The 57,671-nt window shown below is 54.4% G+C and carries 47 protein-coding genes and 2 pseudogenes; 30 read left to right on the top strand and 19 right to left on the bottom strand.

All coding sequences use genetic code 11. From position 1 onward, the window contains the following. Positions 1-224 precede the first annotated feature (224 nt). From GOW48_RS14465 to GOW48_RS14455, 3 genes and pseudogenes are all read left to right on the top strand, one after another. Positions 225-500 (top strand): annotated as a pseudogene (locus tag GOW48_RS14465) (DDE-type integrase/transposase/recombinase); the annotation flags it as partial. Positions 501-721: 221 nt separating this feature from the next. Beyond that, a complete protein-coding gene (locus tag GOW48_RS14460) occupies positions 722-2,182 on the top strand; it encodes a catalase (protein WP_170754859.1) in 1,461 nt (486 codons plus the stop codon). 125 nt (positions 2,183-2,307) lie between these two features. Further along, positions 2,308-2,547 carry a hypothetical protein gene (locus tag GOW48_RS14455; protein ID WP_170724733.1) on the top strand — a complete coding sequence of 80 codons (240 nt, stop codon included), beginning with the start codon at positions 2,308-2,310 and terminating at the stop codon, positions 2,545-2,547. A 222-nt stretch (positions 2,548-2,769) separates the two neighbouring features. Here GOW48_RS14455 and GOW48_RS14450 read toward each other — a convergent pair. Together GOW48_RS14450 and GOW48_RS14445 are read right to left on the bottom strand one after the other, a co-directional pair. Beyond that, positions 2,770-2,967: pseudogene (locus GOW48_RS14450) on the bottom strand (integrase core domain-containing protein); the annotation flags it as partial. Positions 2,968-3,046: 79 nt separating this feature from the next. Beyond that, positions 3,047-4,621 carry an arylsulfatase gene (locus GOW48_RS14445; protein WP_170754855.1) on the bottom strand — a complete coding sequence of 525 codons (1,575 nt, stop codon included), beginning with the start codon at positions 4,619-4,621 and terminating at the stop codon, positions 3,047-3,049. A gap of 157 nt (positions 4,622-4,778) precedes the next feature. Between GOW48_RS14445 and GOW48_RS14440 the strand changes: the two genes are divergently transcribed. Further along, a complete protein-coding gene (locus GOW48_RS14440; RefSeq protein ID WP_170754853.1) occupies positions 4,779-5,678 on the top strand; it encodes a LysR family transcriptional regulator in 900 nt (299 codons plus the stop codon). A gap of 334 nt (positions 5,679-6,012) precedes the next feature. Here the strand turns inward: GOW48_RS14440 and GOW48_RS14435 are convergent, their stop codons facing one another. Further along, the gene (locus tag GOW48_RS14435) at positions 6,013-7,329 is read right to left on the bottom strand and encodes a SagB family peptide dehydrogenase (RefSeq protein ID WP_170754851.1); all 1,317 of its coding nucleotides are present in this window, start codon (positions 7,327-7,329) and stop codon (positions 6,013-6,015) included. A gap of 26 nt (positions 7,330-7,355) precedes the next feature. On the opposite strand from GOW48_RS14435, the gene GOW48_RS14430 reads away from it, so the two are divergent. The 9 genes from GOW48_RS14430 (at position 7,356) to GOW48_RS14390 (ending at position 23,047) form a co-directional block, all read left to right on the top strand. Beyond that, on the top strand, positions 7,356-8,642 hold the full coding sequence (locus tag GOW48_RS14430; protein ID WP_170754849.1) for a cytochrome P450: 1,287 nt from the start codon (positions 7,356-7,358) through the stop codon (positions 8,640-8,642). Between the two features lie 150 nt (positions 8,643-8,792). After that, entirely contained in the window at positions 8,793-9,023 is a 231-nt protein-coding gene (locus tag GOW48_RS14425; protein WP_170754847.1) for a hypothetical protein, read from the top strand. A 14-nt stretch (positions 9,024-9,037) separates the two neighbouring features. Then, positions 9,038-11,305: a TOMM precursor leader peptide-binding protein gene (locus GOW48_RS14420; protein ID WP_214648670.1), complete on the top strand. Its 2,268-nt coding sequence runs from the start codon at positions 9,038-9,040 to the stop codon at positions 11,303-11,305. Positions 11,306-11,329: 24 nt separating this feature from the next. Beyond that, complete coding sequence (locus tag GOW48_RS14415; protein WP_170356624.1) at positions 11,330-11,851, top strand: hypothetical protein; 522 nt, start codon at positions 11,330-11,332, stop codon at positions 11,849-11,851. A gap of 5 nt (positions 11,852-11,856) precedes the next feature. Further along, positions 11,857-13,179, top strand: coding sequence for an FAD-dependent oxidoreductase (locus GOW48_RS14410; RefSeq protein ID WP_170754843.1), 1,323 nt, complete (start codon positions 11,857-11,859; stop codon positions 13,177-13,179). Continuing rightward, complete coding sequence (locus tag GOW48_RS14405; protein WP_170754840.1) at positions 13,176-14,489, top strand: tryptophan 7-halogenase; 1,314 nt, start codon at positions 13,176-13,178, stop codon at positions 14,487-14,489. The genes GOW48_RS14410 and GOW48_RS14405 overlap by 4 nt, the downstream gene beginning before the upstream one ends. After that, complete coding sequence (locus GOW48_RS14400; RefSeq protein WP_170754838.1) at positions 14,482-20,016, top strand: protein kinase domain-containing protein; 5,535 nt, start codon at positions 14,482-14,484, stop codon at positions 20,014-20,016. The genes GOW48_RS14405 and GOW48_RS14400 overlap by 8 nt, the downstream gene beginning before the upstream one ends. 837 nt (positions 20,017-20,853) lie before the next feature. Beyond that, complete coding sequence (locus GOW48_RS14395) at positions 20,854-22,155, top strand: DUF3300 domain-containing protein (protein WP_170754836.1); 1,302 nt, start codon at positions 20,854-20,856, stop codon at positions 22,153-22,155. A 1-nt stretch (position 22,156) separates the two neighbouring features. Further along, complete coding sequence (locus tag GOW48_RS14390; RefSeq protein WP_170754834.1) at positions 22,157-23,047, top strand: DUF2950 family protein; 891 nt, start codon at positions 22,157-22,159, stop codon at positions 23,045-23,047. 301 nt (positions 23,048-23,348) lie between these two features. Here GOW48_RS14390 and GOW48_RS14385 read toward each other — a convergent pair whose 3' ends face one another. The 7 genes from GOW48_RS14385 to GOW48_RS14355 all read right to left on the bottom strand — a co-directional run bounded on the left by GOW48_RS14385 (position 23,349) and on the right by GOW48_RS14355 (position 32,178). After that, positions 23,349-25,226 (bottom strand): DUF3604 domain-containing protein, encoded by a 1,878-nt coding sequence (locus GOW48_RS14385; RefSeq protein WP_170754832.1) that lies wholly within the window; start codon positions 25,224-25,226, stop codon positions 23,349-23,351. 227 nt (positions 25,227-25,453) lie between these two features. Further along, positions 25,454-26,719 (bottom strand): TAXI family TRAP transporter solute-binding subunit, encoded by a 1,266-nt coding sequence (locus tag GOW48_RS14380; protein WP_170754830.1) that lies wholly within the window; start codon positions 26,717-26,719, stop codon positions 25,454-25,456. A 1,138-nt stretch (positions 26,720-27,857) separates the two neighbouring features. Continuing rightward, the gene (locus GOW48_RS22790) at positions 27,858-27,959 is read right to left on the bottom strand and encodes a DUF2474 family protein (protein ID WP_170754828.1); all 102 of its coding nucleotides are present in this window, start codon (positions 27,957-27,959) and stop codon (positions 27,858-27,860) included. Beyond that, positions 27,956-28,957, bottom strand: coding sequence for a cytochrome d ubiquinol oxidase subunit II (gene cydB / locus GOW48_RS14370; protein WP_170754826.1), 1,002 nt, complete (start codon positions 28,955-28,957; stop codon positions 27,956-27,958). The genes GOW48_RS22790 and cydB overlap by 4 nt, the downstream gene beginning before the upstream one ends. After that, positions 28,957-30,339 carry a cytochrome ubiquinol oxidase subunit I gene (locus GOW48_RS14365; protein ID WP_170754824.1) on the bottom strand — a complete coding sequence of 461 codons (1,383 nt, stop codon included), beginning with the start codon at positions 30,337-30,339 and terminating at the stop codon, positions 28,957-28,959. The genes cydB and GOW48_RS14365 overlap by 1 nt, the downstream gene beginning before the upstream one ends. Positions 30,340-30,736: 397 nt before the next feature. After that, a complete protein-coding gene (locus GOW48_RS14360; protein ID WP_170754822.1) occupies positions 30,737-31,027 on the bottom strand; it encodes a hypothetical protein in 291 nt (96 codons plus the stop codon). A 143-nt stretch (positions 31,028-31,170) separates the two neighbouring features. Next, on the bottom strand, positions 31,171-32,178 hold the full coding sequence (locus tag GOW48_RS14355) for a helix-turn-helix domain-containing protein (protein ID WP_170754820.1): 1,008 nt from the start codon (positions 32,176-32,178) through the stop codon (positions 31,171-31,173). Between the two features lie 396 nt (positions 32,179-32,574). Between GOW48_RS14355 and GOW48_RS14350 the strand changes: the two genes are divergently transcribed. Both GOW48_RS14350 and GOW48_RS14345 read left to right on the top strand, forming a co-directional pair. Next, entirely contained in the window at positions 32,575-32,955 is a 381-nt protein-coding gene (locus GOW48_RS14350) for a hypothetical protein (protein ID WP_170754777.1), read from the top strand. Next, positions 32,952-34,169 (top strand): HlyD family secretion protein, encoded by a 1,218-nt coding sequence (locus tag GOW48_RS14345; RefSeq protein WP_170754818.1) that lies wholly within the window; start codon positions 32,952-32,954, stop codon positions 34,167-34,169. The genes GOW48_RS14350 and GOW48_RS14345 overlap by 4 nt, the downstream gene beginning before the upstream one ends. A 342-nt stretch (positions 34,170-34,511) precedes the next feature. Here GOW48_RS14345 and GOW48_RS14340 read toward each other — a convergent pair whose 3' ends face one another. Continuing rightward, the gene (locus GOW48_RS14340) at positions 34,512-35,009 is read right to left on the bottom strand and encodes a lactoylglutathione lyase family protein (RefSeq protein WP_170356644.1); all 498 of its coding nucleotides are present in this window, start codon (positions 35,007-35,009) and stop codon (positions 34,512-34,514) included. Positions 35,010-35,585: 576 nt separating this feature from the next. Here GOW48_RS14340 and GOW48_RS14335 point away from each other — a divergent pair. Together GOW48_RS14335 and GOW48_RS14330 are read left to right on the top strand one after the other, a co-directional pair. Beyond that, complete coding sequence (locus GOW48_RS14335) at positions 35,586-36,044, top strand: glutathione peroxidase (protein ID WP_170754816.1); 459 nt, start codon at positions 35,586-35,588, stop codon at positions 36,042-36,044. A 201-nt stretch (positions 36,045-36,245) separates the two neighbouring features. Continuing rightward, positions 36,246-37,145 carry a hypothetical protein gene (locus GOW48_RS14330; RefSeq protein ID WP_170754814.1) on the top strand — a complete coding sequence of 300 codons (900 nt, stop codon included), beginning with the start codon at positions 36,246-36,248 and terminating at the stop codon, positions 37,143-37,145. 343 nt (positions 37,146-37,488) lie between these two features. On the opposite strand, the gene GOW48_RS14325 is transcribed toward GOW48_RS14330, so the two are convergent. Genes GOW48_RS14325 through GOW48_RS14315 form a run of 3 tightly spaced genes read right to left on the bottom strand, consistent with a single transcriptional unit; the run spans position 37,489 to position 39,674 of the window. Next, entirely contained in the window at positions 37,489-37,953 is a 465-nt protein-coding gene (locus tag GOW48_RS14325; protein ID WP_170754812.1) for a CoA-binding protein, read from the bottom strand. A gap of 3 nt (positions 37,954-37,956) precedes the next feature. Further along, positions 37,957-38,322, bottom strand: coding sequence for a 2Fe-2S iron-sulfur cluster-binding protein (locus GOW48_RS14320; RefSeq protein WP_010437915.1), 366 nt, complete (start codon positions 38,320-38,322; stop codon positions 37,957-37,959). After that, positions 38,319-39,674: a selenium-binding family protein gene (locus GOW48_RS14315; protein ID WP_170754810.1), complete on the bottom strand. Its 1,356-nt coding sequence runs from the start codon at positions 39,672-39,674 to the stop codon at positions 38,319-38,321. The genes GOW48_RS14320 and GOW48_RS14315 overlap by 4 nt, the downstream gene beginning before the upstream one ends. 70 nt (positions 39,675-39,744) lie before the next feature. Here GOW48_RS14315 and GOW48_RS14310 point away from each other — a divergent pair, with 70 nt between their 5' ends. Next, positions 39,745-40,506 carry an IclR family transcriptional regulator gene (locus GOW48_RS14310; RefSeq protein WP_170754808.1) on the top strand — a complete coding sequence of 254 codons (762 nt, stop codon included), beginning with the start codon at positions 39,745-39,747 and terminating at the stop codon, positions 40,504-40,506. Between the two features lie 96 nt (positions 40,507-40,602). After that, the gene (locus GOW48_RS14305) at positions 40,603-40,956 is read left to right on the top strand and encodes a putative quinol monooxygenase (protein WP_170754806.1); all 354 of its coding nucleotides are present in this window, start codon (positions 40,603-40,605) and stop codon (positions 40,954-40,956) included. A gap of 329 nt (positions 40,957-41,285) precedes the next feature. Here the strand turns inward: GOW48_RS14305 and GOW48_RS14300 are convergent, their stop codons facing one another. Continuing rightward, positions 41,286-41,879 (bottom strand): TetR/AcrR family transcriptional regulator, encoded by a 594-nt coding sequence (locus GOW48_RS14300; protein ID WP_170754804.1) that lies wholly within the window; start codon positions 41,877-41,879, stop codon positions 41,286-41,288. A 117-nt stretch (positions 41,880-41,996) separates the two neighbouring features. Between GOW48_RS14300 and GOW48_RS14295 the strand changes: the two genes are divergently transcribed. The 6 genes from GOW48_RS14295 (at position 41,997) to GOW48_RS14270 (ending at position 46,837) form a co-directional block, all read left to right on the top strand. Continuing rightward, positions 41,997-42,374: a hypothetical protein gene (locus GOW48_RS14295; protein ID WP_170754802.1), complete on the top strand. Its 378-nt coding sequence runs from the start codon at positions 41,997-41,999 to the stop codon at positions 42,372-42,374. 1 nt (position 42,375) lies between these two features. Beyond that, positions 42,376-42,819 carry a GFA family protein gene (locus GOW48_RS14290; RefSeq protein ID WP_170754800.1) on the top strand — a complete coding sequence of 148 codons (444 nt, stop codon included), beginning with the start codon at positions 42,376-42,378 and terminating at the stop codon, positions 42,817-42,819. Next, a complete protein-coding gene (locus tag GOW48_RS14285; protein ID WP_170754798.1) occupies positions 42,809-43,699 on the top strand; it encodes a haloalkane dehalogenase in 891 nt (296 codons plus the stop codon). Before GOW48_RS14290 ends, GOW48_RS14285 begins: the two co-directional genes overlap by 11 nt. A gap of 122 nt (positions 43,700-43,821) precedes the next feature. Next, entirely contained in the window at positions 43,822-44,772 is a 951-nt protein-coding gene (locus GOW48_RS14280) for an HlyD family secretion protein (protein WP_234899512.1), read from the top strand. Continuing rightward, positions 44,769-45,695, top strand: a complete 927-nt coding sequence (locus tag GOW48_RS14275) for an ABC transporter ATP-binding protein (protein ID WP_170754796.1) — start codon at positions 44,769-44,771, stop codon at positions 45,693-45,695. Before GOW48_RS14280 ends, GOW48_RS14275 begins: the two co-directional genes overlap by 4 nt. Further along, positions 45,692-46,837 carry an ABC transporter permease gene (locus GOW48_RS14270; RefSeq protein WP_170754794.1) on the top strand — a complete coding sequence of 382 codons (1,146 nt, stop codon included), beginning with the start codon at positions 45,692-45,694 and terminating at the stop codon, positions 46,835-46,837. Before GOW48_RS14275 ends, GOW48_RS14270 begins: the two co-directional genes overlap by 4 nt. Positions 46,838-47,776: 939 nt before the next feature. Here GOW48_RS14270 and GOW48_RS14265 read toward each other — a convergent pair. Beyond that, on the bottom strand, positions 47,777-49,111 hold the full coding sequence (locus GOW48_RS14265; protein ID WP_170754792.1) for a tetratricopeptide repeat protein: 1,335 nt from the start codon (positions 49,109-49,111) through the stop codon (positions 47,777-47,779). A 99-nt stretch (positions 49,112-49,210) separates the two neighbouring features. Between GOW48_RS14265 and GOW48_RS14260 the strand changes: the two genes are divergently transcribed. The 4 genes from GOW48_RS14260 (at position 49,211) to GOW48_RS14245 (ending at position 52,935) form a co-directional block, all read left to right on the top strand. After that, positions 49,211-49,444 (top strand): hypothetical protein, encoded by a 234-nt coding sequence (locus GOW48_RS14260; RefSeq protein WP_170754791.1) that lies wholly within the window; start codon positions 49,211-49,213, stop codon positions 49,442-49,444. Positions 49,445-49,454: 10 nt separating this feature from the next. Continuing rightward, on the top strand, positions 49,455-50,927 hold the full coding sequence (gntH, locus tag GOW48_RS14255) for a guanitoxin biosynthesis MBL fold metallo-hydrolase GntH (RefSeq protein WP_170754789.1): 1,473 nt from the start codon (positions 49,455-49,457) through the stop codon (positions 50,925-50,927). A 4-nt stretch (positions 50,928-50,931) separates the two neighbouring features. Next, entirely contained in the window at positions 50,932-51,912 is a 981-nt protein-coding gene (locus tag GOW48_RS14250) for a CobW family GTP-binding protein (RefSeq protein WP_170754787.1), read from the top strand. A 183-nt stretch (positions 51,913-52,095) separates the two neighbouring features. Further along, the gene (locus GOW48_RS14245; protein WP_170754785.1) at positions 52,096-52,935 is read left to right on the top strand and encodes a hypothetical protein; all 840 of its coding nucleotides are present in this window, start codon (positions 52,096-52,098) and stop codon (positions 52,933-52,935) included. Between the two features lie 619 nt (positions 52,936-53,554). On the opposite strand, the gene GOW48_RS14240 is transcribed toward GOW48_RS14245, so the two are convergent. The 3 genes from GOW48_RS14240 to GOW48_RS14230 are packed head-to-tail and all read right to left on the bottom strand — an operon-like array spanning position 53,555 to position 55,968. Beyond that, complete coding sequence (locus GOW48_RS14240) at positions 53,555-54,286, bottom strand: amino acid ABC transporter ATP-binding protein (protein WP_170355770.1); 732 nt, start codon at positions 54,284-54,286, stop codon at positions 53,555-53,557. Continuing rightward, positions 54,283-55,143, bottom strand: a complete 861-nt coding sequence (locus tag GOW48_RS14235) for an amino acid ABC transporter permease (protein WP_170754784.1) — start codon at positions 55,141-55,143, stop codon at positions 54,283-54,285. The genes GOW48_RS14240 and GOW48_RS14235 overlap by 4 nt, the downstream gene beginning before the upstream one ends. Then, positions 55,144-55,968 (bottom strand): ABC transporter substrate-binding protein, encoded by an 825-nt coding sequence (locus GOW48_RS14230; protein WP_414478918.1) that lies wholly within the window; start codon positions 55,966-55,968, stop codon positions 55,144-55,146. It abuts the gene before it with no gap. Between the two features lie 326 nt (positions 55,969-56,294). Between GOW48_RS14230 and GOW48_RS14225 the strand changes: the two genes are divergently transcribed. After that, positions 56,295-57,329 carry an IS110 family RNA-guided transposase gene (locus GOW48_RS14225; RefSeq protein WP_170754779.1) on the top strand — a complete coding sequence of 345 codons (1,035 nt, stop codon included), beginning with the start codon at positions 56,295-56,297 and terminating at the stop codon, positions 57,327-57,329. Positions 57,330-57,671 lie beyond the last annotated feature (342 nt).

Below are 57,671 nucleotides of genomic sequence, written 5' to 3'. Positions count from 1 at the left end.
TGTAAACTCCAGTTGCCCTTGAGGGAACGGTGTCCTTCTCAGGGTCTTTGCTAGCATCGCAACCCGTCAGGTCAGCTCCGATCGTAGGTGTGTGAGCGGCAGACGAAACAGATGACTCGCTTAACATGGGAACGTTTGTCCCGCTGAAATCATAACCATCCAAAAATCATAACCATCCAAAGCGTCAGGACAGCCTCACGCGGCTTTGTCCACACCAAGGTGGAAAGTATCGGCGTGTCGTTCGCGAAATCAATCATCGTTATGATCCGCATTTTGACGGCATTCGGCACATCGACCGAAAGTGGCGAAACAATCTGATCGAGAGTTATCATGCCGCCATGAAAAGACTGTTTGGATACCGCCAAAGCTTTCGCTCTTTGCGAACGGCCAAAGCGACCCTAAGCGGCCTGGAGACCCTCAAACAAGGCCACATTCGTCACAAACGATCAGGCATTCTTGGAGAGCGCCAGTTCATCGCAAAGCTATTCGAAGCCGCGTAGTTCATCGACGCTCGCCCGCGCAAATCCAGACCAAATAGATTAATGCAACAGTCCCCTTCGTCAGCTTGTAAGTAAGCTACATTTTGGACTTTTATTCAAAAATATTTTTACACAATTTGATCCCTAACACGTGTTTAAAATGCGACCATAAGTTGAATTTAGCCCGGTTCACAAAATTTCCCCTGACGATAGCTTCGACGCACAAATAGAGGAGAAAGTGAATGGCTAAGAAACCTAAGTTAACCACCGCATTCGGGGCCCCGGTCCCTGACAACCAAAACATCATCACAGCAGGTCGTCGCGGCCCCGCGTTGCTGCAGGATGTATGGTTCCTTGAAAAAATGGCGCATTTTGACCGCGAAGTGATTCCGGAACGCCGCATGCACGCCAAAGGTTCCGGAGCGTACGGAACGTTCAAGGTAACCCATGACATCACTAAATTCACTCGCGCCAACATCTTTTCCAAAATCGGAAAAGAGACAGAGATGTTCGTTCGATTTTCAACCGTAGCGGGTGAGCGCGGAGCGGCAGATGCTGAGCGAGACATTCGTGGCTTTGCCATGAAATTCTATACTGACGAAGGCAATTGGGATCTCGTCGGCAACAACACCCCGGTCTTCTTTTTGCGCGATCCGCTGAAATTTCCCGACCTTAACCACGCGGTCAAACGAGACCCGCGCACAAACATGCGTAGTGCAGACAACAACTGGGATTTTTGGACTAACCTACCTGAAGCCCTGCATCAGGTCACCATTGTGATGTCGGATCGTGGCCTACCCGCAACCTATCGGCACATGGACGGTTTTGGTAGCCACACATTCAGCCTGATCAATGCAGACAACGAACGCTTCTGGGTCAAGTTCCACTTCAAAAGCGCGCAAGGGATTAAGAACCTGACCGATGCCGATGCAGCTGAAATCGTCGCTGCAGACCGTGAAAGCCATCAGCGTGACTTGTATGACAACATCGAGCAGGGCAATTTTCCGAAGTGGACGATGTTTGTGCAAATCATGCCCGAGAAAGAAGCGGGCAGCTATCACATCAACCCGTTCGATCTGACCAAAATCTGGCCCAAAGCGGACTATCCTCTGATCGAAGTTGGTGAGTTCGAGCTGAACCGGAACCCCGAAAACTATTATGCGGAGGTTGAGCAGGCCTCGTTCGCGCCTTCCAGCGTAGTACCAGGCATCGGATTCTCACCGGATAAAATGTTGCAGGGGAGGCTGTTTTCCTATGGTGACGCAGCTCGCTACCGGCTGGGCGTGAACCATTCGCAAATTCCGGTCAACGCGCCGCGTTGTCCTTTCCATTCTTATCACCGCGATGGCGCGATGCGGGTCGACGGCAACTATGGGTCTACTCTGGGTTATGAACCGAACATGTTCGAAGAGTGGCAAGAACAGCCCGATTTTTCCGAACCGCCCTTGTCGCTTGAGGGTCAGGCCGATCACTGGAACCATCGCGAGGATGAAGACTACTACTCGCAACCCCGTGCCTTGTTTCAATTGATGACTGCAGATCAGAAACAACAGCTGTTTGACAACACTGCGCGAGCCATCGCTCCGGCTCGTATCGAGATCAAGCACCGTCACATCCGTAACTGTCATAGGGCCGATCCGGCCTATGCGCAGGGCATCGCGGACGCGTTGGGAATCAATCTCGGCGATGTTGCAGACCTGTAACGACACCCGGCCCGGAGTGCGCTACGCAGTCGGGCTTTTCCACAAATTTCAGGACTTTCTCTATGACAAACTCTCACGACCGTCTTTCAATAAACCGCCGCACCCTTTTGGCAGCGGGGTCCGGAATGACCTTAACCGCAGCTGTCCCGGCAGCCGCGCTAGCGTTTGATACGCCGAAGGATGACTTGTACCATCAAGTTGCAACTCTGATTGAGGAGCTTGAAAGCGATCATGGCTCGGGGCTTGCTGCTGTCAACTGGTCGCGACGCCATATTGCCAATAAATTGCGCGCGGCTTTGAATCTACCAGTTGAGAAACCCGTGTACGATGCTGACTACACAGAGTTCTATAAGAAAACACTGTAGGCGCGACTTGAGGGCAGAGCTAATTGTGTCCGTCAGCTAGTCTTTCTAGTTGCTGCGGACCGCTCTGCCGACATGCTCCTTGGGCTTTCGTCCGAGACTTGACACACCTTGTGCACACAAATTCTTGCTTACCGCATCGCAGAACTTTGAGCTTCCCCCCAATTATTGGACAGTCTGCGGCGTAGATTAAGCTACTTTTTGCTCCTGATGATTGGTTTGGTTTTATTCCTTTCGCAGCCAATAGATCACGGCTGGTGGCTTGCCGCCAAGAGCGGAATGAGGACGCTTTTGGTTGTAAAACTCGATCCATTTCTCAACGCCCGCTTTTGCATCTGATCCGGTCTCCCAGACGTGCAGGTAGACGCATTCGTATTTCAACGACCACCGGAGCCGCTCGACAAAGATGTTATCGAGGAAGCGAACCTCCGTCAGCAGGTGTTTCCCGCGAGTTCTATTAAGGATCGGGAGACAACGACTGGTGCCTCCCGAGAATTGATTTCTACTGTGACATCCCGCCTTCGGTCGAAATCTGTTCTTCAACGTGAGACTGATTGGTTATGTCCGAACCCCGCGGAGGATAGTCCTTGAACGTAGATAGGTGGTTTTGGACGATTTTGGCAGCAGGACCAAAGGCCCACATTTTGTTGCCCATCCACCGTGTATACATCCCCGACTCTTCGGCCGCTTTTTCGTAGGGATCGCGACGCAGGTTGAACAGCAAAGGGGCGTTCAGCTCCTCTTTTGGCCCTGCCCAACCTTCGGTCTGGATCGTAAAATGTGCTTTCCAATCGCCATGGCGCACGGCTTGCAGATCGGGGCCCTCATAGTAGATGATCTCTTCCCGGTTACTCTCCCCCTCACCAGTTAGGAACGACAGTTGGTTGTACCCATCCAGGTGCACCTGATAGCCCTCGTAACCCTCCAGCAATGAACCGGTCAGATCATCGGGCCCGCCAGCAGCGGCAACAAGGGTGGGCATCCAGTCAAGACCGGCAAAAATACCGTTGCTCACAGTTCCGGCAGGAACTTTACCGGGCCAGCGAATGATGGCGGGGACGCGGAAGCCGCCTTCCCAGGTAGTGCCCTTTTCGCCATGGAACGGCGTTGTTCCACCGTCCGGCCAGGTCATGGTTTCCGGTCCGTTGTCAGACGTAAAGACCACAATAGTGTTGTCCGAGACCCCCAATTCTTCCAGTCGCGCCATGACTTTGCCCACGTTGTCGTCCAGCTCTTTCATCACGACGTCCTGCAGGCCGCGCCCGTCACCCAGCATGGCCTCGTATTCGGGGCTCAGATGCGTCCAGACGTGCGCGCGCGCCGGGGCCATCCAGACAAAGAACGGCGTTTCGCTGTCGACTGCGCGGTCGATGAAGTCCAGCGTGTGGGCTGTCACTTCGTCGTCCAGCGTCTTTTGCCGCTCGGGCGGGGCTGGACCATCGTCGATGATGCGTTGTTTGCCAACCAAACCCCAACGCGGATCTACCGTTTCATCGACTGTATCCGTGGCATAGGCATGAATGATGTTCCGAGGGCCAAATGTATCGTTGAAGTTCTGGTCCTTAGGCCAGTCTGGATCGGATGTGTATTCCATCGCGTTCAGATGATAGAGCCAGCCCCAATATTCATCGAAACCTTTCACCGTCGGCAAGAATTTATTCATATCTCCCAGGTGGTTTTTGCCAAATTGCCCGGTCGCATAGCCCAGAGACTTCAGCATATTGGCCAGGGTTGGATCATCCTCGCTCAGACCTTTTTCAGGGTCTCCGGGCAGGCCGACCGTGTGCATTCCGGTACGTACCGGCAACTGCCCGGTGATGAAGGCGGATCGCCCGGCAGTGCAGCTTGGCTGCGCGTAGTAATCCGTCAGACGCATACCGTCGGCGGCCAGTTGATCAAGATTGGGGGTTTGGATGCTTTTCACACCCTGATGATAGCTGCCAAGACTGGCCCAGCCGACATCATCGGCCATAATGACAAGAATATTGGGCTGGTCGGTTTCGGCCAATACCGGCAGGGCACAAACCGTCGCCGTGGCCAGCGTGGCGGATACCGCAATAGATCGAAGAGCGAACATTGTTACCTCTGTGGACTTAGAAAAAGATCTCGATGGTGGAAATATCGAAGGGTCCATCAGGGATAGCGATTGAGACATTCTTGTCGCAACAGAGCTTTACCATGATTTCATATTGTGAAATCTAAAACACGAAACTTGAAATGAAATTGGCCGCACGATGAACGAAAACGCATTGACCGCCTTTCTGGTATTAGCGGAAACCGGCAGCTTTCAAAATGCGGCTCGTGTGATGGGTGTCTCGAACGCGTCCTTGTCCCGCTATGTCGGGCAGGCTGAGGATCAAACGGGCCTTGTTTTGTTCCATCGCAGCCGCAACAGCAGCACATTGACACGCGCGGGGCAAGAATTTCTGCCAATTGCGCAGGCGCTCCGTGAAGATTTGAACCGCTATGCAACTCGCGTGGCTGGATTGCGTGAATCCGGGCCGGGCACTTTGCTAATTGGGTGCGGGCCGCTCACCACAAGAACTTTGATCCTGCCTGTCTTACGCGTCGTGCGACGGGCGGTACCTGACCTGCGTTTCCGAATTCTGGTAAGTGCCTACGCGCGTCCACTAGACTTATTGCAGGCGGGCGAATTCGACGTGTTCCTCGGCGATCTGACTTACACACCCGAAGCCGAAGACGTCGAGATCATGGTGATGGAGAAGCAAACTATCCAATTCGTCGCTCATCGAGACCATGAGATTCACCAGCGCGGTCCGCAAACCATGGCAGGTATTTTCGACTTTCCCTTTGCGTCACCGCATCTGCATAAACACTGGAAAGCTGCCCTGACGAAGGCACTTGGTGGCGGTGTTGAGGCCGTCGAAAAGGTCAATTCACAGCCGCATATCGAATGCGACGACTACAACCTCCTGACCGGGCTGTTGGCGGAGCCTGACTTCGTGGTGGGAGGGATGCCGGACTCGTTCGCGGAACTGATCCGCACAAAGACTGTCAGACCCGTGTCGATGAAACAGAATTTGACTTGGAACATCTGTGCGGCGCGCAAGTCGCAGAACACATCTGCCGCAGTTGAATTGTTTTGGAATGAGCTTGTTAGTTATAGGGCATGATCGGAGAGCCTGCCGTGCTCTCACCGCAACGCCCAGACCGTAAATCTCTTCAGCTAACGGAAGGGGTACAGCGCCTCGAGTGTTCTCAATCAGCCGGAACATGTTACGCAACTGCATGTGCTCTTCTGGCAGCGCCAGTGGCCCCTAAGGGTCAAATTTTCTGACACGCAGCAGTGCCGGTGTTTCACTGGATAATTTCATTGCGCAAACCGTTTTTTCAAAGGGGCGGGCCACATCGATTGCATCGGCTCATCAGTATTGTTTCGGTTAAAGGAACTGATAGGTGGTTTGAAACAGACGTGGCCAGCCAAATTCTGCGGGGGTCGTCGGCCGCTTAGTCGATTGATCCAATCATCATTTCCCCAACCAAAGGCATATTGTGTAGGTCACGGCCGCTAACAGCCGCGAACGCAACCGAGTTTGCCGTTCCCAGAGGACAGGTCGCCAGTTTCATCGCCGTACCCACAAGTTGGATGTTCTGATAAACCGCGCCAACCTCTTTCAACACCAACGCGTAGGCCAAATCGCCATAGGCCGCTCGGACGGCAGTCATATCCGCAGAGAGCAGTAGCAGAACTTGCGTATGTTCAGAGCGGTTTGCCGACGCGGCGGCGTCCTTCAGCATGCTACACAACAGGGCGTTAACTTCTGCGATCATGTTAAGGCCATGCTCAGCACTGTCATAGACGTACAGACCGGCTTCTAGACCTTCGCAACGATTGACCAAAAGATACGCGGTCAACGCGTAAAGGCCGCCTCCGCTCGGATAAGAATGGTGTTGACCCAACGGATGGAAACACCGGAACAACAACTCGCTCAATTGATCCTTCGCAATTGGTGTGCGCCCTTGTTCACGGCGGCTCTGGCGATTGCGGGACACCACGGTGAACGGAGGATCACCTGCGGCAAGGGCGTCTACATCATGTTTCGGCAGGACTATTTCCGGGTCATTGCCCGGGGTTTGGGTTGGGCGCTGCGCTGCTCCGGTTTTGCCAATATGCGCGCGGGTGAACCCTAGGCGGGTGCGCTCGACAAATAGGGTTTCGTGAACCGGCGCAGCGGGTTTTTCGTCGCACTCCAGCAAACCGCACCAAGCAAACAGGCAGATAACAGCCTCGAAAACTTCCTGCTCAATCTCGGGCACACTGTTTGCTGCATTTGCGGAGTCTGATCCGGCAGAGAGCTCGAAAATCAGCGGTGACAGTTTGGCGTCCAAAAGTTGCATCGAAGCCCAGCTTCCTGGTACCCGCGCCTGCAACCCTTGCTTTTGCGGAGACAACAGTGTTTCACGAGACAGCCTAAGACTGTTTTTAGGCGTGAAATTCGGAAGGCCCGAGACAGGGGAGCGTTGCGGAACACAAACCGCGATAGGCTTGTCATCCTGCATAACGAACCGACAGAGAAACCCGCGTTGATCCAGACGAAACAAAAACGATGCACAGACATCCTCTGCCTCCGGGTTTCCGGATACGAAATTCGTGAGGTCTGTTTCACTCATAAAGCCCAGCGCAAGCTTCTGGGCAAGCGTCACATGGGCATCGTCTGTCAGGTTGATCGACCCCATCGGACTATTGAGCCTCGTTTCCCCCGCTATCGTTTCCAGCAGAACATCAGGCGCCAGCCCATAGGCCCAGATCGTCGGTCGCTCCATCATATTCCTCCTGCCAGGCTATCGCCGTGACTTTGCCGCCCGGCCCGGTTGGGGCTCAACACGCGCGTCTGAACGCACAGTTCTTCCAACGCAGCCCGCTGACGTTTCTGGAATACCTGTTCGACACCTTCGGTAGCGTGTCGCAATTTGACCTGGGTGCTGGCCCGATCGTCTTTGTGCACGACGCCGATATGGTGCGAGCGTTGCTTCGATTTCACGAGGCTGACCTGCGTAAGCCCGACTTTTTGCGAGATTCGAATACAGGCTATTGGGGCGACGGCCTGACAACACTGAATGACCCCGAGACTTGGCGGGCTCGACGACAGGTTTTGCTGCCGTTGTTTCGCAGCAGTCTGCGCGCACCTCGACTGGCTTTGGTAGCTGAGCTTGCACATGAAACCATAGCGCGCTGGAAAGGCGGTGAACAGATTGACCTGCCCCACGAGGTTCGGTTGCTGATCAGTCGCCTCGCAATGCGCAGCGTGTTGGATGCCGACGTTCAGGGCTTTGGTACGGACCACAGGCGCAGTGGACTTGTGACCATGCAAGAAGCCTATGGCGAGGATTTCACCGCAACCCTGAGACATGTCACTGGAGCACTGCAGATGACGCGTCCTCGTGCGCCCGCGCGCATGGACAATGTGGTTGCCCTTATCCATGCGCGGTTTGACGAGTTTGTCGATCGCGGTGACATTCTGTCGGCATTGGTTGCGGCCCAGCGCAACGCGCCTGAAACTCTGTCTAGGCAAGATGTTATTGGCGAGATTGTTCAGATGCTGTTTGCCGGGCATCTCACGATTCCATTTGCCTTGACCCAGTTTTGGCGCGATGTCGCCAGCCACAAGTTGCATGAAGGGCTGCATGCCGAAGCGACGGCTTTTGATGAAGAGAAACGCCTGAACGTTGCGACCCTTGGCGCAAGCGATACGGTGGCAATCCTTCGCGAGTCGATGCGCCTGTCGCCCCCTGCGCCTATTCTCTACCGAGAAATCGCCAAAAGCCTTACGCTGCATGACTATCAACTGCCTGAAGGTCTTGGGGTTTGGATCAGCCCGGAATTGCTGCATCGGGATCCTCGTTACTTTGCTCAGCCATCCCAGTTTCAACCCGACCGCTTTGCCGCGGGCCGCGTAAAGCCCAACTCAGCCAAAGCTTATATTCCTTTCGGGGCAGGTCCAAGAGTTTGCGTCGCGGCCGCTCAGTCACTTTTGCAGATGGCCGTTATAATTCAAGTAATTGCGCAAAAATACAGCCTTCGCCCGATAGCGGGGACAGAAGGTCAGTTTGAAGTTCTAAGCAGAAACCAAACCTGAATTTAGACATGTAGATGAACCGGTTGTGAACAAGACAACAGAAACCCAACTCGCACCTTGATCGACTCCTTAGCCTGTGAAAAGGTTAACAAAACGCTAAGGCCTAATGCAGATTGGCAGAAGGCGACCTAAAATAGGGAGGGATGTTCCATGACAGCACCAACAAATGAAGACTGGGGCAAAATGCACGCCAAGGCTTGGAAAGACCCAGAGTTCCGGACGCTGCTAGAGCAGGACCCGACCTCAGCGGTCAAGGCGTATGGCGAAGAGATCGGCAAAACCTTCACTCAGATCGTAAACGTCGGCGACCGGCCAGACGGTGTGCATGACGATGATTTGCATGAGCATAACACCGCAGTCGCTCCGCCGGCGTGCTGCTAAGGGCATGGGCCCCAATGTATGCCAGTGCCATTGCGGCACCGCGGTTTAAATCAAGCCTAGAGGCGATCGTTGTCCCGGAAGAGGGCTTGTACCTTTTCAGCCACAAGGGCCATGTTTGCCTGACCAGCCCAATTTTCTCGGATCTGGCACCATTGCTGGACGGGTCTTTTCTGGTTGACGACATATTTGACCAACTGTGCCGGCGCTATGTCAGTGCCGACATATTCTCAGCGTTGGACATTCTGAAACAGCGCGGCTTTCTAGCTGAAGATACGGCCTCCATCCCCCGCGAGCAGCAAGCCTTCTGGGAATGCGCTGGGGCATTGCCGTCGCAAGCGGCGGAACGTCTAGCAAACGCGACGGTCGATGTAATCTGCGACGATGGAACTGCCGAAGATCTGCGCATGTTGCTTGAAAGGAACGGGCTTTGTGTCGCGGATCGCGGTGAACTGAGTGTCGTTGTTGCAGACGATTACCTAAACCGGGACTTGGCCGAGTGGAACAAAAAGGCCGTCGCAGAACAAAGACCATGGATATTGGTTAGCCCTGGCGGAATGGAAAGTTGGCTGGGCCCGGCGTTTGTTCCGAGCGAAACCGCATGTCTCGAATGTTTGACGCAGCGCCTTCGGTGGCACCGCAGGGTCGATACCCACATTGGTCGTCTAAATGGCTTGGACAAAGCGCGGCTGGCCCCGCAAGGTAGTCTTGCCGCGTCAAAATTTGCGGCCTTGGCCGAAATCGCGACGGAAGTAGCGCGCTGGATCGGAACAGGCCGACCAGCGATGTTGGCCGACCGAGTGATCAGTACAGATCATCTGTCAATGCAACGAAAGACCCATGTTCTGACGCGTCGCCCTCAATGCCCGGTATGTGGCGATCCCGCACAGACGCAAACGACACCCGATAGACCGGTTCTGCGATCCCGCCCCAAGCTGCAAGGAACAGATGGCGGGCACAGATCGCGCCGCCCCGCCGATATTCAGGCTGCTCTGGACAGGCATGTCAGTCCGATCACCGGTATTGTCGGCGCGCTGGAACCAGGTATCCGCAGCGGGCCAGACGGCAGCCCCGAGTGGATCACACCGACTTATTCCGCCGATCACAACTTCTCGGATTTGCACGACAGCAAGTTCTTCCTGCGCGAGGGTCTGCGGCGACGGTCTGGCGGCAAGGGGCGCAACCCCAAACAGGCTCGCATTAGCGCGATAGCTGAGTCATTGGAACGGTACTGCGGAGTGTTCGACGGCTCGGAACCTCGGCATCTTGCCCGGTACCGGGACCTAGACACGGCGATCCTGCCAAACGCGTGTCAGGGCTATAGCGCCCAGCAGTTTGCGGATCGGGCCGAGCTTAATCGCAAGACGCACAAGGCCTATTGGGTGCCTGAACCTTTCGACCCTGAGGCACAAATCGAATGGACACCGCTTTGGTCATTGGGAGAAGCGCGCATACGCCATCTGCCGACCTCCATGTGCTATTTTGGCTATCGAGGACCCGACCCAAGTTTCGGCCGCGCCGACTCTAACGGCTGTGCCGCCGGCGGAACACTGGAAGAAGCCATTCTGCAGGGGCTATTGGAGCTGATCGAACGCGACGCTGTCGCGATCTGGTGGTACAACCGGCTGAACCGGCCAGGCGTCGACCTGGCCGCTGCGCGCGACCCTTACGGTCGTGACCTGTCTGCGCACTATGCCCATCTGCATCGAACCCTCACGGTGGTAGACGTTACAAGCGATATCGGGATCCCAACTTTTGCAGCGATATCGGCCCGAACAGACAAACAAGAAGAAGACATCATCTACGGCTTTGGTTGTCACCTTGACCCAGAGATTGCCCTGTCGCGAGCTTTGACGGAAATAAACCAATCCCTTGAAGCCGTTCCTAAAACGTGTGGCACAACCATGCAGCAAAGCTATCTTGGCAATTCGGATGCAATAGATTGGTGGCGCACAACACGGCTGCATGAGGCGCGCTACCTTGTGCCCGACGAAACGCAGCCCATGCTTGCGCTGGACAGAACGCGCAGCCTCGCAGCTGACGACGTGCTTGTGGATATCCAGACCTGCCTCTCACGTTTGAAAGCAAAGAACATCGACGTTCTGGTACTGGATCAGACCCGACCGGACGTGAATTTCCCGGTTGTGCGGGTCGTTGCACCGGGCTTGCGCCACTTCTGGGCCCGGTTCGGCACCGGACGGCTTTATGACGTTCCCGTAGAGCAGGGTTGGCTTGCTGAGCGGACGCAAGAGAATGACCTGAACCCGCATGTGATACAGTTTTGACCGCAACCAAATAGGAATTCGGATATGATCAGCCCTACCCCTTTTGACTATGCCCGCCCTTTCGACATTATGATCGGGATGTGGACCGGTCATTCGATCGTCTACGATAACAAGGGTGAATACCTGTACACTGGCCCGAGCATCCTGACCATCGACTGGAAAGAGCCCGGGAAGGTCATGCACTACCGGCAGGAAGACCTTGGCAGCCTTGACCAACTGATCCAGGAACACGAACACGGAAAAGCCCTTGAAGACCTTTTTGTGCTGCGAGAATTTGAACTGCAGGTTGATGGCAAATCGTGCCAATCGATTACTGGCGCGGTCAAGGTCCACGGTGTCGAAAGCTCACCGGGGACGTATCTGTTCCACCTCAATTTTCCGACCGGGGACTACTACAACAACCAGTATTTCCTGAATCCCAACCAACGGCGCATTATTGGGCCTTTTGTCCCGCGGGATGAGGAAGGTAAAACCAATGGTTTTCAGTTTGTCGTGTCGCAGACCTTCGAACGCATCTCTTATGATGTCCCCAAGGACGCATTCTGACACGCATGGTCACGCCAGCAGCCTCTCAGCCCTTTACGCCAACCAAGGAAAGCGCACATGCGCTGGTAATTGGTGGCGGCATAGCAGGGCTGCTATGCGCCCATATGCTGAAAGACCGGTATACGCGCGTCACGGTGCTTGAACGGTCTGAATATGCCCAACCAAACAGCAGCGCCCCAGCGGCCCGCTCAGCCGTACCGCAAAGCCATTGCCTGCACATGCTTATGGGTGCCGGGGCCCGCGCGTTTGACGATCTGGTGCCCGGTTGGCGCGCGGAATTGATCGAGCTGGGTGCAGTACCATACGATGCGGGCGCGGATGTCGCGATGCGGGTATCTTCGGGATGGCTCCCGAGGGTTGAAACCGGCATAACTCTGTACGGCGCTTCGCGGTGCCTGATTGAAACGGCGCTGACCCGATTACTGAGCCGCGCCGGAAATATACGCATCCGGCAAGGCGATCGCGTCATGGGTCTGACGCTCACGCCAGACGCATCGCGCGTCTCTGGTGTCCGGGTTCAGACGACCACGGGCGTTGTTCAGGTCTTGGACAATGCCGACCTTGTCATCGATGCCAGCGGCGCGGCCTCGCGTCTGCCGCGGTGGCTAGCCCAGCACTTCGGAGACACGCATCACATCACCCGAACCGAGATCGCGCCCGGTCGGCAATACGTTTCACTTTGGGTTCGCCTACCTGCGGATAAAGCCCCTGACTGGCAGGGGCTTGCGCTGGCCCCTACCCGCCAATCGAGCGGACGAGCGGGAATGATAATGCGTGCTGAAAATGACCTTTGGGGCGTGGTATTGCAAACGCCCGAAACTGAACCTCTGCCCACTGATGGGCCGGGTGTACTGAAGCTGGCGGCAGGTTTGTCCGACCCCACCTTGAGCGACATATTGGAACACGCCGAAACAGTCGCGACGCCGCATTTGTTTGGGCGCACGGCAAACCGTCGACGTCGGTATGAGGACTATCCCTCGTGGCCCGAAAACCTATTTGCTCTCGGCGACAGTGTTTGCGCGCTGGATCCCTATGCCGGGCTAGGAATGACTGCGGCCGCGCGGGGGGTCCAGCTGCTTTCGCGATGGTTGGATCAGCCAGAACCACACGCGCGGTCTTTCCAGTCTCAATTGGCCCGGCACAATGAATGGCCGTGGCGCATTGCCACCGGAACATGGACAGACCCTGAAGCAAATACCAACCTGACACCTCAGATCGAAAGTCTTGTTCAAGCCGCGCCGTTTGACCCAGCGTTGGCCATAGTTTTGCTGGAGTTTCAGCATATGCTACGCGCACCCGAATCCCTTTTGAATGAGGCCGTAGCATGAAAGTTGCTGTATTGGGCGGAGGCACCGCCGGATTCATCGCTGCGGCCCATATGACCCGCTATTTCCCAAAGGCGCAGCTTTGGCATATCTACGATTCCCGCATTCCGACGATCGGCGTTGGTGAGGGAACCACACCGCGGTTCCCGTTGTGGCTAGACGAAGTCACCGGCGTCGGCCCGGATGAAATCGCGGAACGGTGCGGCGCGACGGTCAAATCGGGGTCCTATTATGAAGGTTGGGGATCACGGGACGTGGATTTCGTGAACCGTTTCCAGCCACCGCGCCTGTTCGGATACCACTTTGACGCCGGTCGCGTGACTGGCATTATCCGAGACCATGTGCGCGCAACCCAGATGGATGCGAGGGTGGTTTCGTTGGACAGCTTGCCCGGCGGCGTGAACATTGGTTTTGAGGATGGCAGCCATCTGCACTGCGACTATGTTCTGGACGCGCGCGGTTTTCCTCCGGGGGCGTGGGATCAAGCACCGGCAGACCCTGACATAATCCGAATGGATTGGATCCCAACAGGCCGCGCGATGGTGCGCCGCCTTCCGCCCAGCCCGGACACCAGCATGTCCCGTATCGTTGCCCGGCCACACGGATGGATCTTCCAGATACCGCTCAGGGAATGGACATCGTGCGGATATGTGTTCAATCCCTCGCTAAGCAGCGATGAGGACGTATTGGCGGATTTCGACAGCTTCCTCAAAGAAGAAAGTGCGGAACTGGCCGAAATTCGCGTTCGGGTCAGTTTTCCGAATTTCATGCGGCGCACGTGGTTTGATGGGCGCGTCTTTACTATCGGCAACGCGGCCTCGTTCGTTGAACCGCTTGAGGCCACCGCCATTGGCGCAACGATCATGCAGGTCCGTATTGCGCAGCGCTGGATGACGGACCATCACCCCCAAAGCACAACAGATATCCAAGCCGTCGATCATGCCAACAGAACAATGCGGGCTTATGTCTTGCGCAACTCGTTGTTTATCGCCTGGCACTATGTGCGTGGTTCACGCTGGAACAGCCCGTTCTGGGATTTGGCTGCGCGCAGTCTTGAGTACGCTGGAAAACACGCGTACCTGAGGGGGCATATCGGTGCCATGAGTGATTTTCTGGATGTCGGACGCGACTTACCGGGCACGGAAATCGGCGCTTGCACGAAACAGGATATTTGGGAGCAGGACATCTTGCCCAAGCTGACTAAATTCATCCCGTTCGGAAACTTCTCGGAACTAAATTTTGCACAAGTTGGCCATGGTATAGGCTATTATAACGCAAACAATACGTCGGCGGGTAACGGCACACATGTCTAGTATCAATATGTCCTTCGTCCCGGGCTTCCAATTGTCCGAACGTCTCTATGAAGGCACCAACTCCTTTGTGTTTCGCGCAACACGGGACTCGGACGGGGAACATGTGGTCATCAAGATCCTCAAGAACGACTTCCCCAGCGCCAGCCGACTTGCACGATACCGCAGCGAGTTTGAGATTACCAACAGCCTGAACTTGCCGGGCGTCATCCGTGCCCTTCAACTCAATCGTCACGACAAATCGCTGATGATGGTGCTGGAAGACTTCGATGGCATTTCAGTCGGTGAACTGCTCTCCAGCCGGGCGCTGTCACATGACGAATTCCTTGAGACCGCCCTGCAGATCACCCGCGCCATAGAGGGCATCCACCAAGCCAACGTCATTCACAAGGATATCTCGCCTCAGAACGTATTGATCAATCCCGGCACGGGAGAGGTCAAACTGATCGACTTTGGAATTGCGACGCAGTTTTCGACCGAACATCCTGTTCTGAAAAGCCCCGAAGTTCTGGAGGGTACGCTTCCCTATATCTCGCCGGAACAGACCGGACGCATGAACCGGACCCTTGATCATCGCACCGACTTTTATTCCATGGGTGCGACTTTCTACGAGATGCTGACCGGCGTGCCCCCGTTTGAGGCCGAAGACAAGCTGGAACTGGTGCATTGCCACGTAGCGCGTGAACCGGTTCCGGCGCATCGCCGCAATCCAGATGTATCGCTGCCCCTGTCGAAGATTGTCGGGCGTATGATGGCCAAAAAGGCTGAAGACCGATACCAGAGCGCCGCAGGAATTATTGCCGATCTCGAAGCCGTTCGCCTTGGCGTGAACCTGGACCGGTTTGAACCGGGACGTCGGGACCAGACCGAACGCTTCACTGTGCCCCAGCGGCTATACGGTCGCGACCGCGAAGTGCGAACCTTGCTAGAGGCCTTTGAACGCGTTCGGCAGGGACCGGCTGAAATGATGCTGGTTTCAGGGTATTCAGGCGTTGGTAAAACCGCGCTGGTCAACGAAGTCCACAAACCGATCACCCGTGAACGCGGGTATTTCATCAAAGGCAAATTCGAACAGTTCAAGAAGAACGACCCATATTCGGGTTTGACAGTCGCGCTGAAAGACCTTGTGCGGCAGCTCTTGACCGAAAGCCAGACACGCCACGCCACCTGGCACAAAGAACTGAACGAAGCCCTGGCGCCCAACGCCTCGGTTCTGTTGGACGTTGTACCCGAACTTGAACTGATCATCGGCCCGCAGCCGGAAGCTCCGGAACTGGACGCCGCCGAGTCGATGAACCGTTTCAATCAAACAGTTCGGCGGTTCTTGCGTGCTTTGTGTGCACATGACCGGGTTGTGGTGCTTTTCCTGGACGACCTGCAATGGGCCGACAGCGCAACGCTTGGTTTGTTGTCCGTGATTTTGACCGATGAAGAAATCGGGCGCCTTCTGCTGATCGGAGCGTACCGCAGCAACGAAGTGGACGCGATGCATCCGATGACCCGTGCTCTGGATGCTGTAAAAGAAGCCGGGGGACGTCTGTCCAGCCTGTCCCTTGCCCCATTGGGTATGTCGGATATCGCCAGCCTGATTGCAGATACGCTACACGCCGACGCATCACGACTGATCGACCTAGCGCAACTTGTGGTACAAAAAACGCAGGGTAATCCTCTATTCGTGCGTCAGTTCCTTACGGATCTGCACCATGAAAAACTGATCACCCAGCAATCCGAGTCAAACGGTGAACCCGCGAAATGGGTTTGGGACATCCAGGCGATCCGCGCTGCCAAAATAACCGACAACGTGGTTGATCTGTTGCTTGAAAAACTGCGGCGCCTTCAACAAGATACGCAGAACGTCCTGCAAATTGCGGCCTGTATTGGCAACCGTTTCGATATTGAAACACTAGCACTGATCCTCAAGATCGAACCTCAACAAGCATTTGAATGTCTGTTGCCCGCAATTAGGGAAGAGATGATTCAGCCATTGTCCGATCTTGTGGTGACGGAAATGGACAACGCGCTGTCGCCGCTTGTCGTTCGGGATTTCGCATTTCAGCACGACAGAGTGCAACAGGCGGCGTATGGCCTAATCGAAACAGACGGTCACAGCAGCGTGCACCTTGCAATCGGACGCCAACTGAGAGCCCGGCTTGCGGAAGATGAAATAAACGACCGTATCTTCGAGGTGGTCGATCAGTTGAATATCGGCCGGGACGATATGGAGGACCGAGCAGAACAGCTTGATCTTGCCCATCTTGACCTGATCGCCGCCCGCAAGGCCTTTGACTCGGCCGCTTACGGTGCCGCGCTGTCTTTCGTGAACACCGCCTCAGAGCTTTTGGGGTCGGACGGCTGGAACCAGAATTATGAGTTGATGTTCGAGGCCCAAAACCTGTCAGCATCTCTGGAATATCTAACTGGTAATTTCGAACGTTGCACCGAAATCGTTAACGCAACCCTTGAACATGCGCGCACCGACCTAGAGAAAGCCGAGATCTACTTTACACGGATCGCCCAGCACACCCTTTTGATGGAGTTCGACGAAGCCATCAATGCGGGGATAAAAGCGCTGGAGCTTGTCGGGGTTCAGATGAGCCTCGAGAACCTCGAAGAGGCTGGGCAAAACGCTATCGGTCAGGCAGCCGGTGTGCTGGGCGAGGGCAACCCAGCAGATCTTTTCGGAAACCCGGACGTGGACAGCCCAGAAATCGCGCTGGCCCAACGTTGTTTGCGGCATTTGACCATTGCGGCCTTCCTGAACAGGCAGGAACTTTTCCCACAGATCGTCGGCACCTCGGTTCAACTGTCGCTCAAGCATGGCAACGCACCGGAATCCGCGTTGTTCTTTGCCAATTTTGGCCTGATCATCGGTGCATTCATGGGCAAGTACCGCGAAGGTCTGGCCTTTGGGGAATTGGCCCTGCGGTTGTGTGACAAGTTCGGAGCGCGCGCGCCGACTGCAACCGTTTGCCTGGTCACAGGTGTCGAGTTGATCCCGTGGGTCCAACATGTTCGCAATGCGATTCCGGTGATCGAACGAGGCTATCGCGAGGGAATGAACTCGGGCGATATCTTGTGGGCCGGTTATCTGGTCATGTATCGGGTCGTGATAGACAGTTTTGCCGGCAAACCGCTGGACCAGGTTCTGGATGCGATGCCCGCGCAACTGGACGCTCTGCACAAAGCCCAGAACCATGGGGCAGCCGCAGGTATCAACGCCTATCGTCTGGGGCTTTCGACCCTCGCCGGGCGCACGCAATCCAGTGCCGATTTCTCCACTGACGACCTGGACGAAGCCGCGTTTCTGTCAGCGTGCGAGCAGAACCAGATGTCCATGGCCATCTGTTTCTATCGGATTTTGAAAGCGCAGGCTCTGTATGTCTTTGGACGCCCTCATGACGCACTGCTCGAGACAAAACTCGTTGAGCCCCTTCTGAGCTTTGTGATCAACCATCCTTGTCTTGCCGATCAACTGCTCTACCAGTCTCTGTCCATTGCGGCTATTCTGCAGCACGGTGACCCCGACCCGGATCTCAGAGCCCAGCTTGATGCAAATCTTGAAAGGTTGGGACAATGGGCTGAGTCCGGCCCAGATAACTTTGAAGCCAAACGCCTAATGGTCGCTGCTGAAGTCGCACGTCTGGATGGCAAAGATGTCGAAGTCCTCGATCTGTTTGACGGGGCCATTGAGGCGGCTCAAAAAGGTCGGTTCCTTCAGGACGAAGCGTTGGCCTGCGAACTGGCCGCGCGATACATCATGACCCCACGACCGAATGCCCGGATCGGGATGATGTATCTGCGGGATGCACGACATGCCTACCGCCTTTGGGGGGCTCAACGCAAAGTCGAAGAGCTTGAGCTGGAGTTCCCGCAACTGCTTGCCGAACATCGCGAGCGTCGCGCCACCAGCCAGCCTGTGACAGAAAGCATTTCTGCGAGTACGCAAGTCGCGACCAATCACTTGCTTGGGCAAGATCTTGACCTGAACACCTTACTTAAGGCCGCGCAAACCATTTCAGCCGAAGTGGTTGTGGGGCGCCTATTGGATCGGCTGCTTGGAATTTTGATCGAGAACGCCGGTGCGCAGCGCGGCGTTCTATTACTGGCGCGCGGGGACGATCTGGTGATCGAAACCGAGGTTAGCGTCATATCCGACGGAACTGGCGTTCAGGAACCCGTTCGGCTCGACTCGGCTGAAGGCGCACGTTTGGTCCCGGCCAGCGTGATCAACTATACGGCGCGTACGCATGATGTTGTCCTTGTGGACGACGCTCAGATTGATGAGCGGTTCATGGTGGACGCCTATGTCCAGGAAAACGAAACACGTTCGGTTCTGTGTCAGCCGATCCTGCACCAGAACGAACTGATCGGCCTTGTATTTCTGGAAAACAATCTGGTCAGTGCAGCGTTTAAACCTGAACGCGCTCATTTGCTTTCACTGCTTTCGGGTCAGATTGCGGTATCTATGCGCAATGCCGAGATCGTTGAACATCTCGAAGACAAAGTCCGCGAGCGCACCGAACAACTTGAGGTTCACGCCAAGTTCCTAGAACAGACCTTTGGCCAGTTTCTGGCCAGCGAAGTCGTCGATCAACTGTTGAAATCTGCGGACGGGATCGACTTTAGCGGTAAGAAGACGACGGTCACGGTGTTGATGTCAGACCTGCGGGGTTTCTCGACCTTGTCCGACACACTGCCGCCAGAAAACATCGTGGCTATGCTGAACAGCTATCTCAGTGAGATGACAAACGTCATTCAGAAATACAACGGCACGATTGATGCCTTTATCGGTGATGCAATCCTTGTGGTGTTTGGCGCCCCCCTGCAAAGACCCGACGACACTGAACGCGCCCTGGCCTGTGCTTTGGAAATGCAGCAGCGGATGGTGCGGGTGAACGAGTGGAACACCGCGAATGGTTTTCCTGAAATCGAGATGGGAATCGGGGTGAACACAGGTGAAGTTGTGGTCGGAAACATCGGCTCGGACAAGCGCGCAAAATACAGTGTTGTCGGTAGCACGACCAATCTGGCGGCGCGGATCGAAAGCTATACTGTCGGTGGGCAAATTCTGATTGCAGATGAGACACTCAAGTCGTCAAGAGCGCCCCTGGAACTTGGCAGCAAGCGCACAGTCGAACCCAAGGGTGCTGGCAAGCCGCTGGTGCTGCACGAACTTTTTGGCGTGGGTGGAACTTATGACATCAGCCTGTCCGCTCAACCGGTCGAATTGGTCGAGATAAATCCACCTCTACCCGTTCACTTTAGGACCGTCGTTGGCAAGCAAGTCGTTGGCGACGCCCAAGAGGGCAAGCTTTTTAAACTTTCCCCGTCGGAAGCCTGTATTATGACGACAGAGGCACCCAGCCCCCTTACGGATCTGCAAATTCAAATCACGCAAGCAAACGGTTCTACCGAACCCCTGACGGTGTTTGCGAAAGTACTGGATCAAAACGATCAGGACGGATGCTTTACCGTTCGCTTTACAGCCGTACCCCCTGACGTTCGAGCGTCGCTTCAGAAGTTCGCTTAGGAGACCTAAACCACAACGCTTCGCTTTCAATTGTGTTGGCGCGACAAAACAAGTCGTCACTGGCAAAGGACTCGTTGAGTTTCCACCCAGACGAATGCGAGGCATTGTTTTGTGTGTGATCCAGCCCCCGTTTCACCGGACAACTAAGCGGTATTGGTTTTTGGCTCTTGTGAACTTGCGCGGCGGTTTCCATTGCAGGTCGCTGTGCGGGTGGTTTCCGCTTTGATCTTGGGATCCAATTTCCCATCAATTAGAGTACGCTTGAAGCGCCGGGGCCTGCTCATCACTAAGCGAGTCAAAATTGAATGCCGATATCCGCGTTCGCCACGTGGCAGATCAGCAGGAACAGGCGCCTTCGGCGTCTGATCTGCAAATCAGCCCTGATTTTTCCAAAAGAGAAATCAGGATCATTGAAATCGGTCTAGGTGCTAGATGAAGGAAGTAAGGCGAAAATGGCAAGGTTCTGTCGCTGGTGGCAGATCTATGTGTCGCCTGACAAGGATACAAATGGCGAACCGAGGAGCAACCATATATTTTATATAACCTTTTGTTAAAATTTTATAAAACCTTAGAAGTTAAAATGGATACCACTAAATATACCACACTAATCATTGGAACTGGCGCTTCAAAGCCTCAGGTTCGAGCATGACGGAACGACCGGTAACTAAGAATAGCAGACACTCATACAAAGTGCAGTGAACGTCTTCTTCGAGCCAAAGCGAACACTCGCTCAAACTTGATTTGGGGGTCATTATTATCCCAAAACCGTCTATTTGACTGACCGGTTGCCAGAATCGCAGTCTTAGGTGATCCTTCAAGAAATCGAAGGATCGCAATATGTTTAGGTTTCTATTAATTGCATTCGGTGTTTGCGTATCTACTTTCGCGTTAGCGCAAGAGTCGTCCGAAGATGTGGCGGGAAAAGATGATACCTCGGCGACCTCGTCCAGCCTGCTAACTGACGCTGAGTTGCAGACATTGGTCGCCCCGGTTGCTCTTTATCCCGACACGTTACTCATACAGATATTTGTCGCGGCCACCCAGCCATTGGAAATTGTTAAGGCTGAGCGGTATTTGCTGGATAACGCCGACCGCGACCCCGTTGAACTTGAGCCGGAAATCGAAGCAATGGGATGGGATCCTTCTGTCAGCGTGTTGGCAACGGCGTTTCCCGAAGTTGTTGGGCAGATGGCCACCCATATCGACTGGACCGAGACAGTCGGCACAGCCATGTTGGCCCAGTCCGATGATGTGATGGATGCGGTGCAGGTCATGCGGGATCAGGCAATTGACAGCGGCGCTCTTGTTTCAGGCCCCGAGCAAACTGTCGAAGTGTCTAACGACGACACAGTAGTAATTACACCGACAGAACCCGAAACGGTATACGTCCCACAATACAATCCCGAGACGGTTTATACTGGCCCGTCAACCGGAGATGTTGTGGGCGCAGCACTACTAACGTTTGGCGCCGTTGCCCTGATCGACGAAATTTTTGACGACGACGATGATTGGTATGACTACTGGGGGTGCCGAAATTGCGGTGGCTGGGGCGGTGGTCCTATTTACAGAAATCCAAACATCGACATAGACGTCGATGGCAACGTCAATATCGGCAATGATATAGATTTAGGTGACCGAACGGATATCGGATGGAACCCCGATCCTGACCGGCAACAGGAGGCCCGGAACAAAATAGCGGATCATAAAAGACCTGAAGGTGGCCGCGGCGACTTGCCGGTTAGCCGTCCTGACGGTCGCACGGATGAGCTGCGTGCAAAGTTGAGCCGAGAATCTGGTGCTGCAGATATCAGCCGGGACCGCGGGGCGGCAGCAGCTGCGGTCGGTGCCGGTGCAGGGGCTGTAGCAGGCGGGGCACTAGCGAACCGGGGAAACGCTAATCGGGACAAGGCCGCTGCAAAGCAACAGGCCATTGATCGTACCAAACGTCCAGATTCAGCGAAAAAGCCAGTCGCACAAAGACCGCAGACCGCCAAGAAGCCGCAGGCGAAGAAAGCCGCATCGACGCAGCGCAAGCCCGCGGCATCCAAAGGGCAAGCGATGAAGAAAAAGGCGTCCGGCAGCAGAACTCAAAGCGCGTCCAAGCGTGGACACGCCGCTAAAGGCAAGCGGAGACGATAAGATGCGTAGATCAGTATTTTCAATTTTGTTGCTTGCCGCGACCACCAGCCCGGCTCTCTCTGAAGGAGCCAGATTTGATACGCCGCAAACCGCACTGGATGCTTTTGTTGATGCGTTGAAGGCTAATGATCAAAGAAAGCTGATCGAAATTTTCGGGCCTGAAGCCGAGGATCTGGTTGGAACGGGTGATCCGGCGGAAGATCAAGAAAGAAGGCAGGAAATGCTTGGCATGTATGCCGAGGGGTATCGTTTCCGGCCTGAGGACGATGGCGTTGTACTTCTTCTGGGTGAAGACGGTTGGCCTTTTCCTATCCCAATTCTGCGAAAAGTTGATGGTTGGCGCTTTGACCTGGAGGCTGGTATCGAGGAACTTTCAGCTCGTGAAATAGGCTTGAATGAGTTGGAAGTGATCGAATTGCTTGAGGCCTATGTTGACCTGCAGGCAGCTTTCCGGCTTGTGGACCATAACGGGAATGGCGTTATGGAATTCGCTCAGACGATCATTTCTGATCCCGAAGAGCAGAACGGTCTCTTCTGGCCCGGAAAAGACAGCTTTGTCGGTGCAGCGCTCGCCCGCGCTGCAGCTTCGGGTTGGAGTGACGGTCAGGCTGACTATGAAGCCGAGCCGTTTCTTGGCTATTATTACACAATCCTGCAAGAGCAGGGTCCTAACGCTCCTGGGGGTGCCTACCCTTATTTCGTCGGGGATCACTTCGTTGCAGGACATGCCTTGCTGGCAATACCGGCAGACTACGGAGAAACTGGTGTCCATTCCTTTCTGGTTGGCGAAAACGGCATAGTCTACGAGGCAGATTTTGGCCCGGAAACACTCAGTATTGCTGCTGAAATTACTGCCTATGATCCAGACACTAATTGGTCACCGGTGGAGTAATGTTTGGATTGATAGTGGCGCTTAAGCTCTGCTGCTTTGCTGAGGCCACTATTTGCGGATCGTGTAACAAGCTTCAATTCGATGGTTACGTATACCCGAACAGGTTCAGCCTGGATCGCTCTTGCAACACACATTGTGACTGCGAGCAAATTGTCCATCTTACGGTTTGATCCATTCTTCTGCCTTAACACGTTTAAACTGAATGATCGGATAGTTCGCAGAGCGGTCTTTCATCTGAAATTGCCGAATGACTGCTGTGAGCCCAGAGCAGACTAAGTGATTTTTTAGTCTTAACCTGATATCACTCATCCCTGGGTGTGTACCAAATTGGTGATGTGTAGGCCCGCTCCTGTATCGAGTGCGGTGCTTCGTCTGGGATCTCCGTTCCGAACACCTTTGCATCGTATGTCGTCCATCGCGGCGTTGGTATTGCCAGCACTCTGACATAGTAAAACGCGTTTTGCGTTGGGTCGAAGTTCGGGTCTTCCCAATATCCGGTGAGAATTGCCTGGCCGATGTCATTTGTCCAAGACGCGTTTTCTACATCCACCGTATTGCCAACCGGGCCGTCACACCCCGCGTTTAGAAGTTCACGCCCGCCACAAGCAACATCATAAACACGTTCCGACGTTGTGCCGTCACTGTTCAGCCAGCCTTTGACAATCTGAATACGGTCGAGGTTAGCCCCATCGGGGTCACGGAGCGCACGGATGAGAAGGCGCGGAGACCGACCGTCACTATCCGCTGGCAAATCCGCCCCCATCGGGACGCCATGTTCATATCCATACGCGGCAAAATCCGCACGTGGCAGGTCTGTTTCGTCGAATTCAAATTCGGCAAAAACACGAATACGCATGAGCGGCCCCGTGGTCGCATAGACTTCCTTCCGAGCAAAAGCATCCCAAATGGCCTCGCGGGTGTTTTCCCTTGCCCAAACGGCCGCCAAACCCGACGCCGAAGTCTGCCATGCATATTGGGCAACACTCTCGTCACCACCAATGCCGCCGACGACTTCTTCAAATCGGATCGGGTCAGCAGTAGGTTCAACAGCCGCGACTTTCCCGAAGAAATTGTCCTCGCCAACCGTGGACAGCGATGTATGAGCATCGGTTGAACCGATCACGCCAAACTTGAACGGGTTTGTCCCTGTTTCCGCCTCGTATCCAAGCCCCCGCCGCAATGCTGCCCGCGCATACTCGCGTGGAAGCATCCCCGGTGTCTTGGGCTCTGGTCCAAGTTGTCCTTTGTCCCACGTTTCGAAGTCAGCAAATTCATCGTCTGGTGATAGCAAGGGATGTGCTTCGCCGTCACCTTTCATTTGCGTGATTTCATAAATCGGTTCCCACTTGGCACGCTGTTTGAAATACTCAACATCGAACGGTTCGCCGGACAAGCGCACTTCGTCGAACATCAACCCGTTGGATAAATTGCCATTGTGCGGGATCGCAAGCAGCTTTTGGCCTGTTGTCTCTTCGGCTTGTTCCATCCAGGCCCAAAGGTCTGCGGGGTCGAAGCTATCAAAGTTCGAGAACGGGATGATCTTGTCAGCGCCCTCTTTGCCACCGTTGAATATGACATTCCTGTGCAGGTTGTTCCGCTGTGGGTTTGAGGTCCACTCGAACCCGATAAGCGCGGTAAACAAACCCGGTTGATTGTGTGCCTCAGCGGCAGAGGTAATGTTGCTCCACGCTGTTTGGTAAATCTCCTGATAATCTGCCAATGGGTCTGTGCCAGTGGACTTGGCTTGGCTCCAAATGGACCATGCGCCGACGGGATCACCGGCTTCGACAGCCGCGTTCAGTTGCTGGCCAAACTCCGTGGAGAGCAGCGTGGCATCTTTGGCCGAGAGCAGCGGCGCAAGACCAAGGTTCTCGGCGTGATCGGCAACAACCAGAAAATCCAATGGTCGGCGCAACCTCGCTTCGACACCGGTGCTGGATGTAACGACTTCACCTTTGGCAAACCTGTATGCTTCATCAGGGCCAAGTACATTGCCGATCATACCGGCATCGGCAGAGTATGATGTATGCAAATGAGTGTCGCCGAAATAGACCTGATTAGGGAAGTTTTGTTGTGGGTAGGGGGAATACTCTGTGTCGCCAGGTTGAGTGCTTGGGACGTCTTCGGCGTGCGCACCAGCCGCAAGCGCGATAGTCAGAATAGATGCTAAACGGATCATTTCCTAACCTCATATTTTGCTCAAAGTTTACAACGCTCAATACAAGTAGCTATGACGCATAATCTGAGCTCTATTCGTCCAGCACAGCAGCCGCTCAATAAAACTCTGCGAACGATGGCTGCGACCCCAAAGCGGCGTACACGCAATAACTAAAGCACACACCTGTATCGAAGTCTCAAATTAAAAAGGTGTTTTAGCGTGGTAAGCTTGCGAACGTTGAGGTTTCATCAACTTTTTGCAGTTTGACGACGCGCAATCTCCTGTCGAATTAGGCCTATGTGCAAACGTGCATCATATGCTCCCTGGCGGTATGCGAGCGGCAGATTCAGATTTGCAAGGGCGGTGTCCACGTCTTCGATATTTTTGGCGACTTCTTCAAGCTCAGTTGAGGTCTGTGCCTTGCTGAGTTCTTCCTCAAGCGCCGTGATACGCTGATAAAAACGCCAGACCCGGCGCTTTTGAAACCACACGTAACTGGACGGGACGATCCGTAAAAACGGTACTAAGAACAACAAAGGCAACAGCAATAACAGCACGCTGCCAAACTGTGCTGCGATCCAATATGGCAAGACGCCATGCAAAAAGTTTGGGCCAGAGTTTATGAGTTCTGTGGCAATTTTGTTCAGTGGTACAGGCGGTGAAGCCGTGTTCGGATACTCGCGCGCACTTTGCAAAATACTGGGTTCGCTATGAATGTTCTTTGCTGCATTCACTAACCTATCGGTTACTGCAGGGTGCAGATCGGATGCGGCGATAAGTGAAGCTCGCAATGCTAAGATCTTAACGTCCTCTGGTGGTCTTGGAGGGTCAAGTGTGATTGATCCCGCCGGTACAGTTACCGAATTCGCTCCGGAAAGTTTCAATGCAAGGGCATCGACCAAAGCCATAGGGACGAAAATGATTTCTGGATCAAAAATCGCATCCATAAGGTAAGGTGCATCGAGTGGAGCGACAAACAACGCCGCATCCGCTTCGTTGGCATATAACGCCTTTATCGCATCATTGCCCCCGACGTCGACGAGGTTTATGCCGACATTTTGCAACTCGGCGGCCTCAATTAGCGCTAAAGCGGCGGCGCGAGTACCGGACGCCTTGGTTCCTGCAGCTAAGCGAATGTCTCCCCATTCTCCTGCATTGGCCCCGACTGGACTAGACTTTCCGCGGAACACCACCATGGGTTCAAGAAAAATGGCGCCCAAAGACTGTAAGTTTTCGTCCTGAGGTATTTCCAGGCCACCCTGAACAAATGCGGCATCCACTTCGCCAGAAACAAGTTTCTGAATGTTCTCAACAGACCCCTCGGTTTCAACTAAAATTACCTGAATGCCGTCACGTGCAAGTTCTGCTTTGTAGAGTTGTCCAACTTGCCAATATCCGCCGCCGCTTATGCCAGCAGCCAGCTTAATACTGTTGGGCGGTTTCAAGCCAAAGATCAGAAAAACAAGCAACCCGACAAACATAATCGGAAAGAGAATGAAAAGAGCTAAGCGCATTTATTCTCACATTCAGATGATCGGAACAGATAATTCGTTCTCATTTGATAGCAGTGTTTTTGCCAACGAGAAACCGATCACAGTGGGTGGCACTCGAAAGTTCGAGTTCTTCGGGTCAAGTATCCCTGAAGATTAAGTTTGTGGCGCAAAATCCCAAGAGCGCTTGAACTAGGTTGAAATCAAAAACTGGCTGTCTAAGCAACGGTTTATCCTATCGTAAACCAGAGTTTTAGTTTTGTCTTTTTTGTCGGTAATGTCCCGCATCTCGGAAATTGCAAAATCTTGTTGCGAATGTGCGGTTTAGGCTGTCTGCGGTCCTTCGGTGAAAGCGGGCCAATGACGGCAAAGTCCGCAGAGAAGTCGTTCATACATTGCACACCGAATGACTGCATTGAGCCCGAAGTGGAAATTCACTCGCCTAAGGCGAAATGAGTGATTTTGGACGATTTGGTATTAGCCTAATCCCAAGTAGCAGAGACAAGCATCCAAAAGCCAATCCCATAGCGAGAGCATTGGCTACTAAGATGCCACCAAACAAGGATATCGCTGTTCTTCCCGCTTGTTCGATAGACGTACCTACTACGATCGATACCCAGTCTTGAAGGTATAGTGCGAATAGGACCGAGAGCCCTATGGGCGAAATGATAAGCGCTGTGCCGAGAGAAGCCAATCCTCGGCCGAAGACGGCCCGCAGTGTTGACCCTTTCAGTACGATCGCAGCTGTGGAAGTAAAAACTACAAGTACAGAGAACAAGACGAACAACAGGTCCATAATTGGGGGTAGGTCTTTCGAGACCGCCCCGCTGACGGCCGAGGTGAAGGGCAATAGAACGAAGGTCACAAGCCCTGCAGAAACGAGTCCTGTGAATAGCTTTGGCAACATGCCAGGCGAAAGGCTGCCACCGTGGTTGTTTTTAGCTGGTATGGGCAGAGCCGGGTCAATCTGATCCCACTGCACAGGCATTGGTTTTGCACGAGAAAGCATAAAAGCCCCCTTGAATTGTTGAATTTGAGACGACCTAGCCAGCCGCTTGTTCTTGGGAATCTGGTGGGCCGGAACGGAGTTTCTTTCGGCGCTTGGACTAATATTTGCGTGATCTAAACATGCCGATGCGCGAACATTGGTATCCTTGCCATTTCAAGTGATGAACATCCTGATTACGTAAGCGACAGTGGTTAGGCACAAGACGCTGCCGAACCAGATCGCGCCGAACCAAAAAACTTGCTTTAGCAGTTTCAATGGTAGCTCTCCTCTGGATCGATCTTCCCGCGGAAAACCCAGTACGTGTAGGCGGTGTAGGCTAGGATCGCAGGCAGCAGAACGACGGCTCCGACCAGTGCGAATGCCAAACTGCTATCTGGCGCTGCGGCTTCCGCAATCGTGAGGCTTGGGGGTAGCATATAGGGATAGAAGCTGATCCCAATGCCAATGAAGCAGACGACAAACAAGGCAATAGCGCAGAAGAAGGGTTGATAGTCTCGTTTTTCCCTCAGGCTGCGATCAAGAATCCAAGCAACAACAGCAACGATAGCTGGCACTAGTACAGAGAAAACGACACCGGGCCACGAAAACCATCTAATCAGATAGATCGGGTCTTGGAATGGGGTCAAAAGACTGACCAGACCAATCAACGCAAGCGTCATGAGCATTAGCGGGCGGGCAAAAGAGCGCATCTGCCGCTGTAACTCGCCCTTGGTTTTCATGTTGAGCCAGGTTGCTCCTAGCAAAGCGTAACCTATCACCAAGGCCACACCCGTCAGGATAGAGAACGGCGTCAGCCAGTCCCATTGTCCGCCTGCATACAGCCGATCCTCGACCGGGATACCCTGGACCAGCGCGCCAAGCGCGATGCCTTGGCAGAAGGCGGCTAGGGTTGACCCGCCGTGAAACGCAACATCCCAAAACCAACGCGCGCGTACCGTACGCCACCGGTATTCGAAGGCGACACCGCGGAAGACAAGCGCGAGAAGCATCACGATAACGGGCAAATAGATCGCGGGCATCACCACAGAATAGGCCAGCGGGAAAACGGCGAACAAACCTCCGCCGCCCATAACCAGCCAAGTCTCGTTCCCGTCCCATACCGGTGTGACAGAGTTCATCATGACATCCCGATCTTTGTCGGTTTTCGCGAAGGGAAAGAGGATCCCAATTCCAAGATCGAACCCGTCTAGGATCACATAAGTCAGAACAGCAAAGGCAATGATACCTGCCCAGATTGTTGAAAGTTCAAGCATTACGCTGCCTCCGCCAAAATAGAGATTTCAATGGGTTTGTGACTTTTCTGGATACCTTCGACAGGTGGTTTCCCCATAAGGCGCAGCATGTAGAACGTGCCTGCTCCGAAAACGGCGAAAAATACGATGATGAAGGCTATTAGAGACGTGGCAACTGAAGGTGCATCCACTTGTGAGAGTGAGTCCGATGTCCGCATCAGCCCATACACCGTGTAAGGTTGGCGCCCCACTTCGGTGGTGACCCAACCGGCCAGTACCGCCACAAACCCGCTGGGCGCCAACAGGACGGATGTGCGGTGCAAACAACGATCTTCGTTGAGGCGGCCTCGTACTCGCTGAACAAGCGACCACAAGGCGACGCTCAGCATGGCAAAACCGATAACGAGCATGATGCGGAAGCTGTAGAACACGATCGCGACCGGGGGTTCTTCGTCGTCGGGGATAGTATCCAGCCCGTCAAGCGGCGCGTTGGGATCATGTTTCAGGATCAGCGATGATAGTTTCGGGATTTCGATGGCATAATCCACGCGCTTTTCATCTTCGTTTGGAATGCCGAACAGGATCAGCGGTGCACCTTCGGGATGGCTGTCGAAGTGACCTTCCATCGCCATCACTTTCTGCGGCTGATGCTCCAGCGTGTTCAAACCATGAAGGTCGCCGGCAACGATCTGCAGTGGGGTGACCAGAACGGCCATCCACATTGCCATCGAAAACATTCGGGTGACCTCAGCTGTGCGATTGCGGCGTAGCAAGTGCCAGGCCGCAACCCCGGCTACCACAAAAGCAGTGGTGAGATAGGCGGCAAGAACCATGTGTGTCAGGCGGTAGGGAAAAGACGGATTGAAGACAATCGACCACCAGTCGACGGGAATGAACTGCCCCAGTTCGTTGATGTCGAACCCGGCCGGGGTCTGCATCCAGGAATTGACCGACAAGATCCACGTAGCCGAAATCAGAGTGCCGAGGGCGACCATCGCCGTGGCCATCATGTGCAAGCCGGGACCGACGCGTTCACGACCAAAGAGCATGATGCCGAGGAACCCAGCCTCGAGAAAGAAGGCCGTCATGACCTCGTAGGCCATCAAGGGACCGATTACGGGACCTGCAGTGTCCGAGAATACGCTCCAGTTCGTGCCGAACTGGTAAGACATCACGATGCCGGACACGACGCCCATGGCAAAGCCTACGGCGAAGATCTTTTTCCAGTAGTTGAAAAGGTTGAGGTAGACCTTGTCCTTGCGCCATAGCCAGAGGCCATTGAGAACGGCCAAGAAGCTTGCCAAACCAATGGAAAAGGCCGGGAAGATGATGTGAAACGACACAGTAAAGGCAAACTGGATGCGTGCCAGGGTCTCTGCGTCGAAGTTTGCGAATAGGTTCATTGCCGTTTCCTTTGGCATTGGGTTGCAAAGTGCGGCAGTGAACAGGGGCGTCTCGGCTGCCAACTCGTCGGTGTCATTCAGATGAGCCGGATTTGGGGTGGTGTCTGGTTAAGTTCGTTTGGGTTCTGGACGGTTGTTTTTGGGTTTTGGACAAAACCCGGGTCGAGATGGGCGACTGAAATTTAAAACCGCCAGCGCCTAGGACGTGGGGCGTTCGAAGGCGCAAAACAAAGTTGCCACCCAGCTCGATTACGAGCTGGATGGCAACCTCTCAGAAACTATGCGAGTTCTGTGGGGGATGGTCAGTCAAACTGCGTCCGGATGCTAACGGCGCAGGCTAACCGGTCAGGTTTGATTGGTTGTGTTTCTCCTTTTTTGCTTCACTGGGGGTGGTGTCTTACTCGTTCCAGTCTTTGTGTTCTTCTTTGAAGTCGTCGCGACGCTCTTGGGCTTCGTCTTGCGCGTCTTCAAAATTGTCCTTTTGGATCGCGCCGCCCACAGCTCCGACTGCGGCACCAGCGGCCGCGCCACCTACGATGCTTTCGCCAGCGATTCCGGCGATAGTGGCACCGACAACTGCGCCTTTGATCGCTTTGTCGGTGACGTAGTCAGCTTGAGCTGTTGCCGCCATGGTGATCAGAAGTGCGCCTGAGATCGGGGCGATAAAGAATTTTTTCGAGGTCTTCATAGGGTTCATCCTTGTTCTGGGTTAGCAGCCACCGCGGCTGCTGTGTGCCATTGAACTAGGTGACCCGATGGCCCGCTTTCTTTTGGAGACGGGACAAGGTTTTGTGGATCTTGGACATCTTTCGACACCCGGTGCCAGCCCCTCTAGCGGCCAGCTTTACGGAATCTGGCAGGCGTTTCACCTGTCCAGCGCTTGAACGCCACCGAAAAGGCGGCCTGATCCGCAAATCCCAGCATGAAGGCAACACGGGCAACGCCCTCACCGCTACGCAGCAAGCGTTTGGACAGATCGCACAGCACACCTTCCAGAAGAGCTTTAAAGCTAGTACCCTCGGAAGACAGGTGCCGCGTCATGGTGCGGCGCGTCAGGCCAAGCTCTCTGGCTATATCGTCGCCGTTTGGTATTGGTCCGGGAAGACGTTCGCCAAGCATATCCATAATGCGGTCGGACAGGCTGCGGACTGCATCAGGCTGAGCCTTCAGCTGTTCTTCCCCGTGCCGACGCAAATGCCCAAGCAAGTTGGGATCCGCAGTCGGGATCCGAAAACTCATGCCATTTGGAGGCAGGGCCAAAGCATATCCTGCTTTGCGCCCTTCGACGGGACAGCCAGCAAGTTCGGCCAGCTTCTTGCAATGCTCGGTATCGTCCGTTTCCAGTTCAATCGAGATCGGGGCAAGCCCACCCGAGGTGATCTGTTGAACGCGTTTATAAAGACCGAAGATCAGCATTTCGCGGTGGCGCGGGTATTGATGTGCTGGGATCACATTGCTTTCCAGCGTAATCCTCGGCTCATCAGGTGTTCCTACGACGTCCAGGCGCAGGTCAGGGTCTTGCATTGCATAGAAGCGCTGGGTCAGTGCCAGCGCATCTTCAATCGTTTCAGCCGCCCGTACGATATACGCCAAAAGCGTCCCAGGACCTTGCGCCGAAAGACCCACCCGCGCGGCAAAGGTTTTATCTTCCAAAACCCGGCACGCTGTTTCGACTGCGCCTGCCTCATGTAGCAGCTCGATGGTCGCGTCAGGGCTGTCGAGGATATCCGAAAGCGCGCCTGCCATTTCCAGAATTTCCGGAAACGGAATACTCGCGCCGGGTTCTTGCGAATAACGCGGCCCGACGTTTTGCAGCCTGTAAGCACTGACGCGTGGCACTTTTGCGTCCTCCTCTGATTGGCACGCAAACCCTTGCAGTCGCTGCAATTGTCCAAAAGCCAACAACAAATGTCCAGAACCCTAAGGATCGGGGGCGTGACGACGGTTAGGTCCGGGTCATCAGAAAGGACAAGGCAATGATCTACTTCGCAAGGTACTACCGCGTATTTAAGGCAATCCACGACTCTGCCCGACAGGAATGTTCCGGCGGAAACATGCGCGGCTTGCACACTTCGTCGCTTGGCGAACAAACCCCGAATGGGCGCCGCTGGGATCCCCCCTACAAGCCGCCTGAACAGCCTTCGGAACCCTCAAAACAACCGACCGAAAATTGACGATCTTCGGACACTTTCATCTTCGCGCACGGAATGGCTGCGCAACAAAAGGACCTGAAACATGAAACCACCCGCGTTCCTGATGGCGCCCATACTAGGGCTCATCTCAACTCCTGCCTTTGCCGCTGGCGGCGATCCCAGATGGTGGGTCGCGCCCAATCAAACCGATACCTATGCATGGGTAGGCTTGATCGTTCTCGCCCTTGCGATACTGCTGGTCGTGCACCTGTATGCGCGCTTTGAACGCTATACCGAACACAAATCAATCGGCACTCCGCTGCGGACAACTATTCCGACGATGCTGACCGTGGCATTGGCGTATGAGCTGATGCCTGCACTCAGCCACTTTAGCAGCCTGCTGCCGGGCGCCCTGATCCTGACCGCAATCGCTCGCGACTTCATGCTGTGGTGGCGCCCATCGAAAGAGGAGATGGTGAAGTGATCGAACTTCTCGTCACATCTTTTCCGTTTGTCCTGCGCGTGATCTATCTGAAATGGCGCGGGATGCCCGTAACGCTCTACAACGTTCACCGTGCCGTCTTTATGTGGTTTGTACTGGCCCTGATCGTCTTTTTTGCCGTGTTCTACTACTATCCCAAATCTTACACCGGCCTTGTTCCGTTCCGGACTGTACCTGTCGTGGCCGAGAATGGTGGGACCGTCACGGACGTCTTCGTAAAGGGCGGAGACCATGTGCAGCCTGGTGATCCGCTGTTCGCTGTCGAGAACGCGTCTGAACAGGCCGCGGTTGATTTCGCGCAGCGCAAAGTCGAGGAAATCGAAAGCGCGAAACTGGCGGCCGAGTTGCAAGTCGAAACGGCACAGGCCGTTCTGGACGCGGCGCTCACCGCCAGAGAACAGGCAAAACTCGTTCTGTTGGATCACCGCGCTTTGCAGGCCAAAGCATCTGCCGCGTTTCAGGTAAGCCAGTTGGAACGCGCCCAGGCGACTTTGGATACGCGTGAGGCAGAGGTTGAAGCCGCTGAGACACAATTGGGCGTAGCGCAAGTTCAGGCGAACGCCGTTTTGCCAGCCCAGCTTGCGTCAGCGCGTGCATCGCTGAAACAGGCCCAGGTGGAACTGTCCAAGACGTTGACGCTCAGCTCGGTGGACGGTGTAGTCGAGCAGGTCACGCTCAACGTTGGATCGCGTGCCGCTCAGGCGGCCATGAGCCCAGCCATGCTGATCGTCCCTGACCGCAAAGACGCCGAGCGTGGACGTATCGTGGCTGGGTTCTCGCAGGTATCCCACACTGAGTTGTACGAAGGCATGGCGGCGGAAGTTGCCTGTGAAAGTAACTTCAACATCTCGATGCGCAATACGGTTCTTCCAGCAAGGATCGTGCGTATTCAAGACTCGATCTCTTCCGGCCAGCTTGCGCCCAGCGGTCGCCTGATTGAGCCCAGCGAAAAGGCAAAACGGGGTCAGATCGTCGTTCATCTGGACCTCGTACACCCAGAGCACCGGGAGCTTTTGGTGCCCGGCAGCGGCTGTATCGTTCAATCCTACACCACCAATTTTGAAGGTGACATGGAAGGAACACTTGTTGCGCATGGGATCCAGGCACTGGGTATCATCAAGGCGGTTGGTCTGCGGGTCAAAGCTTGGTTCGGCCTGACTTCGGGTATCGGCTTGATCGGTGGTGGACACGCCTGAATTTCGAAAGACCCACCTATTCAGCAAACACGGCTCCCGATAAATGTAGGGAGCCGTTTCTGCTGTGTGCGGGCATGCCACATGCCAAAAGAAAGCGGGTTGAATAACGGTTTCCTGCCGCACAGAGAACAGTTCGATGGGGCGCTCACGCAGTCTTTTGCAGCAGAATGACAGCTAAGTACATTAGCCCGAAATGTCAGCTTCGTCCGCAAAGCGGTCGTTGAAGCGAATTGAAACTAGCGACCACTCAGACCTCAAAGCAGTCGCTCAAAAACTCAAGACACGCTGCAACGCAGAGAACGGTTATTTGGAGTCAAAGCAGCCTTCAAATTGAACCGTTTCTCAATTGTAAGCACCGGACGAATACGTCAATTCGTAGGAATGGCTGTACAGTTCGAACACAATACCGAATGGATCTTCTACATAGACCATCCGGTAAGGTTTATCGCCCGGGTAATAGTAACGAATGGGCATCCGCTGCTTTCCCCCCGCTGCTACGATTTTTTTCACCAGACCTTCCACGTCGGGATCTTGGATGCAAAAGTGAAATGTCCCATTGCGCCGGTAGTCTATATTGTTTTCTGGCGCATAATTCCCGTCGAACTCGAAAATTTCAATCCCAACACGGTCCGCAGTCGCCATGTGAGCTATGCGCAGTTTTTTCCATTCTGGTCCAAAGACATCCGTGCACATTACACCAATATCGCTATCATCCTCCAGAACGTCCGTTGGCGGCATGATGACGTAGAAGCCAAATACCTCGGAATAAAATTTTACTGCTTCATCCACGTCCGGCACAGAAAGACCTATGTGAGAAAAGGATCGAGGCGTGTGCGACATTGTTGTTCCCTTCAACTGTTGTGGACCAAGGATCAGTTTCAACAAAATGATCTGCAAGTAGAAGTTTACTTAACAACAGAAAAGTCAAATTGAGTTTGCCAAATTCACGACCATTGCAGGCAAATTGATTGACCCTTCAGCGTTGATCCACGGGTAGCTATCTGACAGGTATCGAAAGCGACCAAGTCAGCAATGCAGGCGTTGTTTAGCCTGCAGAAAACGTCTTTTTCTTTATTGCGTCTAAAGCCCGCCTTAGCGCGGAAGTTCAAAGTGAAGAGGTGCAAATTACAGTATTGCGCTTCTCAAAGTGCCGAATGCATTCCAAGTTCTGATTTGATTATTTGCCTCCTAGCGACGACCGATTTTAAATACATTTGGATAAAGCCATTTTGACGTTGCCACTGAGGAACAAGATAATTTTTGATCATGGGCCTGAATCGAGCTTTCGAACGTCCCCAATTTTCTATCTCTGAGTTGCGACCGCCGGCAGTCGCACGCGACCCGCGCGCTATGTCCACAAAATGAAATCCGTCCGCATTGTTCTTCCGTATCCAACTATGAAAATGGAGGCGTGGAATGTTTCGGATAACTGTGCTTTGCGGCTTTCTCTTGCCAGGCGAACACGTTCGCGCCCTTGAACTTGACGCGAAGTTTGACTCGATCGACGGGGGAACCTTGTCTTTGTCAGATTGGAATGGTCAACCGGTTCTAGTCGTCAGTACGGCATCCCAATGCGCGTTCAACCGTCAATACCAGGGGCTTCGAGACCTTTATGATCGGTATCGCAACCTGGGACTGGTTGTCGCCGCGGTCCCTTCGGATGACTTCAAGCAAGAACTGATAACCAACGACGAAGTGCGCGATTTCTGCGAACTGCAATACCGTACCGATTTTCCAATGAGCGTGATAACACACGTGACTGGCCCTGACGCTCACCCTTTCTTCCGGTCCTTGAAAGAGGAAGAAGGATTCGCGCCAAGGTGGAATTTCAACAAGGTCTTGATTGGCCCCGGTGGTACAGTTGTCGAAACATAAGGCTCGATCATTGATCCGCTTTCGGCGTCCGTTACGAACGAGATCGAGGAACTCCTGCCATGAAAAACCGCTCCAGCCGGATCACACTGCCCATTCATCATAAAGCGCAAGCACCCAGATGATTGTGCGGGTATAGGACTTGAACCGCTCGTCCAGCAATGGCATCCCAAAAGGAAACCAGTCTCACGTGGAAAATGTCAGATGAAAAACCTTCTTCTAACGTGCTGCTTTGGATTTGTTTTTCTTGGGTTCACTTCGCTTCCGTCGGCCGCCCAGCCTCAGTTAGGCTGGGCGTATCAGGTTGATGGGCTTGCCGCGTTTCAAGGGGATGCGGATTTGAGTGGCGGCGGCAAGTTCTCTGCAAGTCGAGCGTTTCTACGTACTACCGCACTTTACAAACTAGAAGGCGGAAGCAGCGTTGGGCTTTCCACCAGCTTTGGCAAGCTGGATTACAATTTCAGCCAATCTAACAACCAGCCTTGGGAAAACATCCGGGACCTTCGCGTAGCTGTTCCTGTCCGGTTTCGTGTGGGGGATACAACAACGGTTTTTGTTTCGCCACAGATCAGGTGGGACTACCAAAGCGGGGCCTCTTCATCTGACGGTAGAACCTACGGTGTTTTTGCAGGTATTGCATGGCAACTGAACGAGCGCCTAACGATAGGCCCAGCCTTTGGTGCGTTTTCCGAATTAGACGAAAGCGGTACTGATTTTTTTCCGGCTCTGCTTATCGACTGGGACATAAATGAACGCTGGAATTTGAACACTGGCTCTGGTGTCGGAGCAACGCAAGGTCCCGGGTTGTCGCTGAGCTACGCTCTAAATGAGGCTATCGACCTTTCGTTAACCGCACGATCAGAGAGAATTCGTTTCAGGTTGGATGGGGATGGCCTCGCCCCGGATGGGGTGGGTGAAGATAAGAGTATCCCTGTAGTTCTTTCTCTTCGGTACAATCCGAATCCTGGAGTTTCATTGAGCGTATTTGCGGGCGCAGAATTTGATGGCCGCCTGACTTTAGATGATGCGAATGGAGCAGAAATCAGTCGGCAAAGCTATGACACTGCGCCGTTGGTTGGGCTGGTGTTTAGGGTCAGGTTCTGATCACGGCATCGAGCCAGTTTGCCATATGTGTGCGGAGGTTTTCTCGCGGCTGAGTCTGAACCACCACTTTGTTCGCAAAGCGAAAGTTGGCTGCTACTTCTTTGAATGACTACTCTGCGGACAAAGCTGCCGTTCGCCGTTGCGCGGCGCTGGGACGTAGCCTGAATACCCGGTTCGCGGACAAGGTGGCCGTTGGTTCCATAAACAAAACGGCCGTTCTTGGGTTTAGAGTATGCGGTTTTCGTAAAGCGGGCAGGATTACGTGTCTTCTCTTCCGAAAGCACAATATCTCAATTGGCACCCTTATTGGATGCTGAGGAGGTCGCTACCAATCGAATTTCCATCATATCTTTAGGTCCAGGCGCGGCTTCCAAAACGGGCGGAAGAGTTCAATCTTGGGGCATCGGTTCATCACGACTTTAAGGCCCGCCGCTTCGGCGAGTTGCGCTGCTTTGTCGTCGTACACACCGATTTGACCCCAAAGAACTTTTGCCCCGATTGCGATAGCCTTCTCGGCAAAGGCATAAAACTCTTCCTTCGGGCGAAAAACGTCTACCATATCAACATGTTTGTCGATCTCTTCCAGCGAGTGGTAGACCTTGAGCCCTCTAATTTCCGAAACATTCGGGTTAGGATTCACCGGTAGAATATCATAGCCGATTTCACTCAGCTGTCGCAGAACGCCATAGCTGAATTTCGTTTTGTCTGCGCTAGCCCCCACCATTGCAATGGTTTTAACCGACTGCAGGATGTCTGCGAGGTATTTGGGGTCGTAATCGTAGATGCGGTCGATATCTGCTTCGGGCATCGGTTAACCTTCCTTCGGCGTCGCAATGTCAGCCTTGAGTTCGTGGGGTTTGAGAGGGTCGAGAAACGGATTGCGGTACAGCTTGTCATGGCTCTCGACCCCGATCTCAAGCGTGATGTCGGATGTCGGACGCGCCACGCAAAGGATCACATAGCCGTTCGCGATTTGCCGATTATTCAGCGCAACCTGTCGGCGTTGATCGATCGCGCCAGTCTGTAGTTTTGCCGCGCAGGTAATGCAGCCGCCATACTTGCACCCAAAAGGCAAGTCCACGCCCTGTTCTCTCAGCGTTTCCAGAAGTGGACGCCGCGCATCCACACAGTATTGCGCGCCATCTCTGTTCGCGATCGTCACGGTATACATAGTCATAGCCAGATGTCGCTTGTGCAATCACCGCCTGGATACCGGCTCTCGTGACAGCGCGATGGACCATTCGGTTCTTTGCCAAAGTTCACAATGAAATCCTCGTTGATCTTCATACCGCCGTTTTCAGGGTCGCAATCGATCATCACCATAACCCCACCCTTTTCGCGGATCTCGGGATAGAACTGGTTATCCCAAGTCGAGAACAGCGAGGTCGTGACATAAAGCCTTCGCCCGTCGAGAGAGAGCTGGAACATTTGCGGACCACCCGCTACCTCAACCCCGTTAACGATCGGAGCTTTACCCAAAAGGCCCCCCATAAACACTTGGCCGGTCAGCTTGGGATTATGCGGGTCGGTGATGTCATACTGGCGCATATCTCCATGCAGCCAATTGTTCAGGTACAAATATTTGTCGTCCATCGAGATCAGGATCGCCGACATAACCCCCGGCAACGGGATCGGCCATTCGGGGTGCATCTCGTTTTCCACGTCGATGATCTTTTCCCACCGCCACTTTTTACCATCGTCTTGCCACCAATGGATCACATTGGTCGAAAGAGCTGCGCCACAGAACCCATGCGTGCTGTCGGGGTCATGGTGGAACTTGACTTCCAGTGGCAACAGTCCGTCTTCACCCAAATAGAAGCTTTCGACCGGTTCGCGCTTTTCAAAATCCCAAAAATGCAGCTCCCGCCCATATTTCAGATGGCCCACTTCTTCCAGATCGAAGCCTGGCATGAAGGTATTGGGCGCAGCCCATTCGGAACTGACCATCACGTTGTGGCGCGGTTGGTACCAGAAATCGTAGCCAAACTTGATATCGCCCATCGAGGTTTCCCAGCGACCGACGATGTTGAACTCTTTGTCGAGATGCAGATAGCCTCCAGGAGCCTCACCCTTGGCATTTCCAAGGAAGGAAATGATGATTTCCGAGCCCAAACAGTGCACCGTATGCGGGCCCGATAGATCTGCCTTGGCCTTGATCTCGGCCCCATCGATGACCTTATGCAACCGCGGCGCACGCGGGTCAGTGGCTGTATCAACGATGTGAAGGTTGTTAGAGCGTACGCCCGGCAAGATCAGGTATTTGCGGGACATTGAGCCGTCGTCGTGACAGGACGAACAGGCGTTCCACCCCATGTGGTGAAGCTCGTCCCCAATCTCTGGCATTTCCAGCCTATGGATTACCTGGGAATAGGTCGGGCTGTCAGGGTTGACATCCACTGTAGCAAGGTAATCAGGTTTCTGGATCCCTGTCCCAGTGTAGATGGCGATCGTGTAGAGTAGTTTTTCTCGGGGGGCTTTGATGGCTTCTTGCGGACTCTTGAAGCCCGGCCCACAGCATTGTCCATCCATCGAGTGCTCCTCCCTTGATTCCCTAAAATGTATCGTATATCGAAAATTTAGTTATCATAAAGTGAGAAAAATGCATCTCGAACGATTAGCGCTGATTTTGGAAATCGTGGGCCAAAAAGGACGTGCGTCCGTAGCGGATATCTGCGCCCAGTCCGATATACCTAAACCGACGGCCTACAGGCTGGTACAAGACCTTGTTTTGTCTGGCCTCCTTGAATCACCAACCCGCGGTGAGTTCGCGATTGGGATTAGGCTAAAGCGTATCACGTTGAGCGATCACTCTGATCCCGCTCTTTTGCAAGTGATTGCGCCTGTCCTCTCTGGTGCCGCGAATGACTACGGCGCTGCGTTTTTCTTGTCTCGGCTACGGGGCCATTGGGTTGAGATTATTCATGTGGAGACACCGCAGACGGGCGTGTCTTTTCTTCATCCAGGTATGGGCAAACGACCAATGCACGCGTGCTCTTGCGCCAAGGCAATCGCCGCCGTGTCGCCTGAGCTGCTGTCTCAAGACCGATTGGATGGGCAGCTTAAGCGGTACACAGATCACACGATTACAGACCCTAAGGATCTGGCCGCGGAACTCGATGTCATTCGAGCAAAAGGGTATGCCGAATGTGTTGAAGAGCTCGAGCGCGGGATCAGTTCTGTCGCAACAACGCTGACTAAGACAGGTGTTGGTGCAACGCTTTCAATCGGCGCTACGGCGTCTCTTCGGGTGTTTACACCTTCGAAGCGAGAAAAGATTGGGCATACACTTACCACAATGTCACACGAACTTGCACGCGCGCTAGGATGGGGTGAAGCAGATAAAGAAAGGATACCCGCTTAGGTTCATGGGTATCGCAGTGCTGTAGGTTAACGCCATTCTGCAGGACAGGTGTGTTTTGCGACCTTCGCTGCTTTTAGGTCAATGAGGGAGACAAATATGGACGATGCAATGTTTGGCGGATTCTTCGTGATCAACGTAAAGCCCGAGTTTCGGCAGTCCTTTTTGGAGGCCAGCATCTTCCAAGCGCAAAATGTTGTCAGTGAAGAACCCGAAGTTTTCCAGCTTCAAATTATGGTGGATGAGGCAAATCCAAATCGTTTCTATTTCTACGAAGTGTTCAGGAACGAAGCTGCAGTTCAGGATTATTGGGACTCTGAAACTTTCAACAACTGGTTAGACACAGTCCATAAGATGCTGGATGGCGAGATTGAACTTGTTGCCAGGATGCGCTCGCTTTTTCCGACGCCAAAAGGTTTCGAGGCGCAAAAAGCAAGCCTGCTACTATGGTAAAATTGACCGACGCTTGAAGCTATCGCCGGTGCGAGAAAATTATGGATTTTGGTGCTGGTCCGCGTTGGGCTCGAAACAGTCTTTTGCTGTGTAGTGCATCAATTACCGCAGCGCGGGGCAAAGCTGCGGATAAGTCAGTTCGTTAGGATTTGTGATGACGGCCCAAACCTGCCGTTGAGCAAGTTGCGCGCGCGGCACTACGGCTTCACCATCGCGGTCACTCAACAGCCAACCAGAATACAGCAGGGGCAGTCCACCATCCAGAAATTCGCTGCAGGCGCGCAGTTCTTACGCCACAAGAGGTTAGGCGCGCCTGTACGTTGGATAACTTACTGGTTTTTCCATCCTTCAATCAGACCGACCGCCGCCTCGGCGTAGCTCCGCGGAAACTGATCCGAGGTTCGAGCTTTCATGATCGTATGAAGGCCCAGCAAAAGACCGATCAGCACCCGTGCGGCCTCATCCGGATCGACCTCGGAACGGATGGCCCCGTCAGCCTTTGCTCGCCTCAGTATCGTCGCGAACCGTCCCTCCAGTGCGGTCAGGTACCGCTCGATTCGCGCGTTGACCTCTGGGTCAGAGCGATCGAATGAACTGATCGAATTAAAGGCAAGACACCCGGCATCCTCAATCTTTGGCATCCGCTGGGTTGACGCGATGCCCCGGAACCAACCAGCCAGATCATCCAGCGAATAGGTTTCGGGATCAGGGAAATGTCGGGCCTCGGCATTGTCCAGATAAGTATCAAGAGTCTTTAGGAAAAACTTCTCCTTCCCACCATAGGTGGTTTGAAGCGTGAACCGGGTCAGCCCCGTCTCCTGCTCAAGCTCCCGCGTGCTGGCACCGTGGTATCCACGCCGCCAGAACAGGTCCAGCGCCCCTGCCACCGCACTGTCGTGATCCGTCTTGCGTTTGCGCGCCACAGATTTCTCCTTGCCTTTTCTATCCGCATGGATAGTAATTTTTTCCTATCCACATGGATAGCATCGTAGGCGCGCGGCGGCAAATACCGTGCGACCCAGCTGAAACGGAGACCTGTCATGACCGCCATTGACCCGACAACCGGGGCCACAAAGCCCGTCACTTTGCGCGTGATCTTCATCCTGAACGCGCTGAAAATCCTGCTGGCCTTTGGCTTCTTCGCCGCCTTCAAGTTCTACGGCCTGCAGGTCGGAGAGCTGGTCGGCCCACAGGCCGCCAGCCTGATGCTCTATACGATGCTGGGGTACATGGTGACGTTCGCCTGCATTGTCGCGTCGATCATCAGACGCAGTATGGTCGGTGTCCGCTCGGCGATTGCTGTTGATTTTTTGGTCTCGATCCCGGCCACCGCGGTCATCGGCTGTGTCATCGCTATCATCAGCATGGGCCTGACATTCACCACATCTGTCGGCGCGTATTTTGCGTATCGTAGCTAGGATGAGCACTTCGACGGTTCACCAGAACAAGATCGAGGGGCAATGTGTCTGCGGCGCAGTGCGCTATCGAGTGCAGGACGACATGGTCGCCTTCAAACTCTGCTATTGCAACTTTTGCAAGAAGGCCTCGGGCTCGGCCCATGTTGCGAAGGCGTTCAACTCGCCCGACCGGCTCGAATGGCTGGAAGGCCAAGAGCAATTTACATCTTTCGATGTGCCCAATTCCCAAGTTCGTCGGGTGTTTTGCCGAAACTGCGGGACGACGCTGCCATTCGAGACTCGGAACGGCAAATTCCTGGCTGTCCCCTTGGCAGCCTGTCACGCCCGCCGTCCCAACCCGCTAAAGCGATTGTCGGCTGGGCGTCCCGCCCCGCATGGTATGACGAGGCGCTGGGTTTGGTCGAAGAAACGCACAATGCTGAAAGGGCGGCTCAATGAATACTGAACAAGAGATCTCACCCCACTTCCCGTTTGAATCGAAGTATGTCGAGGTGGATGGGCAGCGCATCCACTATGTCGACGAAGGCGAAGGCGCGCCCGTTCTATTTCTGCACGGCAATCCGACCTCATCCTATCTTTGGCGCAACATCATCCTCTATGCCGCCCGGCAGAACCGCGCTATCGCAATGGATCTGATCGGTATGGGCAAGTCGGATAAGCCGGATATACCCTACCGCTTTATCGACCACGTTCCCTACGTTGACGGGTTCATCAAGGCGTTGAGGCTGAAGGACGTGACGCTCGTCATTCATGATTGGGGCTCCGCATTGGGGTTCCATCATGCGCACCGGCATCCTGACAACATACGCGGCATTGCCTTCATGGAAGGTGTCGTGCGTCCAATGACCTGGGCCGGATTTCCGCCAGATTTCCGCGCCGGGTTTCGCATGATGCGGACGCCCGGTCTTGGGTGGCTGATGATCTCGGGGCTGAATATGTTCGTCGAAAAAATTCTGCCAAGTGCCATCGTGCGTGATCTGACACCGCAAGAAATGTCGCAGTATCGTGCGCCTTTTCCCACAGCGCGCAGCCGCAAGCCGGTTCGTGCGTGGCCTTGCGAAATTCCGATCGATGGTACGCCTTCTGACGTTCATGAGATCGTCAGCGCCTATAGCCGCTGGCTGGGTGACACAGAAACCCCGATGCTGATGTTCCACGCCACGCCCGGAGGCACCATCGGGCTTAAAGAGGTCGAATGGTGCCGTCAGACCATCCAGAATCTGGAAGTGGTGGATATCGGGAAAGGTATTCATTTCCTGCAGGAGGATAACCCCCATCTGATCGGAGAAAAACTGGAGGAGTGGTTGGCACGACTGCCCACATAAACCAGTGCTGCGACGTGTAGCGGTTGAACCGTATACATAAATCGGATTTCCTGATTGTATGCTTTGACAATTATCCAGCGCGTTCAAAGGCCAAGCACCGGAGGGAAACACTGTTGAATCTGATGATCCCGATACCCTTGATACTGGCGGCTGTACTGCCCGCCTTTCTGGACCGGTGCTCCGGGTCCGATACCAGCGTTGCTTTGGGTGTATTGGCGCGCGACCGGGTGGCCTTGACCGCGACGGCCAGCGAAGTCGTCGTCGAATTACCGGTTGCAGAGGGAACTGTGGTCAAGGCAGGCGACACGCTGGTTCAGCTTGACCCCACCCTGCAAAGCGCAAAGCTGGCACTGGCGCAGGCTGAGCTGGAAAAGGCGCAGGCCACGCTTCTGAAACTGCAGGTGGGGCCGCGTGAGGAGGAGATTGCGATAGCCGAAGCTAAAGTCGCGGGCGCTGTTGCACGCCTTGCCGATGCCGAAGCCATTTATGACCGAAACGCCAGACTGGTCGAGAACTCGGTCGTGACCGAAGCGCAGGTGGCAAATGATCTGGCCCTGCGCGATTCTGCGCGGGCAGAACTGGCCAGCGCTCAGCAATCGCTGAAAGAGCTGCAGAACGGCACCCGCCCCGAAGACCTTGCGGTTGCCGAAGCCAACGTACGGGCCGCCGAAGCGATGGTTTCCGCCGAGCAAACCGTTTTGGACGACTTGATGGTTACAGCTACCCGCGACGGCGTGCTGGATTCCCTGCCGTGGAATTTGGGCGAACGCGTAACATCCGGTAGCCCGGTGGCCGTGATTGTCACGGGCCAGACGCCTTACGCGCGCGTCTATGTTCCGGAGCCGCATCGCGTCAATCTGAAACCCGGCGACACGCTGGAAGTGCGCGTTGACGGGCTAGCCGATCCGTTGGACGGCGTTATCCGCTGGATAAGCGACGACGCGTCTTTCACGCCATATTACGGATTGAACCAGGATGACCGAACCCGGCTTGTCTATTTGGCCGAGATTGACCTGCCCACTGCAACACCGGACCTGCCCGCCGGTGTGCCAGTGCAGGTTCCCATGCCATGAACGATGTCGTCGTCTCAACGCAGGGTTTGACCCGTCGGTTTGGGGAAAACACCGCAGTCAACAATCTGGACCTTGAGATCAGAACCGGCCAGATTTACGGGTTTCTCGGCCCCAATGGCTGCGGCAAGACCACGACCATGCGGATGCTGACCGGCTTGCTGACCCCCAGTCGTGGGGCGATCTCGGTATTGGGTAGGTCGATGCCCGAGGCAGCAGAGCCGCTTAAGAACGAGATCGGCTATATGACCCAAATTTTCTCGTATTACCGCGACCTGACAGTGCTGGAAAACCTCCGCTTCGCAGCGGAAATCTATGGCATTCCAGCGAAATCGGCCGCAAGCCGGATCGACGAGCTGCTACATACCTACGACCTGACGACGAACGTCCATCAGCTCAGTGGCAGCATGAGCGGCGGACAACGACAAAAGCTGGCGCTTGCGGCCACTGTGATGCACCGACCGAAACTGCTGTTTCTGGACGAACCGACCTCGGCCGTTGATCCCGAAACCCGCCGCACCTTCTGGGAGCAACTGTTCGATCTGGTCGATCAGGGCGCGACCATGATTGTATCCACTCATTTCATGGACGAGGCAGAGCGTTGCCACCGGCTGGCAATCCTGCAGCATGGCGTCAAAAAGGCAGACGGGTCTCCGCGTCAGTTGATGGATGATTTACAGGCCGATGTTGTCGAAGTTGAGGGTCCCGACCTGCGAAAGGTCAAACACGCGTTGGACGGCAAGCCCAAGGTGCTTTCGACAGCACAAGTGGGTTCGCGGCTGCGTGTGCTTGTCGACAAGTCCGAGACTCAGCCTGCGGAAATGCTGCAAAAGCAGCTTTCTGGGTTTTCGGACCTGTCGCTTACGCCGCAACGCCCAAATCTGGAAGACGTCTTCGTCAGTGCAACACGGGAGCAAGAACCGTGATCTCTGCGCGCCGCATAGTCGCCGTGCTAAAGAAAGAACTGTTGCAACTGCGGCGGGACCGGATGACTTTCGCCATGGTCATCATGATCCCGCTAATCCAACTGCTGTTGTTTGGCTACGCGATCAACACTAACCTGCGTCACGTGCCTGTCGCGCTGGTAGATGAATCCAGAACCGAGCTGTCTCGCACGCTGGCGCAAATCGTTCAGGCCACGCAGGTCGTCACCATCACCGAAGAACTGACCACCCCTCAAGAAGCCGAGCGCGCGATCACCGAATCCCGCGTACGTGCCGCGCTGATCATACCTCAAGACGTCAGCCAACGCCTTGCCCGCAGCCCGTCCTTAGGGCTGAGCCTGCCCAACGCAACGGTTCAGACCAGCAGCCGGCCTGTAGCCCATTGGATCGTAGATGGCTCAGACACGATGGTCGCCAGCGCAATTAAATCTCTGCGAACGATGCCCTTAACCGAATTGCTGAAACAGCCTCCAAACCGGCAAGTACCCACGTTCGAAGTCACGCTCTACTTCAACCCTGAACAGCGATCGGCGGTGAATATCGTGCCGGGCCTTGTTGGAGTCATACTGACTATGACGATGATCCTGTTCACCTCGGCCGCCATTGTCCGCGAGCGCGAGCGCGGCAATATGGAGATGCTTATCAACACCCCGATCAAATCGATCGAACTGATGATTGGCAAAATCGTCCCCTACATCTTTCTGGGTTTGATACAGGTCGCAATTATCCTTGGCCTTGGCCACTTCCTGTTCGACGTTCCGATCAATGGCGGGCTGGGCGTTTTGCTGGTGGTGACATTGCTGTTCATCATTGCCAGCCTGTCACTTGGACTGGTGATCTCTACACTTGCGCAGAATCAATTGCAGTCGATGCAGATGACCATCTTCGTCCTACTTCCCTCGATCCTTATGTCGGGTTTCATGTTCCCTTTCGACGGCATGCCAAAACCCGTCCAGGTGATTGCTCAGATCCTGCCGGCAACCCATTTCATGGACATGATCCGCGGCGTGGTCCTTCGTGACGCCTCACTCTACGAGTTGCGCTGGGCCATTCTCTGGATGATCGGATTTGCGGTATTCGGATTGTTGGCGGCCACTCTAAGATTCAAGAAACGGTTGGGTTGAAGACGGCTAGGCGCGGAATACTTAGAAAATAGACTTCTGTTACGACCTGTACCCAAGACATTGCAAAGTCAGCTTTCTGCGCACTGCTGCGATTGGGGCATCGCTCGGCATCGGTCAAAGTGGGCTCGGTGCAGACATCCGACTAGTTCTGTCGAATGACTACTTTGTGTCGGTTACCAACCCCTGCCCAATCAATGGATCAGCTTCTGCAGTGTCTTGTCTGTTCGGATCAATTCATTGATGGTCTTGCGCAGTTCCTCAGCTTCTCTGGACCTTTGTCCATGTCTCCAGGACGGATGGTCAGGTCCTGATGCATGCCCGCCGCCTGCACCATGAACTCGGCAAACGCGCCAGCCTCGAACCGCCGGAGCTTTGCACCGCTTGCCGGTGGACTGTGCCGTTGCTGTGCTCTTGGGTGCATCATTGATGTCTTTTCGTAGGATTCATGAGGTTGTCGTCACTTTTTGTCGTCCGACCGCCCCCGTTTTGGACATTGCCTACGATACTTTTGAAAAGCAACGTGTTGTGGCGGAAAAAGTAACGGCGCAGCCTGCTCCGCCGCACTTTTTTAGGGCCAGCTGGATTTGGACGAGCCAAACGCCTCTGGCCATCAGGGGTAAGGTGCTGGATAAAGGAAGTGAGGCGAAAATGGTAAGGTTCTGTCGCTTGTGGCAGAAATATGTGTCGCCTGACAAATCACTATGGAGCGTCACTAATTTCTGACTCAATCGACGCACAAAAACCCAATAAATGGGGAAATCACGTCATTCAATTCTGACCCAAACGTCAAGCATTTCTGACCCAATAACGATTGCAGCCATTCATTGACGTTGCGGCTAAGGTCTGCTGAGAGCCCACTTTGGCCGGTGCTGCGCGTTGCCCAATGATAGCAATGCGTAGAAAGCAGACTTTGCGTCGACAACCATGCGACGCGTTTCATCAGTATCTGATCAGAGTATCCACTATCGCTTGCCGCGTTGCGTCATCATTCTGGAAAATCCTGCCGGCGAGAAACTCAGATGGAAACTCCGGCCACGTTTTGCGCATTTCGGTGATAAGTCGCTGAGCTTCTTCGGCATGTCCCAACTGATCCTGCGCAACGGCTTGGAACAGGAGAGAAGGAGCACTCACAGGCGCACCGGCTGCGGGCGCTCCTTTAAAGGCGTCTACTACCTTTTCGTATTTCCCGAGCATCAGTTGCGATACACCCCAGATGTTTCGCGCGCCAAAGCGGCCCGATCCTGACCTTGATCTTTCTGGATCGCTAACCTCAGCCGCAAGTTTTGGGGCACCCGCCATGATGGCGGTGATGCCGACAAGATCCAGAATATGACCATCATTCGGCGCAAGCTCGACCGACATTCTTGCGTATTTCATAGCTTCGACTGGTTTGTTTTGGATGACCAATACCCAACCATTTGCACCGTTTGCCCACGCATCAGTGGGAGATAGATCAAGCGCTTTTCTCGACATCTCGGAAGCTTGGCTAAAGAGGTCATCTCTCTGTGCATTATCAGGGGACAGCATGGCCAAAGTCGCCAGGACCTGTGCCGATCCGGCATAACCGTCCGAGAGTGCGGGGTCGAGCTCCGCGGCATGCTGAAACATTCCCAGTGCTATTTGCTGGCGTTTGACGTCAAAAACAGGAAAAAACATTCCTCGGGCCTGATCCGCAAGATTAGCCGCTTGAAGCCTTGTCAAAGACTGCTCGCCAAGAGCAGTTCGCTCAGCCTGTTCGATGGATTGAGTTGTGGGCAAGACCACCTTGTTATCCCGAGTGAACCAAAAGCCTGTCACCACAATCAACGCCAAGCAACCCAGCCCAAGTGGCAGCACTTGCTGTAGACGTCGATGCCCGCCAAGCAATTCGCTGTCCTGAGCATTTGAGTTGTCGCTTCTTGTCGTACTTCCTTGCGAAAACCGTGGCTTGTATCCGCCGGAATCAACAAAAATTCGAACTCCCTGACCGTCCCATTGATCTTCATAAAACTCATTTAGCAGTCGTCGCAGCCGTCTGGCTTCGACGCGGACAAGGTTTCGACCACCAGTGCCATCAATACTCCGACCGTAGACTTCGACCGCGATTGCTTTGCCACGAATCTGAGCACCACGACCGGCAAGAGTTTCTTCGACCACGTAAGAAAGAAACTGCTGAAGTCGAGGCGAAGCTTGGAACGCGACGCTGGAAACAACGCTCTGAAGTGCCTGTCGGACAAGCTCCGGCGATGGCGGTGCAACATCTTGATCTATCGGCAATTCATTAGCTTGGTTCAAAGCAAACTCACCCCCAACTCACGGTGACTCACTTGGCGCATGTCGTCAACCGCACTCATCTTGATGTGAGAATAGATAGTGGGAACCGGGGATTATCCAGTGACTTGGGAACTGAGTGACGATCTTCCAGAACTTTCCGATGCGCTTTCAGGGCGTATCGGAACGGATGCGTTGCTCAGCGAGGCAATTGAAGACCTAAAGAAAGTTACTGCGCTGTTGGATGACACATCGATCACAGCCTCAGAGCGCGCGGAATGGGCCCACATCAGATCCGAACTCGTGAACGAGCTTCGCCGGATGGTGAAGCGCAACCTTCGTAGCATTTCCAACTAAGGGCACAGCCATGACAAAAGAAGACAACGGCAAAGAACTTAAGCACGAACAAATCCAGAAATCTGACGACATCGAAAACCCCGCCCGGCGACACGTTATGCAGGGACTGGCAGCAGGTGCGGTCGCAACCGGCGCCATAAGCTACGGTACAGGAACTGCACAGGCGCACCCCGGTGATGGACCACTGGGCGAAAGCCTAAAGAACCCTTACGGCGGTCGGCCTGCCGGGGGCATCACTCTGCCAGAGTATTTCCGCCCTACTAAATACATGACAGGTTCGAATGCGAACTATTTCCCGCTGTCCGAGGACCTCGGGCCCGACGAAATGCGGATATCGTTCTGTGGTTCCACCCCATTTCCGCCTCGCGAAGATCAGGCTGGCACCTGTATCATGGTCGAACTGGGTAACGGAAAGAGGTTTTTCTTCGACTTCGGCTCGGGCTGCGTCCGCAACATTATCGGGATGCAAGTTCCTGGTCAGTTGATCAACGACATATTCATTACGCACCTGCATGTCGATCACTATGCCGACATCCCTTACATCTACCCGTTTCGGGCTTGGTCTGGTGGCTACACGCCGCTGCGCATTCACGGCCCCTCTGGTCGGACGCCAGAGCTTGGTACAGCCGGAATGGTGAAAGGCATGCAGCAGATGCTCAAATGGCATCTTGAGGCCTTCGATGTGTTCCCGATTGGGGACGGCTACGAGATCGAAGTTAACGAATTCGATTTCCGCCAAGAAGGCGGCATTGTTTATGACCAAGATGGCGTGACTGTTCGGTCCTGGCCTCGTAGCCACGCCAAAGACGGTGCAGTCGGGTATCGGCTGGATTGGAACGGACTGAGCTTTGTTTGGACCGGCGACGGCCGCCCCGATGAACTGAGTCTTGAATACGGGAAAGGCGTCGATGTGTTTGTGACCGAAATGTCCGGACAGGATATCGGTCAGTTGATGACCTACAAGTACGGTCTGCCGCAAGAGCTGTTCAACTATACAATCGATACGCACCATACCTCTCACTACGCTGTTGGTAAGATGATGGCCGAGGCGCGCCCACGGCTTGCAATGGTGACCCACTATACGCAAGACGAGGATATCGATGCCGAAATGCTGGCAGGAATCCGAGCCCATTATGATGGGCTGTTCGCCTGGGGGTTGGACGTCGCCGTCGTCAACGTAACCAAGGATGCAATCTGGTATCGGAAGGCGACGCTTCCCGGAAAATCTGGTTCGGTCGCGCCCTTCCGCGAACTGGGTAAAATGGAAGCAGAAGGCAAGATCACGTTGCCGGATGAAATCAAGCCGCCTGCGCCGCGGTCGTCACGTGCCGAACAGCAAGACCAGAAATACCGGGACATGGAGATCGATCCTAAAGAATACTATCCAGCTGACGTATTCCGCGCTCCCGATCCCGAGTGGCCCAGCGATTTCGTGATCAAGGTCGATGACGTCATTCCAAACCGCAAGAAGAAGGCGGAGTAACGACATGATCGAATTTGGGTCGTCATCCGCAATCCCTGTAACGATCCTTACCGGCTTTCTCGGAGCCGGTAAGACAACGCTTTTGAACCGCATCCTGACCGGCAATCACGGGTTGCGGGTTGCGGTTCTGGTGAATGACTTTGGATCAATAAACGTAGACGCCGACTTGGTCGTCGGTCTCGAAGATGATGTGATGAGTTTGGCAAATGGCTGCGTGTGCTGCTCGATCCGAGATGACCTGATCGAAACGGTAGAGGCTGTTCTCGCCCGGCCTGAGAAACCGGAATACATCGTCCTTGAAGCAAGCGGAGTGTCGGACCCGTCATCAATTGCAATGACATTCACCGATCAAAAGTTTCGGGACATGATCCGGTTAGACAGCCTCATGTGCCTGGTCGATGCGGAACAGCTCTTTTCTGCGCCAGAACAAATGGAACTGAAGCTCCGTCAGATCGCGTTCTCGGACATGGTTATTTTGAACAAGGTCGACCTCGTCGACAGGGCGGCCGTTCAAAGGGTGCACGATTGGCTCGGGTCTCGCTTCCGTCGATATCGTCTGGTCGAAGCTGTCAACGCAGACGTCCCACTGGATATACTTCTTTCCGTTGGTCGCTTCGCCGCCGAACAGCTAGAAACAGAAGTACCCGATCATCACGAGCATGGACCGGATTGTGGTTGCCACCACTCTGATCATTCGGACAGCTTCTCAACAACTATGATGAAAGCTGAAAGCCCGATAAGCTTGTCTTCTCTTCGGAGTGCAATTCGAAAGCTTCCCGGCGACGTTTATCGCCTCAAGGGCTTTGTTTTTAGCGAGGAGGATCCGGATCATCGCATTCTTGTACAGGTAGTCGGAAAACGCATGGACATCGCAAGGGATGGCGCATGGGGCCACCGAAAACCCGAAACAAGGCTTGTTGCAATAGGCGCACCCGGAGCTCTTTCGGATTACGAGCTTTCCGATGCGTTGTTAGCAAGCGCATAGCGGCAAGTTCGACAAAACTTGTTTGCGTGTTTTTCTTGAATTCCAACACGTAACAGCTCGAAAGCCCACAGCGCTGAGGACCAAAAGTGGAGAAATACCCTATTGCTTAAGCAGTTTAGGAAATGGAGCCAAGCGATCAGATTGCTTGCACTTGCCACTGCGATTGCCCTGTCGGGAACGGCTGTGCGCGCGCAGGACGTTTCAAGTCGAGAACTTGAAGACACAACCCCAAACCTCGGATTGCCGAGTTCAGCTGGAGGACAAGATGCCGAGTTGCTTTCTGCGTTCCACGGGCTCGAGGCGTTGCCCCGAGTAGCAAATCTCATTTGCAGAGGTTCTAGGGGCAAAGATGGGATGCCTGTTGTTTTTTCTGCCGAGGTAGATCTGGAAACTTTGCAAGCTGGCGACTTCAGAGTCGTAACAAAATCAGGCCAGATCGGAACAATGCATTGCGCATCAGTATTGCCTGCCACCGATCCCGGTGAATTGCGCACGGTGCTTCTCATCGGGGATTTTGGGAACGCTTCCGAGGATCCACCGGTTCAAGTCGAGGTTATTGGACACCTTCATTCCATCGATGGAACACTTGATTTTCGAGGTGCCACTGTAGCCGTGACTCCGCTGGAAGACGGGCCGTCAATGATCTTTGCCGAGGTTGTTGAAGATTGGACTTTGGTCGGAAACTTGGGGCCACGCCGAACCAGAGGAAGCCTTTGTCCAAGTGACAACATCGTACAGGCCATTCGGGTAACTTGGGCGGGTGGCGTCACGCTGGCGAACGGCAAGGAACCTGGCGATGCGGAACGTGATCTGTACAGGATCATCGTAGAGGCCGAGGATGGATCTCAACGCATAGTAACTCCCGCGGCGCTTGCCGATCTGGGTGACGGGGACAATAACCACATGCTCTGCCTTGATACAAAGGATCGATCCATCTCGGTTTCCTTTCCCGCTGGCATTTTCACGGATCCGAATGATGACCTAAACCCAGAAACCAGCGTATTAGTTTCAAAACCCAATTAACAAACTGCTTTAAGGTTTGTTCGAATGGACTTTTTAGCCGAAAATGCCCGGCCGGGCCGGTTGCAGGTATTGCAGCGCTAAATGCGGATGAACGAACTTGTTCGCCTCTCGGACATTGCAAACTCGGTTTTGAAGGTCCGCTTTGGGCTGACTGCGGTCCTTTGAAGCAATACTGCGGATGTCTGCAAAGTCCCGCGAAGCAGACATTGAACAGAGTTGCGACGAATGACCGTTCTGCGGACTTAGCTGCCATCAGTATTTGCCCGAAGCCAATTTTTTGGAGTTGCAACACTTGCTCAAGGCGAACATCTGTGCTGCCTACGATGCACGAATGAATTTTTTCAAGATTTCTTGGATTCGCTGGAGCAACCCCTCAAACTTATTTGGTGCAGGCTACCCGAACAAATCGGTCCGCCTCGCATTTGTTTCTCTTGGTGCAATCGCCTTCAGAATTTCTACCGCTCTCATAGACACATATTGGTGGATTTGTTGACCAACCCTCCGGCGTTGCTACACTCCACCGCTGTGGTTGCCGCACCGTTGGTGGCTGAAACTGCCACATCAAGGAAGAAAGTTCCTGCAGATAGTTTTGCCATATATTCAGGAACTAAAAGAAACGTCAGAGTACGCGCGCAAGGAATGCCTTGGTGCGCGCTTCTTGCGGTGAGGCGAAGAGCTCCTCGGGTGGCCCCTGCTCCAAGATTCGGCCTGCATCAAGAAAACACACCTTATCTGCCAGTTCCCGGGCAAAGCCCATCTCATGCGTGGCAAGCACCATCGTCATACCCTGCTGCCGCAGATCACGTAATACGTCGAGAACCTCGCCCACCAGTTCAGGATCAAGTGCGCTTGTGATCTCGTCAAAGAGCATGATCTGAGGGTCCATTGCCAGCGCTCGGATGATCGCCACGCGTTGCTGTTGCCCACCTGACAGTTGGTCGGGATAATGCTCCATCCGGTCGCTAAGCCCAAAGCGTGAGAAAAGCTGAGCTACCCTGGGGCGCAAATCCTCTCGGCTCAGGCCTCGCACGCGGCGCGGGGCGAGCATGACGTTCTCTGCCGCAGTCATGTGCGGAAAGAGGTTGTAGCTTTGGAAGACAATGCCGATCTCTTGGCGCACTGGCTGTGGGTCTAAGCCCGGCTCGGATATGTCCCTCCCATCCAGCCAGATCGTCCCATCATCGATAGGTTCCAGCAGATTCATGCAACGCAAAAGGGTGGACTTGCCCGAGCCCGAAGCGCCGATCAGACACACCATCTCGCCCTCGGCCACATCGAGATCAATGCCCTTGCAAACTTCGTGATCATCGAACCGCTTGCGGATACCCCGTAACGACAACTTCGGCTTCATCTGCGTGCCCGGTTCTGCTTGTTCATCAAGTAATCCGCATATCGCGTCGCGGGAACGGTCAGCGCCAGGAAGATGAGTGCCGCGCCTACATAAGGCGTAAAGTTCGCGTAAAGTGACTTGTAGACTCCGGCCTGACGGAAAATCTCTACCGGACCGATGAAAGACAAAAGTGCCACATCCTTCTGCAAGGCGATGAACAAGTTCATATTGGCGGGCACCACGTTTCGAATGGCTTGCGGCAACACAACAAAGCGCATTGTGTCTTGATCGCTCAGACCCAATGAGACGGCGGCGGAACGCTGCGACTGGTGGATCGAGTCGATGCCAGAGCGAATAACCTCAGCGACATAGGCTGAGTAGACCAATACCAGCGCCAAGGTCCCCCAGATATAGGGGCTGTTCCAAGGCCTTGGCAGGCCCAGCCCGGGCACGCCGAACCCGATGATGTAGATGACAAGAACCACCGGCAGGCCACGAAAGATGTCTGTGTAGGCAATCCCAAACAGGCGAAGTGGAAAAAGCGCGGGTGCACGGGTGTCCCTGCAGAGTGCGATAGCGAGGCCGGTGATTGCGATGAGCGGGGCCGACCACGCAAAAATCATCACGTTCAACAGAAATGCATCAAGCAGCCCAGGAAACGTCGCTACAAAGACACGGCCATTGAAGAAGGCACGCTGCACAGCATCCCAACCGGGTGAGAGCGGAACTAGAACGACAATGGCCAGCACCACGCTAATGGTAGAGATCAGCGCGATGCGGTTCGAGCGTCGACGCACTCCGGCTTCATAGACCTCGCGGCGCGTTGGCGCTGCGGCAGACCGCTTGGCCGGTCTGTTCTGCACCGATGTTTCGTCCATTTATTCAATGACCGGAACACCTGTGGCCTCTGCCAGCCACTGGGTCTCGATCGCGGCAAGTTCACCGCTTTCGGTCAGTTCCGAGATAGCAGCGTCGACACACTCCTTAAGCGGGTTGCCCTCTTCCATCAGAAGGCCGAATTGGTCGGGGCTATCTGATTGCTCCGGCGGGAATTGGCCCAGCAGCACACCGCCTTCTACAACCACTGCCGACAGATAGAGTGCTGTGGGTAAATCATAAAGAGCAGCGTCGATCTGACCGGCCATGATTGCAGCATTCACGTCGGCATTGTCGTTATAAAGTAACGGGTCACTTGCTGGCTGAATCACATCGTTGAGAATTGGAAGCGCAGTGGTGGTGGCCACGGCCCCCCAATTCAATCCCTTGAGACTATCCAGCGTCGCCTCGGCCCCAGCATCGACCACATTTTGGGTTGTCAACACCGCCATGGCAGAGCTGTAGTATGGCAGACTGAAATCAATCATTTCCTCCCGTTCGGGGGTAATTGAGTACTGCTGGATGTTAAAGTCAAAGTTCTTTGCACCCGGTTGTATCGCTTCATCAAAGCTCGTGCGTACCCAAGTGACATTGTCCGAACTGAATCCCATTTTATCAGCGATGGCATAGGCTACCGCAGCTTCGAACCCCTCGCCGTTTTCGGGCGCGTCGTCCATTACCCACGGATAGTAGGCTGGGTTGCCTGTGGCGATGGTCAGAGTTCCTTCTACAAGGGTCTTGTCCGCCGCGCAGGCCCCATGGCCCGCGGCGTGTGCCGTCGTCGCAGAGACAATCAAGGCCAGAGCTGTGCCGGAAAGCAGTTTCATCAAAGCGTCTCCCTGTTTTCTGATTGGCGACAGGTTCCTACGGGTGAAGAGATTTGTCTAGTGTGAGGACAAGTTGGATAGCCATCCAAAAAGCCATGACCGCTTGTCGACGCCAAAGTAACAGAGATCTCCCGACTGCTTTGGGCTCAAGGCAGACATTCGATACACTCGGCATGAGGAACCGTTTTGCGGGACACTGCTGCCATCCGCATTTTTTTCTCCAAAGGACCGCAGTCAGCCCAAAGCATGCGTAATTGGGCTGACCCTGATCAGAGGTCGAGCTCCCAATATGATCACAGGAGATCAGTGTACATGGGAGATTTCGAATGGAGTTTTTTGCGGGCTTGGATGTTTCACTGCGGTCCTGCGCGATCTGTGTTGTCGACAGCAAGGGCGCGGTTCTGCATGAGCGAGAACTGCCTCGTGAGATTGAGGAGATAGCTGGATATCTGACTGCGCTTCGCTTTCCGATTGCGCGCGTTGGCTTTGAATCCGGTACGTTAAGCCAGCATCTCTACTACGGTTTGAAGGCAGAAGGGTTTGAAGTTGTCTGCATGGAAGCGCGCCAGGTGAGTGCCGCCCTATCGGCGATGCGTAACAAGACGGATCGGAACGATGCTCGTGGAATTGCCCAGATCCTGCGGACGGGTTGGTTCAGCCCCATTCATATCAAGAGCCGAGAGGCGCACGGGGTTCGGGCGCTTCTGAGCACGCGGAAAGCCTTGCTGAGCAAGACCATTGATCTGGCCAACGAGGTGCGCGGTCTTTTGAAGATCTTCGGTATCCGTCTGCCCAAAACGGTGCAGCACGGCAGCTTTGACCAAACGGTTCGGCCGATGGTCGAGATAGACGAGGTGTTGGCCCATGCCTTGCTGCCACTGCTCGACACCCGATTGGCTCTTTATCAGCACTGTCTGGAACTGGACCGACGGGTCAAACGTGCGGCCCGCCAGGATGAAGTGTGCATGCGCCTGATGACGGTCCCCGGTGTAGGCCCGATTACGGCATTGACCTTCAAGGCTGCCGTCGATGATCCCACGCGCTTCAAACGGTCTCGCACCGTGGCCGCACACTTTGGCTTGACGCCCCGAAGATACCAATCCGGTGAGCAAGATAATCCCGGTCGAATATCCAAAGCCTGGGATCGAGACGTGAGGGCAACTCTCTATGCTGCTGCCAACGCCTTGCTGATGCGAACCATGGCCGGATCGCAGAACAAGTCATGGGGGATGCGATTGATGCGAACCAAGGGGCGTCGCCGTGCGGGCGTCGCCGTTGCACGCAAACTGGCCGTTCTGCTCCACCGCATGTGGGCAGATGGCACCGAGTTCCGTTCAGAAAAGGTGGAGGGCATGGCATGACCTAAAGCCAAACACCAAAACCGAGCGGGATCGTCCTCACCGGACGAGGTTCGTGGATGAAGCCGAAAATGTCTGCTGCGCAACGAGAAGCGCGTCCCCAAGCCAGGTTCTCCACAACCAATCCGACACATGCGTGCAGCGATGCCCCACCCGGCATCACCCAGACTGCGAAGAGAAGCGTGACCCGGATGAGAGACAATGATCCCGACCAAAGAAGGAAAACGAGCTTGACCCAAACGCCCAATTAGAGAAGCGGACATTCGTAACAGGACTTTGTAATTTCCGGGACCGACTGTAGGTGCGCTCATAACGCTGCATTCCCAACATTGATTTCATTGAAGA

Origin of the sequence: Ruegeria lacuscaerulensis, from assembly GCF_013033355.1 — a bacterium.
GTDB lineage: Bacteria > Pseudomonadota > Alphaproteobacteria > Rhodobacterales > Rhodobacteraceae > Ruegeria > Ruegeria lacuscaerulensis_A.
This window is presented reverse-complemented; position numbering and strand designations above follow the sequence as displayed.

What these genes read in the sequence shown, in the direction of transcription:
- GOW48_RS14320 (WP_010437915.1), bottom strand. Translation starts at nt 38,322, where the DNA reads ATGACTATGTATACCGTGACGATCGCGAACAGAGATGGCGCGCAATAC.
- GOW48_RS14350 (WP_170754777.1), top strand. Translation starts at nt 32,575, where the DNA reads ATGAAACCACCCGCGTTCCTGATGGCGCCCATACTAGGGCTCATCTCA.
- GOW48_RS14365 (WP_170754824.1), bottom strand. Translation starts at nt 30,339, where the DNA reads ATGAACCTATTCGCAAACTTCGACGCAGAGACCCTGGCACGCATCCAG.
- GOW48_RS14325 (WP_170754812.1), bottom strand. Translation starts at nt 37,953, where the DNA reads ATGCCCGAAGCAGATATCGACCGCATCTACGATTACGACCCCAAATAC.
- GOW48_RS14315 (WP_170754810.1), bottom strand. Translation starts at nt 39,674, where the DNA reads ATGGATGGACAATGCTGTGGGCCGGGCTTCAAGAGTCCGCAAGAAGCC.
- GOW48_RS14455 (WP_170724733.1), top strand. Translation starts at nt 2,308, where the DNA reads ATGACCTTAACCGCAGCTGTCCCGGCAGCCGCGCTAGCGTTTGATACG.
- GOW48_RS14360 (WP_170754822.1), bottom strand. Translation starts at nt 31,027, where the DNA reads ATGAAGACCTCGAAAAAATTCTTTATCGCCCCGATCTCAGGCGCACTT.
- GOW48_RS14395 (WP_170754836.1), top strand. Translation starts at nt 20,854, where the DNA reads ATGTTTAGGTTTCTATTAATTGCATTCGGTGTTTGCGTATCTACTTTC.
- GOW48_RS14400 (WP_170754838.1), top strand. Translation starts at nt 14,482, where the DNA reads ATGTCTAGTATCAATATGTCCTTCGTCCCGGGCTTCCAATTGTCCGAA.
- GOW48_RS14405 (WP_170754840.1), top strand. Translation starts at nt 13,176, where the DNA reads ATGAAAGTTGCTGTATTGGGCGGAGGCACCGCCGGATTCATCGCTGCG.
- GOW48_RS14330 (WP_170754814.1), top strand. Translation starts at nt 36,246, where the DNA reads ATGAAAAACCTTCTTCTAACGTGCTGCTTTGGATTTGTTTTTCTTGGG.
- GOW48_RS14275 (WP_170754796.1), top strand. Translation starts at nt 44,769, where the DNA reads ATGAACGATGTCGTCGTCTCAACGCAGGGTTTGACCCGTCGGTTTGGG.
- GOW48_RS14235 (WP_170754784.1), bottom strand. Translation starts at nt 55,143, where the DNA reads ATGGACGAAACATCGGTGCAGAACAGACCGGCCAAGCGGTCTGCCGCA.
- GOW48_RS14230 (WP_414478918.1), bottom strand. Translation starts at nt 55,968, where the DNA reads ATGAAACTGCTTTCCGGCACAGCTCTGGCCTTGATTGTCTCTGCGACG.
- GOW48_RS14310 (WP_170754808.1), top strand. Translation starts at nt 39,745, where the DNA reads ATGCATCTCGAACGATTAGCGCTGATTTTGGAAATCGTGGGCCAAAAA.
- GOW48_RS14380 (WP_170754830.1), bottom strand. Translation starts at nt 26,719, where the DNA reads ATGCGCTTAGCTCTTTTCATTCTCTTTCCGATTATGTTTGTCGGGTTG.
- cydB (WP_170754826.1), bottom strand. Translation starts at nt 28,957, where the DNA reads ATGCTTGAACTTTCAACAATCTGGGCAGGTATCATTGCCTTTGCTGTT.
- GOW48_RS14290 (WP_170754800.1), top strand. Translation starts at nt 42,376, where the DNA reads ATGAGCACTTCGACGGTTCACCAGAACAAGATCGAGGGGCAATGTGTC.
- GOW48_RS14435 (WP_170754851.1), bottom strand. Translation starts at nt 7,329, where the DNA reads ATGGAGCGACCGACGATCTGGGCCTATGGGCTGGCGCCTGATGTTCTG.
- GOW48_RS14335 (WP_170754816.1), top strand. Translation starts at nt 35,586, where the DNA reads ATGTTTCGGATAACTGTGCTTTGCGGCTTTCTCTTGCCAGGCGAACAC.
- GOW48_RS14415 (WP_170356624.1), top strand. Translation starts at nt 11,330, where the DNA reads ATGATCAGCCCTACCCCTTTTGACTATGCCCGCCCTTTCGACATTATG.
- GOW48_RS14445 (WP_170754855.1), bottom strand. Translation starts at nt 4,621, where the DNA reads ATGTTCGCTCTTCGATCTATTGCGGTATCCGCCACGCTGGCCACGGCG.
- GOW48_RS14225 (WP_170754779.1), top strand. Translation starts at nt 56,295, where the DNA reads ATGGAGTTTTTTGCGGGCTTGGATGTTTCACTGCGGTCCTGCGCGATC.
- GOW48_RS14410 (WP_170754843.1), top strand. Translation starts at nt 11,857, where the DNA reads ATGGTCACGCCAGCAGCCTCTCAGCCCTTTACGCCAACCAAGGAAAGC.
- GOW48_RS14390 (WP_170754834.1), top strand. Translation starts at nt 22,157, where the DNA reads ATGCGTAGATCAGTATTTTCAATTTTGTTGCTTGCCGCGACCACCAGC.
- GOW48_RS14285 (WP_170754798.1), top strand. Translation starts at nt 42,809, where the DNA reads ATGAATACTGAACAAGAGATCTCACCCCACTTCCCGTTTGAATCGAAG.
- GOW48_RS14440 (WP_170754853.1), top strand. Translation starts at nt 4,779, where the DNA reads ATGAACGAAAACGCATTGACCGCCTTTCTGGTATTAGCGGAAACCGGC.
- GOW48_RS14340 (WP_170356644.1), bottom strand. Translation starts at nt 35,009, where the DNA reads ATGTCGCACACGCCTCGATCCTTTTCTCACATAGGTCTTTCTGTGCCG.
- GOW48_RS14425 (WP_170754847.1), top strand. Translation starts at nt 8,793, where the DNA reads ATGACAGCACCAACAAATGAAGACTGGGGCAAAATGCACGCCAAGGCT.
- GOW48_RS14385 (WP_170754832.1), bottom strand. Translation starts at nt 25,226, where the DNA reads ATGATCCGTTTAGCATCTATTCTGACTATCGCGCTTGCGGCTGGTGCG.
- GOW48_RS14280 (WP_234899512.1), top strand. Translation starts at nt 43,822, where the DNA reads ATGATCCCGATACCCTTGATACTGGCGGCTGTACTGCCCGCCTTTCTG.
- GOW48_RS14305 (WP_170754806.1), top strand. Translation starts at nt 40,603, where the DNA reads ATGGACGATGCAATGTTTGGCGGATTCTTCGTGATCAACGTAAAGCCC.
- gntH (WP_170754789.1), top strand. Translation starts at nt 49,455, where the DNA reads ATGACAAAAGAAGACAACGGCAAAGAACTTAAGCACGAACAAATCCAG.
- GOW48_RS14460 (WP_170754859.1), top strand. Translation starts at nt 722, where the DNA reads ATGGCTAAGAAACCTAAGTTAACCACCGCATTCGGGGCCCCGGTCCCT.
- GOW48_RS14240 (WP_170355770.1), bottom strand. Translation starts at nt 54,286, where the DNA reads ATGAAGCCGAAGTTGTCGTTACGGGGTATCCGCAAGCGGTTCGATGAT.
- GOW48_RS14420 (WP_214648670.1), top strand. Translation starts at nt 9,038, where the DNA reads ATGTATGCCAGTGCCATTGCGGCACCGCGGTTTAAATCAAGCCTAGAG.
- GOW48_RS14295 (WP_170754802.1), top strand. Translation starts at nt 41,997, where the DNA reads ATGACCGCCATTGACCCGACAACCGGGGCCACAAAGCCCGTCACTTTG.
- GOW48_RS14250 (WP_170754787.1), top strand. Translation starts at nt 50,932, where the DNA reads ATGATCGAATTTGGGTCGTCATCCGCAATCCCTGTAACGATCCTTACC.